This window comes from Thiocapsa imhoffii, assembly GCF_016583985.1.
GTDB lineage: Bacteria > Pseudomonadota > Gammaproteobacteria > Chromatiales > Chromatiaceae > Thiocapsa > Thiocapsa imhoffii.
This window is the reverse complement of the sequence record NZ_NRSD01000027.1, coordinates 1-57671: the sequence shown is the minus strand read 5'-3', so window position 1 is coordinate 57671 and position 57671 is coordinate 1. Positions and strand designations below refer to the sequence as shown.

The following is a 57671-nucleotide window of genomic DNA, read 5'->3' as shown; positions in this document are numbered from 1 at the left end:
GAACCGAGTGGGAAGAAGCTCGACAATCTCTATAAGCTGGCTTGGGTGCGCGGGCTGAAAACGACCTACTATCTGCGCTCAATGGGTGCGACCCATGTGGAGAAATCCACCATGGATGATGCCTCCAAGGCCAACCGGCTGAGTGCGGTCGATGGGACTGGGGCGGCGGTCCTCACCGCCTCGGCACGGATCAAGACCAATGGATCCACGCCAGGTCTCGCCGCACCCTCGGCCTGTTCGATTCTCGATCCGGATTGCGAGGCGTGTCAGTAGGACAGCAGTCCGGTTGATTGCCCCCTCCCCCCAACCCCTCTCCCACGAGGGGAGAGGGGCTCAGTCAGGTGGTTCGTCGATCGCGCCGTTGTCGGTGGACCTTTGGGTGTCGATTCGAGCTGGGTCGCTGTGGCGGCTTCGCGACAGTGGGCGGAACGGACGATCGAAGCCGGACGACTCCGGGCGACTCCAGACGACTCAAGCGCTAGGACGATCAAGGTTGGAACTGGGTCTTGCGGATCGGCTACGCCCGCGGTGGACGCAGCCGATTGGTGCGAGGGGTGACATCCTCGAATGAGGTCGAGGATGGATGCGTGTTACTGCGGGCTGGTAAAGGGAAGCGGACGCGTCGTTTCGGATTCGTTCGTCAGGCCAGTGATCAGACCGCCCAGTGCGAGTGCCCCGAAGATGTAGAGACCCACGTCGGGGCCGTCTCCCGCTTCAACAGCCGAGGTTGCCGTGCGCTGAACGGCGGCGTGATCGACCCTCTGGTTTGCGGCGGCCTGCTCGGCACAGACGCTGGTCGCGCCAATCGTCAGGAGTTCCTTCTCCTTCAGGACATGGCGGCAGCCGTCCGTGAATTCGATCAAGGCCTCGCTCTGCTCAAGGACCATGAGACGGTCGAGCTCCTGGAGTGGCATGCCCTCTTGGGCCGCGACGAAGCGTTCGCCCTGCGTGATCATCGCGGCGCCATCGAGTTGCTTGATCTCGCCGATACTGTCGGATGCCACGGCCTGAGCGACCGCGAACGAAAGGACGGCACTTGTCACGACCAGGGTCAATTGTGTTGGCATCTTTAATAGCCCTCTAGTTCTGATGAAATCGAAATATGGTGGGCCACTCAGCCGAAATCCGCAGCAAGTCACGCCCCTAGGATCGGTAATATTCACAGGAAGTATGTTGTCTCTCGGTGTCGTCCTGACGAGAAACAGACAGCGGATCAATGGCCCGATTCACACTAACCACTAACCACTAACCACTAACCACTAACCACTAACCACTAAAAAGATTGCCCCAGGTCCTGATGACCCGGGGACGCGGTGCTTACTGCGGGCTGGTGAAGGGCAGCGGACGCGTCGTATTCGACGATTCACTTGTCAGACCGGCAATCAAACCACCGAGCGCGAGCGCGCCGAAGATGTAGAGACCGGCATCGTCGTCATCACCGAGTTGCGAGGTGGCCGTGCGCTGAACCGCGGCATGGTCGGTCCGATCGGCAGCCGCCGTGCGCTCGGCGCAGACGCTGGTCGGCCCAACGGTCAGCAATTCTTTTTCCTTCATTAGATGGCGGCATCCATCGCGAAATTCGATCACGGCCTCGCTTTGCTCGAGAACCATCAGACGATCGAGTTCCTGCAGTTTCATGCCCTCTTGCGCCGCGACGAAACGCTCGCCCTGGGTGATCATGGCGGCGCCATCGAGGCGCGTGATCTCACCCGCCGCGTCCGCCGCCACCGCATGCACACCCACGAGCCCCATGGCGGCGCCCATCATTGCGACCAGCATTGTTCCACGCATCATACCTAACCCCCTGATCTATAGACCCACTGTTCGGTGAATCAATCGAAAACCGTGACATGACCGCAACAACCCGTCCGGGCTGTTGCCTTGAACACAGATTAGCGGCTTCATCAGCAGAATTCCACCCTATTCGGTGGCAATCGGTCTGCCACGTAAGCGGACTCATCACAGGGACCGCTCGGTGCCGCGCGCGCTCCGATCGCAACCGCCCCGGCCTCGTGGCTGAAGCGTCTGGGGTCCACGGTTGGATTCCGTGCCAAGGGACCACTCATGGGGTGGGCTCGGTACCAGGATCCGCCTCGGACGCTTCGCCTTGCTCGGCATCGTCTGGTGCGCCGCTGCCTTCCTCGGCCTCGACCGCGGAGTCCGGGCCCACATCGACTTCGGGGTCCGTCGGTTCGCTCGCTGAGCGTTCGCGCAGCAGGGCCTCGGCGCGTGCGGTGGCGTCAAGGTCGGCCACTCTGGAAATCCGCAGGTCGTCGAACCAAATCGTCCCGTTGAGGCGGCGCTCGAAATCGCGTGTTCCAGCCGTGACCAGGACGAGTTGCTGATAGATGCAATCGGGCGGCACCTCGAAGCGAAAATCGAATTCGCTCCAGTCCGCGGACCCGAGAAAGCGCGGGCCTTCGCCGATCACCCCGGACTGCGGCAGAAGACAGCGCAGGCTCCAGCGCACCCCGCCTTGTGACACCAGACTGTCGACGCGCACCCGTCCCGAAAAGCGATAGGTTCCCGCATCCAGCAGGAGGGCTTGGCTGACATGACCGAAGCGGCCTTCGAAACCACGAAACCGAACCCGCAAGGCCGCTCGCCCCGAGGCGCCCAACGTGGGCGCCGGCTCGGCCGAGAAATGATTGTGGCGCCCGACCCGCCATCCGAAGCTGCGGTTCTCGATCGGCAGCTCGAATCCGCCGTCATAGATCAGTCCGAGATGCCGCCGTTCGTTGACATCCAACCCGCTCAGCCAGGTCACATAGGCCTCTGAAACCGCCCCGTCGCGTTGCAGCCGGAGCACGAAGTCCTCGCGCTCCTCGGGGGTCACCGGGACCCGTACCGATTGCCGGCGCGAGGCATAGAGATAACGCACCGTATCCAGGTCGCGCGCGGTTCTCGTGACATAGCGGAAATAGTCGTTCCACCAGGATGGCGGCGACGCGAGCAGGGGGTCGAAGAGTGCGCGCGCGTCCGGGTTCTCGGCGATCGCGAGCATCTGGGGGAACAACTGCTCGCGGCGGGACGCATCGGCCTCGAGTGCCGTCGACCAGTGCGCGAGCATCAGGTCGTAGCGGCCACGGTCCGCCCAGTAATTCGCGACCGCCTGCTGCACCCGCGGATCGACCGGTGCGATCCGCGATGCCAGGCCGATCAGGGCGTCCCCGCGTTCGTCCTCGCCCGCCGCGGCCGCTTGGGCCGCCAGACCGATCAGGGGAAAGGGGCTCATGGGACTCACGCGATGGGCGTGCTCGAGGAGTTCCACCGCCTGATCAGGATCGGTCGCCAGCAGCCGATACGCCTTGGTCACCAAGGTCCCGGAATGAGCGGGGTTCCAGGTGAGCACCGTCTCGATCAGGGATTCATCACCCGCGATCACCCGATTGGCGTAGTACCCACTGACCCCTTGAACAAGACTCGTCCACGCCAACACAGAGGCTCCAATGATCAGGAAGCCGCGCCAAGCATAGGTCCACATACTCACATCAGTCCCTCAATCCGTTCCGCTTCGATCCCCTCGTGGGTCCTGTTGCCTTCGCTCAGTGGCTCAGGCCAGGGCGCGTCATGATATGTCATTGGCCCTGACCACTGCATGTTCGATTGCGAACCCTGGGTCGAACTCGAGGTTGGGTTTCAGCCCGACCAGAACACATGACGATGGCGAGACCGCCGTGTCGGACTGAAGCCCGACCCACATTGCTTCGGAAATCACCTTAGTTGAGTTCGTAGGTCATGATGGCAATCCGATCCTGACTCCCATCGCGCACAATCTCTAGGACGACGCGGCCTTTCGCGTGTCGCCATCCGCTGCGACCCCGATACTGGTTGCTGACGGCAATTCGGCCCGTTCCGGACAGTCCGCCATTGGGCTGCGCACTCCATTTGAGATCGGTGATGGTGAGCTGCGCACCGGAGACGCGTTCGAAGAGATCTTGATAGAGGTTGCGGATCATGGCTCGACCCTGTCCACCCGTGACCCGAGCATCCGACGTGAAGAGACTCGCGACCCGCTCGGCATCCCGCGCGGCATAGGCGTTTTGCAGTCGCGCCAGGAGGGTCATGGCATCCTGAGGACTCACCCCAGCCGGGGTGCGCGGCGCGGTGACGGCCGCGGGTGCGGGTGCGGTTGCCACGCGCGGCTGGTTGGACGTTTGGGTGGACGGCTGTCTGGGCGGCTGAGTGGCTTGCTGGGGCGAGGACGCAGGACGCGACGGCGCGGTAGCCTGCGCCCGGGTCGGTCCGTCCGCGCGCGGCGGCGGCGCTGGGCTCGGGGTTGTGTTCTGCGTCGTGCCTTGGGTCGCGGTCGAGCCGCTGGACGTGGGCGCCGGCTTGGACGGCGGCGTCACGGCAGCCGCCGCGGCAGCCGGGGTACTCGGCGCGGGCTTGGCCACTGGCGTCGTCACGGTCTCGGCAACCGGCGGTGGTGGTTGATCCGAGCGCGCCGTTGCCACCCGCGGTGGGACTTCCGCTCTGGAGGCCACGGACGCGATCCTGCCCGAGGGTAAGGTCGGGGATGGGGCGTCCACCGGGGTCAGGAGGGATGGCGCGGGTGGCGTGAGGATCGGTGAGGGATCCACCAGGGTCGCCGGGGGTGCCGGGGGTGCCGCCTCGAGATCTTGACTCGGCGGTGCGCTGCTCACGTCCTCGGTCACCCTCGTGATCAGGACTTGGCTGCTTGGGGCCGCGAGGTCCAAACGCCCCGCGTCCGTCGCGCTCGCCTGCTCCATCCCCGCGAGCGGCGCCGGTGGCATGAGATAGCTCGGCAAGGGGGTTGGTCGGTCCGTGACCTCGGGCGTCGCGAATCGCACGATCGGTTTTTGGTTGGCTTGGATGACGGCGTAGCTGATCGTGAAGAGGGTGCTCGCGAGGGCCACCAGCGCCAGGATCAACAGCAGCCAGCGCGAGCGCATGACATGGCGACGTCGCACTCGCGCGGGGCGCGGCACGGGTGCCCTGTGCATGACCGGGGACACGACCGGGCGCTGCGACCAAGCGAACGACGACGGCTCAGCATCGGACGCATCCGACGCGGGTCGCTGATCAGGTAAGGACTGGTCATATTGCGCCCGCGATGCGGCGCTCGACAGGGTCTGATACGCCAAATTGATCCGGGTCGCGTAGAACCCCTCCGTCTCCGCCAAGTCATCGAGCCGGTCGGGGTGAAACATGCGAATCAAGAGGAGGTAATGCTGGCGGATCGCCTCCGGACTGGCATCCCGATTCAGGCCGAGGTGGCGGTAGTAATCGCCACGGGCATCGAGCAGCGCATGCCGCACGAGGAATCGCGCGGCCTCGGCCAGGTCTTTGGGCGTGATCCCGAGCGCGGCGGCCGTGTCATGGATGCGTGTCGCTGAAAGCGCCGCGCAGAACTCCGAGAACAGATGCTCGAAGTCGCGCGGCAGTGGCCGCTCAACCTCGCTCAAGGAGCGATGGGCCAAGGGATCTCGATGATAATCGAGCGCCAGCACGACCAGCGGGGGTACGGTCGTCAAGCATGGCTCCCGAGCGGGTCAGGGTTGTGAACCGTCATCCACGCGGCCCAACCAAGCGACTCAGGCCGGGCTCTGCTGGGGCAGCTTCGAGTCGTCGCCCTTATGTCCATAGCTGTACATGTAGTCGTAGCTGTAACCGTAACCGTACCCATAGCCCTTGCCCGCGCGACCGACCTTCGCCATCACCCCACCGAGCAGGTTCGCGTTGGCTTGACGGAGACGTTTGACCGCGCCGCCAACATCCCGTCGGCGCGTGGTCTCGGCGTTCACGATGAAGAGTGTTGCCTTGGAGAGGTTCGCGAGCACCAAGGCGTCAGCAAGACCAATGACCGGCGGACCATCGATGATGACCATGTCGAACCGCTCCGAGGCCAAGCTCACCAGATCCACCATCTTCGCGCTCGCCAGCAGTTCCACGGGGTTCGGCGGCAAGGGCCCACTGGTAATGGTGAACAACCGCTTCACCTGAGTGGGTTGCGAGATCTCGAGTGGCTTGGCCGAGCCCGCCAGATAATTGGTCAAGCCGCCGGTGTTCGGCAAGGAGAGGGACCGATGGAGCGACGGATTGCGCAGATCGCCATCGATGAGGAGGACATTCGAACCGGCCTGGGCAAAGGCGATCGCGGTATTCAGCGCGGTGGTCGTTTTGCCCTCGCCAGGTAGCGAACTGGTGAAATGCAACACATTCGGCGCACCCTCGGATGTCGAGAAGAGGAGCTGGGTGCGCAGGGAGCGGACCGCCTCGGCGACCGCGCTTTTGGGGTCTTTAAATGAGATCAAGCCAATATCCGTCTGGCCAGGGTCTTGGTCGCGAGTCTCCATCTTCGGGATCAGGGTCAGGACGGGCGCGCCGATCAGTGACTCGGCGTCCTCGGCACCGCGCACGGTGTCGTCCAGTGCCTCGAGCAGGAAGGCCGCCAACACCCCGATAAAGCCGCCCAAGGCGATGGCGATCGCCAGATTCAGCCGCAGGTTCGGCTTGAAGGGCGCCAAGGGGACACGCGCCGCATCGACCACGGAGATGTTGTTGTTCACCGCCCCCGCGGCGACCCCCACCTCCTTCACGCGCTGCAGCAGACCGTCATAAAGCTCGCGGTGCGTATCCACCTCACGCTTGAGGGTGTCGAAATCCGTGCTGCGATCCTGCAGCGCGAGCGCCTCCTCGTTGAGTTCCACGATATGCCGTGCCAGCTTCGCCTCCTCGAGTGCCCGCGCCTCGTAGCGCGCCCGCAGACCCCCGATGATCGCCGCGGATTCCTGGGTGATCTGTTGATCGAGCTCGTCGATGCGCTGACGCAATTGCTGCATGGTCGGGTAATTGGGCTTCAGCACCTGGAGCTGATCACGATACTCGGCCTCGAGATCGGCCCGGCGCTGCTTGAGCCCCTGAATCAGGCTGCTTTCCAGAACCCCCATCGTGGTCGAACCATCCGTGCCGGTGACCCCGAGATATTCCGCCTCGGCCTGGATCCGCCCCGCCTGGGCTGTCACCAGCTTGACGTTCATCTCCCTGAGCTTGTCCAGCGTGATCTGCAGACGTTTGTCGGTATCCACGATCTCGCGCTCACGCGCATAGGTGGCGAAGCGGCGTTCCGATTCCTCCAAGCTCACCCGGGCCTGGGCGAGCTGCTCCTCGAGAAAGCGCTTGGCGAAGGCCGAGGCCTCAAAGCGTCGCTCGAGGTTCAGATTGACGAAATTCGCCGCGATCGCGTTGGCGACCTCCGCGGCCTCGACCGGGTCGGGGCTGTCGAAATGGATGCGCACGAGACGCGAGTCACGCACCGGCTCGATCGTGAGTCGACCCAGCAGGGCGCGTTCCTCGCGGATGCGCGTGGCCTGCTCGGGGTCCGCGCGGCGCGGCGCGGCCGCCGACACCTCGGTCGTGGAGAGCGAGGAGAGCCAGCCTTTGACCATCGACTTCATATCCGCCATGAAGCCTCCCCCTTGCGCCTCCCCATCATCGCGCGCCTTCATTCCGAGCTGATCGATCACGCGCCGCGCCAGCGCCTGGCTCTTCAGCAACTCGTACTGGGTACGGTAGAAGTCCATGTTCGAACGATAGCCGGTGGCTTCCTCGGGCATCACGTTGCCGTAGTCCACGACGCGTTGCCCTTCGGTCTCGATTTGGAGCAAGAGGGTGCTGCGATAAATGGGGGTCGCCACAAAGGTGGCCACCAGGGCGAGGATCAGGGCGAGTGACACCACCGAGATGATCAGCCAGCGCCGCCGCATCAGGACGTTCCACAACTCGCGCAGGTCGATGACATCCTCGTCACGCACGGGCGCGGCGGGTGGCTGATAGCCGCCAACAGCGGGCAGGCGCGCGCCGGTTGAGACCTGCAGCGGGCCTCCGGGCCCTTGGGGTGCAAGTGCTTGATCTGGGCTATTCATAACGTCACGTCCGTTTCGAAATCGCGATCATGGGAGCGCCGCCCGGAACGGCGGCGAGAATGCGTCGAGGCCGCGGTCAGCCACCGCGGTGATCCAATTGGGCCGATTCAGCCGATGCGCTCGTCCGGCGGGATCGCACGCGTTCCCCGCGCGGCGCATCCGCCATCACAGCCGGTGCGTCAGCCATGAGGTGCTGGATCCCGTGCCTCGGTGATCCGGCGTCCGCGCACCCGACCGCTCAAGTCGATGACTATAGACCAGTCCAAGCACAGGGAATTCACGGCGCGGGCATGCGAGTGCGATGGTGCCGGTCGGCACATCCAGACTGATTTAAATCAAAAACTGATCCGAGCGCAATTCCCGGAAGGATACACCAGCCGAGAGCGACGCCCAACCACCCGAAAGGTCGCTTGGGAAATCACTCGCTCGCAGCAATCTCCTACAATCTTAATATGGCTTCGGGGCAATCTTGTTAAGATGGCTTAACAGAAACAATCGCCGCGGCACGACCCGGCCTGAGCGAATCTCGCGGCGGCGCGCTCAGGCCTGAAGACGTGACCATTCACCCTTGCGGGTGTGTTAGGAACCCTCTCGCACGGACACCACGGAGTGTATGACCGATGATCGACCTACACTGCCATCTGCTCCCGGGAATCGACGATGGATCACCCGATCTGTCGACCTCGCTTGAGATGGCGCGCATCGCTCTGAGCGATGGCATCACCACGACCGCTTGCACGCCACACATCTATCCTGGACTCTACGAGAATCGCGCCGAGGGCATCCGCGCGGCCATTGGCGCGCTGCGCCAAGCACTCGCCGAAGCGGACTTGCCCTTGAACCTGACCGAGGGGGCTGATATTCAGCTTGCCCCCGAGATGATCCCCGGTCTGCGTCAAGGCACCCACCCGACCCTGAACGGCACCCGCTATTTTCTCTTCGAGCCCCCACACCACACCGTCCCGGTGCATTTCCAGGAGTCGATCCACGACTGCCTCGCCTTCGGGTTCGTCCCGGTCATCACGCATCCGGAACGTTTGACCTGGCTCGATGCGGAGCATTACCCCTGGTTCGTTCAAGCCGCTCGCCAGGGTGCCTGGATCCAACTCACCGCCGGCGCCCTGACGGGTCGCTTCGGGCGCACGCCGAAATACTGGGGCGAACGCATGCTCGACGAGGGCCTCGTGCACATCCTCGCAACCGACTCCCACGAAACCCGTCATCGCCCACCCATCCTCTCCGAGGGTCGCGACGCGGCCGTGCGCTGGGTCGGAGCGGAGGAGGCGGAGCGCTTGGTCGAACTCCGGCCCCAGGCGATTCTCGACAATCGTGATCCGGTCGAGGTCCCCCCACCGCCCATGCTCGACCCGAGCCGCACGCATGAACCGCCACAACCCGCCAAACGCGGTCTGTTCGCCCGTTTGTTTCGCTGAGAAAAGACCATGACATCGGTGGGCGGAGGGTTCGTCCGCGGGTGACTTGAAACGCCACCTGAAACCGGTAGACTGCGCGTTTTCCAGGCGCGCTTGGATTCAACCACGCCGACTCGCCTGCCTTCACACCGCGACCAGGACTATCGTGTCGAGCTAGGGAACCGCGATGAACACCGCCGAGCCGATTCACCCACTCTCGAAAGCCATCTTGATCCTGCTCTGCGTGCTCTTGGTGCTGGCGCCCATCTTTCGTGCGGGCAACACACCGCTCGCCGGCATCCTGCTGCAATGGCTCGGGCTCGTCATCCTCATCACCTCGCTCTGGAGGCCCCGTGACGTCGCCCTGACCCGCACCGAGACGGGACTGATCCTGCTGCTGTTGGCGATCCCCCTGCTCTATCTCATCCCCTTGCCGAGCGGACTGGTCGACGCACTGCCCGGACGCGGTCTCATCCTAGCGGGACAGGCCATCCTCGCGCCCGAGGGCGGTCCGACCTGGAAGACGCTCTCGATCGACCCCGCGCTGACGGTCGCGGCGGGGCTGGTCCTGATCGTGCCGGTGGCGGTCTTCATCGGGACACGGCTTCTCGATGCCAAGAGCCTGCTCATCCTCGCGCAGCTGTTGATCGTCATCGCCGTGGTGCAGGCCATCATCGGGCTCATTCAGTTCGGAACCGGTCAGACCGGGGAGACCCTGCTGGAGGTTGCGGGCAGTGGCGGTCGCTCGGGCACGGGCACCTACGCCAATCGCAACCATCTCGCGGGGCTCTTGGCGATGACCCTGCCGCTCACGCTCGCACTTCTGCTCTACAGCCTCGGGCGTAAGCGCACGGCCGGTGGCGGTGGCACCTGGCGGCGACGCGCGGCCTTCCTGGGCTCTGGACAGGGTAATCTGGCGCTCCTCTATGGCGCTGCCGCCCTGATCATCCTGATCGGTCTGGTCTTCACTCGGTCGCGCACCGGCATCGCGATGGGGATGCTCAGCCTGGTGCTGATCACCCTTCTCTTCGCCCGACGCATCGGCGGAAGCAACACCTTCGGCATCACCGGCACCATCATCGTCGCCGCCATCGGCTTCGGCATCGCCATCGGGCTGGCCCCCGTGCTGGACCGCTTCTCGGTCACTGGCGTCGTCGAGGACGGTCGCCACGCACTCTTCGCCTCGACCCTCACGGGGATCGCCACCTTTTTTCCGATCGGGAGTGGGCCAGGCACCTTTCCGATCGCCTTCACGCCGCTGCAGCCGCTGGAGTTCGGCCGCCAGTTCGTCAACCGTGCGCACAATGATTATCTCGAATGGACCATGGACGTCGGCGTCCTTGCCCTCGCCGTCATCCTACTGGCCTTCATTCTCTATCTGCGCCAGTGGACGCGGGTGTACACCCGGCACGAGTGGTCCCAAAGCCGCTTTCTGCAAGTCAGCGCCGGGGTGGGCCTCCTACTCATCGCGCTTCATGAGATTGTCGACTACAACCTCGCGATTCCCGCCAACCAGGCCTTTTTTGCGCTCCTCGCCGGGATCTTCTTCATGCCGCCCGAGCGCTTGGAGCCAAACGGCGGCCGGCGACGGCGCCAGCGCCGAACGCCGCATCTCGATAGCGCGACCGGAGCAGCCGTCATGCCCGAGATGGCCCGCGTGAGCGTCGCTCCACAGCCGCCACCGGATCAGATCACCAATCCCTTCGCTGAGGTGGTCTCACCCGCGCCCACGCCGGCACCGACGGCCGTGTCCCCGGCCCCGGCTCCGGCTCCGGCCCCAGACCCACAGCCCGCCCCGTCCGCCCCCGGCGTCGGTCGGACGGAGCATCGCTCGAACAGCTGAGCTTGCCTGGGAGCGAAAGCGGATCCTCATGCCTGGCCGCCATCCTGACTCACAGGCCAAGCCGCCGCCCTGCCGCTCCGCCTCCGGGGCGCGGCGAATCGGAACTCTTTAGACGCGACAACCGCGCAATGGACAAGCCTATGCCTCTCGATCACCTGCGTGACCCGAACCGTCCCATCGCCGTCATCGGTCTCGGCTATGTCGGTCTCCCGCTCGCGGTCGAGTTCGGCAAACACCGCCCCGTCATTGGGTTCGACATCGATGAATCCCGGGTCGCCGAACTCCAAGCGGGGCTTGATCGCACCCGCGAAACCACCCCGGAGGAACTCGCCGCCGCGCGTCACCTGATCTGCACCAGCGCGGTCACGGCCTTAACGGACTGTCGGATCTTCATCGTCACCGTGCCCACGCCCGTTGACGCCTTCAAGCGCCCCGACCTCACGCCCCTGGTCAAGGCCTCCGAAACCGTCGGTCAGGTTCTCAAACCTGGCGATCTGGTCATCTACGAGTCCACCGTGTATCCCGGTTGCACCGAGGAGGACTGCGCCCCGGTCTTGGAGCGCGTCTCGGGCCTGACCTACTGTGCGTCCAGCTCGGCTCAAGCCGAGTCGCCAGAGACCTCGCATCACTTCTTCCTGGGCTACTCGCCCGAGCGGATCAACCCTGGCGATCAGGCGCACCGCCTCACCACCATTCAAAAGGTGACCAGCGGCTCCACCCCGGAGATTGCCGCCATCGTCGACGCGCTCTACCGCGAGATCATCACCGCCGGGACCCATCTGGCCAGCAGTATCCGTGTCGCCGAGGCGGCGAAGGTGATCGAGAACACCCAGCGTGATCTCAATATCGCCCTCATGAATGAGCTGGCCCTGATCTTCGATCGACTCGGCATTGATACCCTGGAAGTGCTCGAGGCCGCCGGCAGCAAGTGGAACTTTCTCCCCTTCCGCCCCGGCCTGGTCGGTGGTCATTGCATCGGGGTCGATCCCTATTACCTGACCCACAAGGCCGTCGCCATCGGCTACCATCCCGAGGTGATCCTCGCTGGTCGGCGCATCAATGACCGCATGGGCGCGCATGTCGCCGAGACGGTCGTGAAACTGATGCTGCAACGCGGGATCGGGGTATGTGGCAGTCGTATCCTGGTGCTGGGGCTCGCCTTCAAGGAGAACTGCCCGGACCTGCGCAATACCCGCGTGGTCGATATCCTCGCCGCCCTGGGTGAATACCGGATCGCGGTGGACTGCTACGACCCCTGGGTCGACCGCGATGAGGCGCGTCATGAATACGGTGTCGAGTGTCTGAGCGAGGCCCCGTCGCCGAAGACCTACGACGCCATCATCCTCGCCGTTGCGCATCGCGACTTCATCGCGCTCGGTGCATCCGGCATCCGGGCCTGGGCGAAGGACCGATCCATCCTCTACGATGTGAAATCAGTCTTGCCGCGCGACACGGTCGATGCGCGTTTATAAGCGGGCCAGGCTGCGTCAGACCCACATTGGCCTCGGTCCAGGGGACGCGATGCGTGCGAGGGCTGAATCAACATGGATTGCGTGCTGGATCAACCTGACCATGGGAACCCTTTTGGTATGACTATCCTGGAGCTGATCGGTCGGGATCAGCCGCTCTTTGATCCCGACCTCCATCGCCACGCGGCCGAGCTGTCGGAACAGGTGGCCGCGAGTCGCTTCCTGGTCATTGGCGGCGCGGGTTCGATCGGCCAGGCCGTGGTGCGTGAGATCTTCAAGCGCCACCCACGCGCCTTGCACGTGGTGGACATCAGTGAGAACAACCTGGTTGAGCTGGTCCGCGATCTGCGCAGCACGCTCGGTTACATTTCCGGTGACTTCCGGACCTTCGCGATCGACTGTGGCTCGGGGCCCTTCGCCGCGCTGATGCGCTGGAGCGGCGGGTATGACTATGTCCTGAACCTCTCGGCGCTCAAGCATGTGCGCAGCGAAAAAGACCCCTTTACCTTGATGCGCATGGTCGAGGTCAACATCCTCAATACCATTGCGACCATCGCACAGGCCGAGGCCGGGGGGGCGCGTAAATATTTTTGCGTTTCGACCGACAAGGCGGCGAATCCGGCGAACATGATGGGCGCGAGCAAGCGCATCATGGAGATGTTCCTGATGCAGGCGAGCGTGCGTCTTCCGATCTCGACGGCACGGTTCGCCAATGTCGCCTTCTCCGATGGTTCACTGCTGCATGGGTTCAACCAACGGATCGCCAAGCGCCAGCCGCTCGCCGCACCGAACGATGTCCGGCGCTATTTCGTAACCCCGCAAGAGTCGGGCGAGCTCTGCCTGATGTCGACACTGCTCGGTGAGAACCGCGACATCTTCTTTCCCAAGTTGAGCGAGCGTCTGCATCTGATCAGCTTCGCCGAGATCGCCGAACGCTACCTGGCCGCCCAGGGCTTCGAGGCCTATCCCTGCGCCAGCGAGGAGGAGGCCCGCGCTGGCATTGAGGAGCGGCTGACGCGGCGCCAATGGCCCTGCTGTTTTTTCCCGAGCGACACCACGGGCGAGAAGGATTTCGAGGAGTTCTATACCGACCGCGAGACCCTGGACATGACCCGTTTCGAGCAGATCGGGGTCATCCAGAACGCGGCCCTCTTCGACGCCGAGAAGCTGACCGACTTCCAGCAGCGCATTGCTGCCATGACCGAACGTGGTCACTGGGAGCGCGAGGAGCTGGTCGAACTCTTCCACGCCATGCTGCCCGAATTCGGCCACCAGGACACCGGGCGCTATCTCGACGATAAGATGTGAGGCTGGGGTCGCGTCGCGCCTCCGGGGTGATCAAGCCGATGCCCGCGCAATCCTGGTCCTCGAGCGCGCGCGGCTCGAACTCAGGGGCCTTAACAACCATTTACAGATCTTGTTTTGCGCCAGTGATCGGTTCCATGGTACACAGCTCACTGAAAGAAGCGGATTGATGATCATGCCGCGAAGTGGATGTCATCAGCGGACGCCGACGGTCAGGGTCTTGGGGTGATGGATCGAGGGCTTTAGAGGATGGAGCAGAAGCGCTTCTCTCGACAACTCGTTGCGGCCGTCCGCTCGCGCTACGGGATACAGGACGCTGTCATCCCCTTGCACGCGCCCTCCTTTGGTGTGCGCGATCGGGAGGCGGTGTTGGAGGCGATCGACAGTGGCTTCGTCTCATCGGTGGGACGCCATGTCGATGACTTCGAGGCGGCGGTCGCGTCCTTCACGGGAGCCGGGTTCGCGGTTGCCACCGTCAACGGCACGGCCGCGCTCCATGTCGCGCTCCTGCTTGGCGGTGTCCATCCTGGCGATGAGGTGATCACGCAAACGATCACCTTCGTCGCCACCTGTAACGCCATCCACTATACTGGGGCTCGCCCGCTGTTTGTCGACATCGACCGCGACACCTTGAGTCTGTCCCCGGAGAGCCTATCGCTGTTCCTCGACGCGCACGCCGAGATCCGTGATGATGGACTCTGCTGGAATCGCGACACCAATCGGGTGATTCGCGCCTGTCTGCCCATGCACACCTGTGGTCATCCCGCACGCATCGATCGCATCGCCGCGGTTTGCGAACGCTGGCATCTCGTGCTGATCGAGGATGCGGCCGAGTCCCTCGGGAGCCTGTACCTGGGGCGTCATACGGGCACCTTTGGACGACTCGGGGCCGTGAGTTTCAATGGCAATAAGATCATCACGACCGGCGGTGGCGGCATGATCCTAACCGATGACGAGCACCTGGCCCGCCGCGCCAAACATCTGACAACGACCGCCAAACAACCACATCCGTTTTTGTTCCTCCACGACGAGGTGGGGTTCAACTATCGGCTACCCGCGCTGAATGCGGCGCTCGGTTGCGCGCAGATGCTGAAGCTGGAGGGGGATCTCGAGCAGAAGCGGGCCTTGGCGGAGGATTACGCGGCCTGGTTCGCCGAGACGGATTACCCATTCATTCGCGAACCAGCCGGGGCCCGTTCGAACTACTGGCTCAATGCCTTTCTCACCCATGATCGCAAGGAGCGTGATGACATCCTTGAAGAAACCAACGCGCTAGGGGTCATGACCCGCCCGCTCTGGACCCCGATGCATCGCTTGGCCCCGTTTGCGCATTGCCCTTGCGGTGACCTGACAAACAGTGACTGGATCGAGGCGCGGTTGGTGAAGCTCCCATCCAGCGTCCCCGTACATGGGCACTGAGAGGATACTCAGCATGAATCGAGTGCTGGTCACCAACCATGCTCGGTGATTCTGGTGAATGCCCCCTGAACTCGGCGGCCGGCTGACAAACTGGTCGATGTGTTCGGCTTTTCATCACCTTCTGAAACCAATGCGAGTATGACAATGAAAGCGGTCATCCAAGCGGGCGGGCGTGGTACGCGTCTGAAACCCTATACCTTGATTCTCCCCAAACCCATGATGCCGGTCGGCGAGTTGCCCGTCATCGAGATCCTCCTGCGCTGGTTGCGGCGCAATGGCATCCATGAGGTGCATGTGACGACGGGGTATCTCGGGCACCTGCTCCAGATCCTGTGCGGTGATGGCAGCCGCTGGGACATGCGGATCGAATACACCGAGGAGACGTCGCCATTGGGCACCGTTGGCGCCTTGGATCTGTTGCGAGACCGTCTGGACAGTACCTTTCTGGTGCTCAATGGCGACTTGATCACGGATCTGGACCTGCGTGCCCTGTTTCGCTTTCATCATGATCACAATGATGCGCTGACGATCGCCGTCCACGATACGCTAGTGCCGGTCAACATGGGTGTCTTCGAATACGGATCCGAGGGGCGCGTGAAGGAATTCCGGGAGAAACCAACGCTCAGCTATGCGGCGAACATGGGAGTCTATTGCATGGAGCCCGAAATCCTGGAGCTGATTCCCAAAGGCGTGCCTTATGGATTTGATGATTTGATGTATCGGATGCTCGATGAAGGTCGCGGTGCGCGCGTCTATCGTCATATCGGCCAATTCATGGACATCGGCCGACCGGAAGACTTCGCGCTGGCCCAGGAACTGGCCGAGCGCGGTGAACTCCCCATGCAAGGGCACTAAATGAAGACGATGAATGATTCCTTGAAGCGTGGTCTGGATGTCCTGCTCGCCGGTCTGGGGCTACTCGTCGGCGCCCCGTTGATGGCACTCATCGCACTGCTCATCCGGCTCGACTCTCCCGGACGGGTGATTTTCTCTCAACCGCGCATGGGCTTGCATGGACAGGTTTTCCTGATGCACAAATTCCGGAAGTTTCCGGATGATTGGGGGAATCAGGGCTCGGGTGTCACCGTGGCGGCCGATGTGCGCATGACGCGGATTGGCCGTATCCTCGAGCGCACGAAACTCGACGAATTACCGCAGTTGTGGAACATCCTGCGTGGTGACATGTCCTTCGTGGGTCCGCGACCTGAAACGTTGCGGTTCAAGGATCTGTTCGTCGGTCCGTTCGCGCGGGTGCATGACTACCTGCCGGGTATCTTTGGGCCCAATCAGGTGGCCTTTCGGAATGAATCCCATCTCTACCCCGCGGATCAGGACCCGGAGACCTTCTATCGCGAGAAGCTCTTTCCGCAAAAAGCGCGGAACGACCTCGCCTATTTCAGTCAGGCCACGGTGGCATCAGACCTGCTGTGGATCCTGCGGGGTCTGTGGTATAGCGTCATTGGGGTCGTCGACTGGGTTCGCTGGTTTCACCGCGCCGGGAAGGTGTTGATCGCCGACCTCTTGATCATCCAAGTCGCCTGGTTCGGCGCGAATCTTCTGCGCTTCGAAGGCCTGCCGCGTGGCCATTTCTGGGATTTGTATCTGACCGGCACCTGGCTGATCCCCCTCGTCCTGATCCCGGTGCTCTTGCTCGGTGGCAATTACCGTGGCTTGGTACGTCATTTCGCGGCGGCCGATGCCATCCGCCTTGCGGTCTCGGTCCTCTTCGGCTGGACCCTCGTTCAACTGACCATGCTGGTGATCGCGGAGCGCAATGTGTCCCTGATGGTCGGTGTCTTAGCGGTCGGGCTGACCCTGGCACTCATGGGCGCCATGCGTATTGCCCGTCGCGAGCGCATCCGGCGACTGAACGCCCGGCGCCAAACAACCGAGATCACCGAGTTGCATGGCGGTGACCCGCGCGCGGTGATTCTGGTCTATGGCGCGGGCCACCGCGGCGTTGCCGTGTCCTGTCTGCTCGATCACGGCTTTCCCAACGCCCGCGTCATTGGTTTTCTGGATGACAATGATCGCGAGCTCGTTGGCCGCACGATCGCGGGTTATCCCGTGCTCGGTTCCGAGCGTGATCTCAACACCATCCATGCGGTTCACCACCTGCATCAGATCTGGCTCACATTCGAACCCGATCGCTTTAAACATCGGCGTCTGAGTGACTGGTGCGAGGCGCAGGGCGTGACCCTTTGCGTCCTGCCCTGGAGCGCGCCCTTTCTCGAACTGTCCACGCGCCCGCGAATCGTTATTCATTCATCGAAAAATTATGGTTCAGGTGCAGACACACTCCCGCCGGATCAACCCGCTCAGGCAACCGAATAACGCGCAACGGTCCCCGAGCACATCAAACCCAGCGTCCCTGCGGATGAATTGATTGAGGATGGCGTGGCGCAACCTGACTGTGGTGTTCACTGCCGAGACGAATCGCACAACGATATCCTGCACGAGCTTCTCTCAGTCTTCCACGCGGCGGTGTGACCTAGTTTCTGAAGCGGCTCCATATCCCAAAGTTTCACGGAAGCTGATGCCCATGTTCTGTCGAACCCCAACCGCACTCCTTGCGATCCTCCTGGTCGCGCCGACCGTCGCTGCCCTCGACGTGAACGAGACCCGTCATCTCCTGGACCGGGCTGGCTTCGGGGCAGATCCAGACCGCCTTGAGGCGCTGAACACACTGGACCGGGCAGCGGCGATCGATGCGCTCCTACGACCGACGCAGGACTCGATCGAACTCCCCGATTGGTCCGGTGACCGACCCTTTATGGACCAGTCGGCGTTCGAGGGACTCGACGAGGCCGAGCGCCAAACCTTGCGCCAGGCCCGCAATCGGGAGATCCAGGCGCGGCGGCGTGACCTGAAGGCCTGGTGGTACCGCCAGATGCTGACGAGCGAAGCGCCTCTGCTTGAGCGCATGACGCTGTTCTGGCACGACCACTTCAGCACCGAACTGCGGCAGGTCGGATCGCCCCAACTGATGTTGCAACAGCATCTGACACTGCGCCAACACGCCTTGGGGAACTACGCCGAACTGCTGCGGGCCATGGCCACCGACCCAGCCATGCTGATCTATCTGGATGGACGACGGAATCATCGCGCCAAACCAAACGAGAATTTTGCCCGCGAACTCCTCGAACTCTTCACCCTGGGTGAAGGACAGTATGAGGAGGCCGACATTCAGGCCGCGGCGCGCGCACTGAGTGGCTGGACGCTCGATCCGGTCAGCGGCGCGGCGCGGTTTAGACCGGCGCGGCACGATGATGGTCGGAAGACCTTTCTGGATCGCACCGGTCACTTTGGACTGGACGCCGTCCTTGCGATCCTGCTGGAGCAACCCCGAACGGCTGAGTTCATCGTCGAGAAGCTGTGGCGGGAGTTGATCTCGCCCGAGCCGGATCCAAACGAGGTGGTCCGGCTGGCCGCGGGGTTCCGCGAGGGTGGCTATGCCATCCGTCCACTGCTGCGTGAGATGCTCTTGAGCGAGGCCTTTTGGGACGATGCGAATCGCGGCTCACTGGTGAAATCACCGGTGGAGCTGATCGTCGGAACCATTCGCCGGTTCGATCTGCCGACCCCGCACGATCGCGAACTGCTCGCACTCGGACAACGCATGGGGCAGAATCTATTTGACCCTCCCGACGTCGCGGGATGGCCTGGACACACGGCCTGGATCGATGCCAACCGACTGCTGATGCGCGAGCAGTTTTTGCGTCGGGCGACGCGGGATCTCGCCGACGAGAGCGCGCTGGCCGGACAGCCCTGGGCGGGACTCGATGAGGAGGTGGTCAGGCAATGGCTGTGGCCCGTGCAAGGGGTCCCCGTGCTCGCGGCGCCCCTGCCGGATGACGACGGTGAACTCGGCGTTCGGGAGGCCTTGATCGAGGCGATTCTCGATCCGCGCTATCAACTGAAGTGATGGAGGAGTCTCATGCGTCGTCGCGATCTCATCAGGGGTGCGCTGCTCGCCGGGGTTCTGCCAGGCACGCTCACGGCAGGCACCCCGCTCGCCCCAGCGCCCGGACCGCGCCCGCGCACGCTGGTGCTGCTGGAATTGAAGGGCGGCAATGATGGGCTCAATACCTTGGTGCCCTTCCGTGATCCGAACTATGCCCGACTGCGTCCACGCCTGGCGTTGGACAGCACGAGCCTGTTGCCGTTGGATGATGCCGCCGCCCTGCACCCCGCCCTCCGTCCCTTGATGCCGGCTTGGGATGACGGCGAACTCGCCTGGCTTCAAAACGTCGGCTATCCCGCGCCGAATCGCTCGCATTTTCGGTCGATGGATATCTGGGAGACCGGTTCCGACGCGACTGAGGTCCTGGCGACCGGCTGGTTGACACGCTCCCTGCCTCAAGGGTCAAACCCGGGTGTGCCGGACGTGGTCATCCTCGGCGGCGACGAGGGACCCGCGCGCGGTGGCGGCCTCGAGGTCATCAGTCTACAGACGCCAGAACAGTTCGTGCGGGCGGCGAGGCAACTGCAGGCCCTTGAGCCGCCCGCGCGGGGTCCGGACGCACTTGCCCATCTGCTGGCGGTCCGGGCATCGATTCGCCAGGCCGGCGTGGAGTTCCAAGCCTCGATCGAGCGCCTCGAGGAGCCACCGCTCGCGTTCCCGAGCACGCCACTGGGACGACAGTTGCAGCAAGTCGCGCGCATGCTGAACGCGGGCATGGCGATTCCCGTCTACAAGGTACGCATCGGGAGTTTCGACACCCATAGTCAACAGCTTACCCGACATGCCGCCTTGCTCACGCAGCTCGCGGAGGCCCTGGCGGTGTTCCGCGCGACACTCAAGCAGACTGGCGATTGGGACCGGGTGCTCGTCATGAGCTACTCGGAGTTCGGCCGTCGCGCCGCGGAGAACGCCAGCGCGGGCACGGATCACGGCGCCGCGGCACCGCATTTTGCCTTGGGTGGACGGGTCAAGGGCGGTCTCTATGGCACGGCGCCCGATCTGACCACATTGGATCGGGGGGACCCCGTCCAGACCACTGATTATCGCCAGCTCTACGCCACCATCGCCGAGCGCTGGTGGCGACAACCCGCACCCGCATTCCAGACCCGCTTTCCGGTCATGGAGTGGATCTGAGCCGGCGCCTGGCCCTCATCAGACTCTCATCAGGCCCTCATCAGGCCAGCCGAACCGTGATTCGGCCGGCGCGGGGCCCTGGACGTGCGAGACCACCCTGACCGCGTTCCTGCCGATCCGGATCGGGCCACGCATTGCCAACCATCACCCGGAACCTTACACTTTTCGCATGAGAAGTCGGGGTGCCGTGCCACCCCAGCTTCACAGGTCGAGGCCGCAAACAGGTGGGGGTTGCGCATGACACAGACGATAGGGATGTCGGGTACCGATTTGATCGCGCACCATGGGGCCGTCGATGGTGTCACCGGATCCTGTCATGAGTTGAAGCTGGGAGACGGGCGGTCGGTGTTGATCGATTGCGGGCTCTTTCAGGGAACCGAGACGGCCGATGATGGGGCGAACACGCATCAATTGGCCATCGGGTTCGAGGTCGCACACCTCCAAGCCGTGATCCTGACGCACGTGCATATCGATCATGTCGGGCGCCTGCCACATCTCCTGGCGGCTGGATTTCGTGGGCCGATCCTGTGCAGCGAGGCGTCGGCCGAGCTGCTTCCCTTGGTGCTGGAGGATGCCCTGAAGGTTGGGGTCACGCGCGAGGCCCGCTTGATCGAGGCGGTCTTGCGACTGCTGAAGACACGACTGGTGCCCTTGCGTTATGGTGAGTGGCATTCCCTCATCGCCGGTGATCCAGGTCTGCGCATCCGCTTGCAGCAGGCCGGACACATCCTCGGGTCGGCCTATGTGGAATGCGATCTGAGCCACGGCGGATCACGCACGCGGGTGCTGTTTTCCGGTGACCTGGGCGCGCCCCACACCCCCTTGCTGCCGGATCCGACGCCGCCTGAGTCAGCCGACATCGTCGTGCTTGAGAGTACCTATGGGGACCGAGTCCACGAGGATCGGACCACGCGCCACGAGCGTCTGCGCGCCCTGGTGGAACATGCCTTCCAGGACGGCGGCACCCTGTTGATCCCGGCCTTCAGCATCGGACGGACTCAGGAATTGCTCTACGAACTGGAGACCCTGGTGCATGAGTACGGGACATCCGGGACGCGCCCCGCGGGGGAGGCCTGGCGCTGGGAGGACCTCGCGGTGGTGCTGGACTCCCCATTGGCGGCAAACTTCACCGCTGGATACCGGCGCCTGCGGGCGCACTGGGATGAGGAGGCGACCACCCGTCTCGCGGCCGGCCGCCATCCGCTCGCCTTCGAGCGGATGCTGACGGTCGCCGACCACGACGCGCATCTGCGCATGGTCGCGCATCTGGCGCGCGAGCATCGTCCCGCGGTGGTGATCGCGGCGAGCGGGATGTGTGCCGGGGGGCGCATCATGGACTATCTCAAAGCGATGCTCGGTGATCCGCGTCACGACCTGCTGTTCGTCGGCTATCAGGCGGCCGGCACGCCGGGCTGGGCGATTCAGCGTTATGGCCCGCGGGGGGGTTATGTCGAACTCGATGGTCGACGCTATGACATCCGCGCCCGCATCCACACACTCGGCGGCTATTCGGCACACGCCGATCAACAGAATCTGAGTGATTTCATCGCCGCCATGGCGACCCCGCCGCGCGAGGTGATCCTGGTGCATGGCGAGCAGCGGGCGAAGCGCACCTTACAGGGCGTCTTACAGGACCGGTTCCCGGGCACCGAGGTACGCATCGGGTAACCGCCGAACAGGTCCGCCCGCCGCGACGCCGTGAGAGAGGCGATGTCGACGGGTTGCGGCAGGCGGTCGTCTGATCAGACGGCTCCGTCCATCCCCATACCCGCGCGAATACAGCGCAGCAGACTGTAGTCGTAACGACCGTCGAAGGCGTCGAACACGGGCTTGAGACTCATGAGTTCGCCTTCCGGAAGTCGGTCGATTGCGTACTCGATCCGACGGATGGTCTCGGCATCGAGCGGGACGACCTCCGCAACCGTCAGTTCACCGAGCGCGATGCCATTCGCCAGGTGGCTGTAGACGGTGCTGAGCTTGAGGTCGCGCTGCGCGGCGATCGCTTCGGGACGCGCCCCCGCCCGAAACCGAGCCAGGGTGTCGAGCGTGGTGTCATTCAATAGGCCCTCGGAACGCCGTCGCGAGGACCCCGTGCGCCGTGTCGCGGGCAAGGCTGGCACCTGGGCGGGGCGGCCGAATCGCTCCTCGTGCAGCGCGAGCAGCCGGAGGAAACCCGCACCGAAATGGTTTAACTTCATCTCGCCGACGCCGCTGATGCGGCTCAGTTCATCCAGGTTACGTGGACGATAGGCGAGGATCTCGCGCAGCGTGGCATCGTTGAAGATGTGATACGAGGGCACATCCTGCTCGAGCGCCAATTGCCGCCGATAGTCTCGCAAGGCCTGCCACAAGGCAGACGCCTCGGGATCGCTCGGCGGGTCGCTGGAGAGCGCGTTGGCAGCCCGCCGCTCGGCGCCACTCGAACGCTTGCGATCCGGGTCTTGGCGAAACTGGATGCCGCGCTCACCACGCAGGACCGGGCGGCTGTGCTCGGTGAGGCGCAGGGCACCATGCCCGGCGAGATCGACCGCGATCAGACCCATCGCAACCAATTGACGAAAGACCGATTTCCATTGCTCGGCACTTAACTCCGTCCCGATCCCGTGGGTGCTGATCTGATCGTGACCGAAGCGGCGGATGCGCTCGTTGTGCTTGCCGAGCAGGACATCGACAAGATAGCTGGTGCCGAAGCGTTGGCCGGTTCGGTAGATGCAGGACAGCGCCTTTTGCGCCGCGACCAGCCCATCCCAGGTCGCCACGGGCTCCAGACAGGTGTCGCAATTGCCGCAGGGTTGGGGTAAGGGCTCGCCAAAATACCCCAGCAGGACCTGACGACGGCAGGCGGTCGTCTCGCAATATCCGAGCATGCTATCGAGTCGTTGCCGCTCCACGCGCTTGAAGCGTTCGTCCGCGCCCGAGTCTTCGATCATCCGCCGCAGCATCACCAGGTCACCGAGTCCATAGGCCATCCAGGCATTCGCCGCCAGCCCATCGCGCCCGGCGCGTCCGGTCTCCTGGTAATAGGCCTCGAGACTCTTCGGCAGATCGAGATGGGCGACAAACCGGACATCCGGTTTGTCGATCCCCATGCCGAAGGCGATGGTCGCGACGATGATGACCCCGTCCTCGCGCAGGAAGCGCGTCTGATGCGTCCGGCGCGTCTCGGCGGAGAGACCCGCGTGATACGGCAGGGCCGTGAGACCTTGCGCGCTCAGAAAATCCGCAATGGCCTCGACCTGGCGCCGCGAGAGGCAATAGACGATGCCCGCGTCGCCGGCGTGCTCGTGGCGCAGGAAGGCGAGCAGCTGCTGGCGAGGGCTGACCTTCTCGACGATGCGATAGCGGATATTCGGCCGGTCGAAACTCGAGACGAATTGCGCGGCCTGCTCCAACCCGAGCCGGGTCAGGATCTCGGCGCGGGTCGGGGCATCGGCGGTCGCCGTGAGGGCGATGCGCGGAACCTTCGGCCAACGTTCGTGCAACTGATGCAGTTGCATGTATTCGGGACGGAAATCATGCCCCCACTGGGAAACACAGTGGGCCTCGTCGATCGCGAACAGCGCGATGGGCAGCCGCTCAAGCACACCGAGGAACCGCTCGCTTAACAACCGTTCCGGGGCCACGTAGACCAGATCCAGATCGCCGGCCAGCAGCGCCTGCTCGATGGCTTGTGCCTCGCGCGGCGCCAGCGAGGAATTCAGGAAGGCCGCGCGCACGCCGAGTTGTCGCAAGGCATCGACCTGATCCTGCATCAAGGCGATCAGCGGTGAGACGACGACGCCCACGCCCGGACGCAAGAGCGCCGGGATCTGATAGCACAAGGACTTGCCGCCGCCCGTGGGCATCAACACCAAGGCATCGCCGCCGCTGAGGACCTGATCGATGATCGCCGCCTGCGCGCCGCGGAACGCGTCATAACCGAAGACGCGGTTCAGAATCTCTGCTGGGGTTTCAGCCATCTGCTCGCCTCCAAGGCCCGCTCGCGCGGGAGTCAGGGTTCCCGCCAGCACCCGTCCAACCACGTCCTGTCATCGTTCCGACCACTGCTTCTGTTATACTCATGGTCCCGACGATTTGAGTTGAAACGCAATCAAATTAATGATTTTAATATCATTTCGCGTCAACCCAACCCTCACCGCCACCCCCTAACCCACTCAACCACCGTGGCGCCTGTTCGCGTCGGCTGGAGTGTCATGACCGAAAAACCCGTCCCAACCGTCGCGGAAACCATGCTGCCAGAGGTCGTGGCCGCCGTCGATCTCGGCTCGAACAGCTTCCACATGATCGTGGCGCGCATCAGCGAGGGTCACATGCAGGTGACGGATCGGCTGAAGGAGATGGTGCGACTCGGCGAGGGGTTGACCGACGCGAAGCAACTCGACCCGGTGGTTGCCGAACGCGCGCTCGCCTGTCTCGAACGCTTTGGGCAGCGGCTGCGTGGCTTTCCGCCTGGCAGCGTCCGGGCGGTCGGCACCAACACACTGCGGCAGCTCGCCCCCGAGAGTGATTTCCTGGCGCGTGCCGAGGCCATGCTTGGGCATCCGATCGAGGTCATTGCTGGACGTGAAGAGGCACGACTCATCTATCTGGGGGTCGCGCATGACCTGGCCGCGGGCACCGAGCGGCGGCTCGTCATCGATATTGGAGGCGGGAGCACCGAGATCATCGTCGGGATCGGCTTCTCGCCACGGGTCCGCGAGAGCCTCTCCATGGGCTGTGTCAGCATGTCGCGCCGCCACTTTGCCGATGGGCGCATCAGTGCCCGCGCCATGGAGAAGGCGGAGCTGACCGGCGCGCTCGAGGTGCGACCCGTGCGCGCGATCTTCCGTCGCAGCGGCTGGAAAACGGCTGTGGGCAGTTCCGGGACCATCAAATCCATCGCGGCGGTCGTCACCGCCGAGGGCTGGTGCGAGGACGGCATCTCGGCCGCGGCGCTGCAGCGACTCCGTGCCGCGCTGATCGAGACCGGCCGGATCTCGGCCCTGTCATTCAAGGGGCTCGCCGAGGAGCGCAAGGCGGTCTTCGCTGGCGGTGTGGCCGTCCTGCGTTCGGTCTTCGAGGCGCTCGAGATCCAGCATCTGCATGTGTCGGACTATGCCCTGCGCGAAGGCGTGATCTATGAGTTGATCGGCCGGGTTCAACACGAGGACATCCGCGAGCGCACGGTGCGCACCCTTTGCCGACATTTCATGATCGATCAGGAACATGGGGAACGGGTGCGTGCAACCGCCCTGCTGCTCTCTCGCCAACTCGCCACGCCCTGGGGCGTGTGGGAGTCCAATCTGGTCTTGCTGCTGGGCTGGGCCGCGCGACTCCACGAGATCGGCGTGATGGTGGCGCACAGCCAGTATCAGAAGCATGGCGCCTATCTCCTGCGTTGCGCCGATCTGGCCGGGTTCACGCGCCCGGAGCAAATGATGCTGGCAACGCTCGTCCTGGGTCACCGGCGCCGCTTTCCGAGCCCGGAACTCGCCGCCTTGCCGCAGGGTCTGCGCGAGGTCGCCCCGCGACTCTGCGTCATCCTGCGGCTTGCCGTGCTCTTGCACCGCGGACGCTCGGTGGTCACCAAACCCAATCCCACGCTGAGCACCGATGGCGATCATCTGCATCTGAATTTTCCAGACGCCTGGCTCGCCGAGCACCCACTGACCCGATTGGAATTGGAGGAGGAGGCAAAACGCCTTGCCGCGGCAGGAATTCTGCTCAGTTTTGGCTAGGCTGGTCCCCTTTTTCCCCTATCCTGGTAAGATTATGGGCGACATCCGGGGCAAACGGTATGGCCCCAGCCCGGATCACCGTGCCCTGTCGGTGATCGTCATCTCTTCAACCCACCGCTCATTTGGAGGACCCATACAATGGCCGCACTCTTTTCCGAGGAATGGATGAATCATTTGAAAGACGCCTGGAACGCGGAACCCGAAGTGAAGGACAAACTGGCCGAAATCGATTTCGCCTCCGTGATTTATTGCGGATTCAAGGACGAAGAGAATCCACGTGGCATCTTCGTCGTCGAGAAGGGTGAATGCGTGCGTGCCGGGACCTGGTCGGAATCCGATCCACCCGCCAACTGGGATATGCGCGCCGATCTCAAGGATTGGCTCAAGTGGGTTGAGAAGGGGATCGGCATGGCCGGCATGGGTGCCGCCTTCATGACCGGGAAGCTCAAGTTCAAGGAAGGCGACTACAAGGCGATGCTGAAGGATCCGCGCATGGCCAATCCCTTCGTGAAGAGCTTCGGCCTCATGGCTCAGATCCCCACCGACGAACTCGGCTGATCGCAACGAGCACGTCCCGCCTCCCGCGGGACGTGCCGAGCCACCCGCTCACCCACCTCCAGCCCGCCGCATGAGACGTTCCTCGGCGCGCGCCAGATCCGCTTCCGTATCCACGCCTGGGCCTGGCTCGGTCGCGGCGATCGCGACCTGAATGCGCTCGCCGTGCCAGAGCACGCGCAATTGTTCCAGCGACTCGGCCTGCTCCAAGGGGGCGGGCGACCAGGTCAGATAACGCCTCAGAAAACGCGCGCGATAGGCATAGAGCCCGATGTGACGCAAGCCGAGGTGCGCTCTTGGGCAGTCCTGCGCTTCATCCGCGAAGGCATCCCGCTGCCAGGGAATCGGCGCCCGGGAGAAGTAGAGCGCGTCGCCTTGTGCATTGGTCACCACCTTCACGATATTCGGATCGAAGAGTTCCGAGCGCTCGTGGATCGGGCACGCAAGGGTGGCCATTCCAACCCGCGGGGTCCGTGCGAGCGCGTGCGCCACCTGATCGAGCAGGAGCGCCGGCATCCCAGGCTCGTCGCCTTGCAGATTGACGATGAGGGTCTCGTCGTCCCACCCGCGTTGCTCGATGACCTCGGTGATGCGCTCTGAGCCGCTGCGGTGCGTGGGCTTGGTCATGGCGACATCGGCGCCGAACGCACGGCAGAGCGCGCTGATGCGCTCATCGTCGGTCGCGACCACCACCTGCTCGGCCGCACTCGCCAGCGCGCGCTCCACCACATGCTGGATCATGGGTTTGCCGGCGAGCAGCCGCAACGGCTTGCCCGGGAGACGGGTCGCGCCGAAGCGCGCCGGGATCACGACCTGGTAACGAACGGGTTCATCAGCCATGTTGGCAGGTCTCCAAACGCTGCAGAAAGGTCTCGATGAAGGCCGATTCGAGCACCGCATCCACCGGCAGGAACCAGTGATCCGCGGTGGCAAAAGGGGCGCACTTCACGGCGTCTTTTTCGGTCATGAGCACGGGTCCAGACGGCCAACCCGACACCTCGGTTTGAGAAAAGGGATGATGATCGGGATAGGCACGGCCCTGGACGCATAACCCATGGGCTTGCAACATCGCGAAGAAGCGGGCGGGGTTGCCAATCGCCGCGACGGCGAACAGGGGCCGGTCGCGAAAGGACGCGAGCGGACGCGTGCGCTCGGGATGGAGCAGGTTGATCGCACGGCCCGGTGCGAGCCACATCCGCTTCGAAGACGGCCACGACTCCCGCGGGTGCTCGTCCTGCCCCCCGGTCGTGACCAGGATGAAATCGACCGAATCCAATCGTTCCCGTGGTTCACGCAAGGGACCCGCCGGCAGACAGCGCCCATTGCCGAAACCGCGGGACCCGTCGATGAGCAGGATCTCAAGATCAGGCTGCAGTCGATGGTGCTGGAGTCCATCGTCGGCGATGAGCAGATCCACCTGCCCGTCGCCCAACGCGAGCCGTCCGGCGGCCACCCGATCGCGTCCGGCCACGACGGGGCAACCACTGCGTCGCGCCAGCAGGAGCGGCTCGTCGCCATACGCTTGTGGATCGGCCTCCGGGGGAACCCGCGCGGGCCCATCCTGGTGGTGTCCACCGTAACCGCGGGTGATGATCGCCGGGGTCCAGCCCCGTGACCGCACGAGCCGGGCAAGCGCCAGGACCGCGGGGGTCTTGCCCGTGCCGCCGACGGTCAGATTGCCCACCACCACCACCGGCACCGGCAACCGAATGCGTTCGAGCATCCCCCGGCGATAGGCCGCGCGTCGCAGTGCAACGATTCCGCAATAGAGCCAGGAGAGCGGCGCGAGTGCCACGCCCAAGGGATGCCGGCCATACCAAACGCGGTTCGGATCCATGGCGAGACTGAGCGCGCGATCGCTCAGGATCCAGCCGGCGGGCGTGGAACCGAACCGGGGATGGGCTCGGGGATGGGCTCGGGGGAGGGCTCGGGAGACGACTCGGCACACTGCCGGGACGCGTCATCCACGGGCTGCGCGGTCGCCGGCAACGCCGCTCCCTCCTGGAACTGCAAGCTGTGCAGGCGTGCATAGTAGCCGCCCAAGGCCAGCAGTTCGGCATGCCTCCCCTGCTCGACCACCCGACCCTGATCCATCACCAGGATGCGATCGGCGGTCTCGATGGTGGAGAGGCGATGGGCAATGATGAGCGTGGTGCGGTTCGCCATCAGATCATGCAGGGCCGCCTGGATGTGTCGTTCGGACTCACTGTCGAGGGCCGAGGTCGCCTCGTCGAGGATCAGGATCGGTGCGTCCTTGAGCATGGCGCGGGCGATCGCGAGACGTTGGCGCTGGCCGCCCGAGAGCATGACCCCACGATCGCCGATGCGGGTTGCGAAGCCGTCCGGGAGCGCCTCGATGAAATCGAGCGCGTGGGCGTTGCGCGCGACGCGTTCCAACTCGCCCTGCGTGGGCTGCTCGGGGAGCCCATAGGCCATGTTCGCGGCGATGGTGTCGTTGAAGAGCATGACGTCCTGACTGACGAGCGAGATCTGCGCGCGCAGACTCGCCAGCGTCAGCTCGGTGATCGGGAGATCATCGATGCGGATCTCGCCACTGCTGGCATCGTAGAAGCGCGGCAGCAAGCTGGCGACCGTGCTCTTGCCGCTCCCGGAACGTCCCACCAAGGCGATCCGTTCGCCGGGCTCGATCAGCAGGTCGAGATCCTGAATGGCGGGCGGTTGATCGGGCGCATAACGGTGGGTCACGCCACGATACTCGACCCGTCCCCGGGCCCGCTCCAGGGTGCGGTGGCCGCGATCCGGTTCTTCCTCGGCATCGAGCAGTTCGAACAGGCTCTGCGCGGCGATGATCCCCAGTTGCAGATGACCATTCACCGAGGTCAATCGCTTCACTGGCGGCAAGAGCAGACCCATCGCCACCACGAAGGACATGAAGGTGCCGACCGAGATGTCTTCGCGCAGCCCCTGCATGGTCGAGAGATAGACGATCACCGCGATCGCGATCGCCGAGATCAACTGCACCAGTGGCACGCTCGCGGCCTCGGTGGCCACCATCTTCATCTGCAGCGAGCGTGTCTTCTCATTGATGGCATTGAAGCGCGCCGCCTCGCGCGACTGGCCGCCGAACGCCTTGACCACGCGATGTCCCTCGATCGCCTCCTGGGCGACGTGCGTCAGGGCACCGACCCGGTCCTGGATGCGGCTGCTGTGGCGGCGAAAATGCTTGGTCGCGTACTTGACCGTCACGACCATCGCCGGGCCGATGATCAGGAAGATCGCCGCCAAACCCGCGTTGAGGTAGAGCATGTAGGCCATCAGGACGATCACCGTGAAGCCGTCGCGCACGATCGTGGTCAGCACGGAGGTGGCGGCCGTTGCGACATTCTCGACGTTGTAGGTCAACTTGGCCAAGAGATGGCCCGAGCCCTGGTTGTCGTAGTAGCGGGTCGGCGCGCGCAGCAGATGCGCGAACATCTCACGGCGCAGATCGGCGACCACCCGACGCCCGACCCAGCTCAAGCAGTAGGAGTTGATGAAACCGGCGATCCCCCGCACCACGAAGAGCCCAATCAAGAGGATGGGCATGAGTCGCACCACCTCCTCGTTGCGGTCGACGAAGCTGCCATCGATCAGGGGCTTCATCATGGCCGCGAACAGGGGTTCGGTCACGGCAAAGGCCAGCATGCCCACGATCGCGACGGCGAACATCCGCCAGTAGGGTTTAACGTAGGTGAGCAGACGACGATAGACCCGCGAGGCATCAACCTGCGGCGACGGGGTGGGCACTCTCACTCGAGCATCTCCTCAAGCCGGTTCTCCCGCGCCCCTTGGGGGCGGTTGGCATCGGCATCGGCGGGGCGGTCGGGTGCGGCAGCGGAACCGGTGACGGGACCGGTGACGGGCGCGATCTCATCGGCATCGATCGCACGGGCCCGTCGCGTGGTGGCGAAGGCAATCTGCACGAAACCGGACTGACCAGCGGCATCGAGGGCGCCCATCACCGCCTCGTGGGGGGTCTGGGCATCGGCTTCGATCAGCAGGGGCGGGGGCCGGTGCGCACCCCGCAGGGCCGTCAGCGCCTGCACGAGAGTGGCGGAATCGGGCAGGGGCTGCTCTTGCAGGAAGAGCGCGCCCGAGCGGTCGATCAGGATGCGAATCAGATCGAGTTCCGCCGCCGAGACGGATTCACCCTGCGCCTGCGGCAACTGCACGCGTAGGCGCGATTCGTCCTTGAAGGTCGTTGAGACCATGAAGAAGATGAGCAGCAGAAACACCACATCGATCAAGGGCGTCAGGTTGATCTCGGCCGGATCACGGCGGCGCGGACGCAGATTCACGCCATCCCCTCGGTGGCGGCGCGCTCGCCCTTCATGATTTCGACGAGCCGCAAGGCATGTTCCTCCATCTCGAGGGCAAGATGCGCCACCCGGTTATCGAGGAAACGGTGGAACATCAGGGCCGGGATCGCCACGGAGAGTCCCGCCGCGGTCGTGATCAGCGCCTTTGAGATGCCCCCGGCCAGCAGCGCGGCATCGCCGACCCCGACGTCCATGATGGCGCCGAACACATCGATCATGCCTAACACCGTCCCCAAGAGTCCCAGCAGTGGCGCGACCGAGGCGATCGTCGCGAGGGTATTGAGAAACCGCTCCAATTCAGCGACCACCTGCCGCCCCGTCTCCTCGATCGCCTCCTTCATGATCTCGCGCGAATGACGGCGGTTGATGAGCCCCGCCGCGAGTAGGCGTCCGAGCGGCGAACCACGACGGATGTCCTCGATGCGCGCATCGCTCAATTGATTCGTACGGTGCCAATCCCAGATCTGCCCGACCAGAGCGGGCGGCATGATGCGCGAGCGGCGCAGAACCCAGCCACGCTCGATCACGATGGCGGTAGCGACGATCGAGCAGGCGAGGATGGGGATCATCAGCCAGCCACCCGCGAATAAGAGTTCAAGCACAGACACACTCCAGGACGAAACGCCTCACTAGGCCCTATCGCCTCGCCCGGGCCGCGGCGGGCGGGGGAGCGCCATCACACCGGTCATCGCCGGCGGATCAAACACCCTGTGCGCGCGTGCGGGCGTCCAGCCAGGCCCTCTGTCGCGCCCACTCCGCCCCCACATTACCCCGACCTTGCCAAAGGGGGTGATCTTACTCTTTACCCGGTCCTCGACGAAACCAACGACCCGTGACCCCGCTACCGGCGCGATGCGGGAACACCCAGGGCGCGTCGCGCCCTGTCAGGGCGTGGGCGCACGAGCTAGGTGGTGCCTGTCCGGGCCATCGAGGGCTTGCAGGCGCGTCAATTCGACCTCATCGAAACCCGCCGCGCGCCGCGCATCAAGATTGAGTGGACCGCGCTGGACGGCGAGTCGGTAGCGGTCCAAGAGTTCGAAATAGTGCACCTCGGGGATCAGTCCACGGGTGCGACAGAGATGTCGAAACCAGCGCGAACCGGCCGCGACGTGCCCGACCTCATCGCGCAAGATGATGCCAAGGCGACGCGCGGTTTCCGCATCCCCAACGGACTCAAAGCGTTCGATCATGCCCGGTGTGACATCCAATCCCCGTGCCTCGAGGACGCGCGGCACCAGGGCCATGCGCACCAGCGGATCCGCCGCCGTGGTCTCGGCCATCTCCCAGAGGCCATTGTGCGCCGGGAAATCGCCATAATCGTAGCCCAGGTCCTGCAGTCGCTCGCGCATCAGCCCGAAGTGGGTGGCCTCCTCGGCCGCGACCCGCACCCAATCCTCGTAATAATCGGGAGGCATGTCGCGAAAGCGTTGTACGGCATCCCAGGCCAGATTGATGGCATTGAATTCGATGTGCGCGACCGCGTGGATCATGGCCGCGCGACCCTCGGTGGTGGTCAGCTTGCGGGACTTGAGCGCGCGCGGCGCGACCAGTTCGGGGCGCGCGGGTCGACCCGGCCACGTGCGGGGGTGCGTCTGGGCGTCGACCTCCAGGTGCAAGCAACCGGCCCGCCAGGCCGTGGCCGCCGCATGGGTCAGCGCTTGTTTCTCCCGCGGGTCCGCCGCGCCCAGGCAGTGCGCCGCGAGGTCGAACAGACTGTCCATTGATGATCCCCTCGCCGGCGTCATGAGCGCCAGCCCAGCATCAGGTCGGTGACATTGGTGCCCGTCGGACCGGTTCGAATCAGATCCCCACTGGCCTCGAGGACCGTTCCGGAATCGGCGCGGGTCAGGGCATCGCGCGCGTCGAAGCCGGCCTCCGCCACCCGTTGCAAGGTCAGGCCGTCGACGAGCGCGCCGGCATCCTCGCTGGGGCCATCGCTGCCATCGGTGCCCGCGCTCAACAGGAGCAGATCGGTGCGGCCCGCCAGCTCGATCGCCGCCGCCAGGGCCAGATGTTGATTACGCCCTCCCCGTCCGGGCACCGCCGGGAGGCTCACCGTGGTTTCGCCGCCCCAGACATGGAGGCCCGGGGGGCCAGCCCGGAGCGCCGCGGCCAGCCGGTGACCCGCCGCGCCGGCCTCCCCGACCACCGACTGCTCATGGCGCCAAACGGGCAGTCCGGCGCCACGGCCCGCCACCGCCGCCGCCTCCAGCGCCATGTCCAGAGTCGCGACCAATTCGATCGCGGGCCCCGGAGCCAGATCGGCGGGCCGCTCGGCCAGGCCGCGCTCGACCCAGTCACGCAGCCAGGCGGGCAAGGCGAGTGGCGCCAGATGTCGCGGCAGCTCGCGCATGGGCGCCAACAGACCCGAGCCGATCAGGCTGGGGTCGTTGCCCGGAACATCGGAGATGGCCAGGACCCGCGCCGGACGCCCGTGTAGCGCCCCCAACAGCCCGCCACCCTTGATGCGCGAGACCGCCGCGCGCACGCGGTTCATGGTCTCGATTGGGATGGCGTGGCTGAGCAACCAGTCGTTCAGACGTCGCACCTCGGCCAGTCCCAGACCCGCGATCGGAACCTCAACCAGACTGGATGCGCCACCGGAGATCAGAAAGAGGAAGCGAGCATCGGCGGGGCGGGTCGCGAGCCAGTCGAGGAGCCGAGCACCCGCGGCCAGGCTGCGCGCATCCGGCAGGGGATGACCGGCCACCAGGCCGATGATCCCGTGCGCCGCGAGACGGGCTGCATCCCGGCCGCCGCGTGTGAGGCTCGGGAGATGGCCGTCCTTGGTGATCAGGAGCCCACCACGCAGGCCCGTGCCCAGCGCATCGCAGGCACCCAAGGTCATGGACGCGGCCGCCTTCCCGATCGCACAGCACCAGAGTGGACCCGGTAGCGGGGTGTCCGCGAGGGTGCGTCGTACCCTCTCGCGCCCATCGACCGCACGCAGGGCGTGGCTGTAGATGTCGAGCAATTGACGACGCGGCCGCACCAGATCGTCCATCTGGATCAGCGCTTGAGCGAATCAGTCATGGGCTTGTGGTTCAGGACCGTCGAGCGGGTTGGACGACGCCTCGAACCGGATCCCAAAAGGGCTCCCAGACCAGCAACGACGAGACGGCATGCATCGAATCTCCGATGAGACACCTTGGAAAAAGGCAACAGACGCCCCTAGATTGACAAATCGCAATGCGATTGAGTGATTCGACATGTCTAAGTGACCAGACAGATTGAAATTCACGCCAGCGGATGGATGCCGTCAGGCTGTCGCTCATGGCATCAGGCGATTTCAGGGAGTCCGCATCCCAAACCGTGGCGCGGGCTCGGACCGAAAAGAACACATCAGGATGACAAGACCGCCGGGGCGGACTGAAGTCCGACCCACAGTCGAGCGAACATCACTGAAAACGATACTCAACCACTGATCACCATTCACGAGTCGACCAATGAAGTTGTGCCCGAAATGCAGTCGCTCACCCCTACCCTTCGTCATGATCTTGCTGATCTCCAGCGTCCTCGCCTACATCACCTGGCTCATGCTCGGATTGTCTCAGATCGCGCCCATGCCGCGACTCGCCGCCGGGGCGGCGGTCTTCATCGGGATCGGCACGACCCTCCTGCACTATGTCATCAGCTGTCTGAAGCGCCATTGTCGTCATGACCACGTGCATCAGGGCGCACCGAATCAGACCTTCAGCCGACCCGCGTGACCTGATCCCTGAGATAGCTCGGCGTCGCCCGCTCGGGACTCAGTCGTTCTCCGCGCGCGAACGCCGCCGCACCCAGCACGGCAATATCCCGGGCCTCGCAGATCGCGTCCGCGGTCAACTGCTCCGGGGCGAGGCCCGTGTGCTCGATCAAGGCATCGCGATAGGCGGCCCAGCCGGAACCCATGCCCCACCAGGATCCCTCATGGGGTCGCGCGACCTGCTCCGGTGCGCAGACCCGCTCGGCGCAGACGGGTGAGGCAAGACCCTGGTCATCGATCGTGAAACAGCCCCAATAGACCTCGTCCATCCGCGCGTCGAGCGCCACCAGGCCGTGGGTGCGCCCGTGACGGCGCCACTCACCCTGGGCGATCCCCGCAAGGGTCGAGACCCCAACCAATGGCAAGCCCGCCCCAAAGGCACTGCCCTGTGCGACGGCAACCGCGATACGCACCCCCGTGAAGGACCCCGGACCACGCCCGAAGGCGATGGCGTCCAGGTCGGCGAGCGCCAGATCGGCCTCGCGCAGCAGCGCGTCCATCATGCCGAGGATCCGTTCCCCGTGGCCGCGTGGCGCCATCTCGAGTCGTTGCAGGATCCGCTCCCCCAGCAGGAGCGCCGCGGAACAGGCATCGCTCGAGGTCTCGAGCGCGAGCAGGCGCCTCATCGACTCTGGAACTCCTTGAGAATGGACTGGGTCTCCCGTGCCGCAATCCGCGGCCCGAGCTTGGTCACGAGCTGCGCGGCGGCGGCGGCGGCCAGTTCCCCGGCACGCGTGAAATCCCAACCCTGCGTCAGTCCGAACATGAAGGCACCGGCGAACATATCGCCCGCGCCCACGGTATCGATGGCCGCGACCTCGACCGGAGCGATCTCGATCAGTCGCGAGCCATCCCAGAGCAATGCGCCCGCGGGCCCACGGGTGATGGCGAAGGTGCGGCTGATGGTCTTCAGATAGGCCACGGCGTGGTCGAGATCATCGCTGCCCGCCATCCCCATCGCCTCGAATTCGTTGGCGAACAGGAGCTCGACGCCGGACCCGATCATCTCGAGGAGACCGGCCTTGAAGAACTTCACCATGTTGGGATCGGAGAGCGAGAGCGCGGTTTTCACCCCCGCGGCATCGGCGATCTGCTTGGCGGTGATGGATGCCGCGCGGGCCGGCGCGGAGGTCACCAGATACCCCTCGCTGTAGAACCAGTCGGAGTCACACAGCGCCTCCTCGACCAACTCATTGGCCGAGAGTTCGCCGCTGACCCCCAGGAAGGTGCACATGGTGCGGTCGCTGTCGGGGGTGACCAGCACAACGCAGCGACCGGTGTGGCCGGCTTCCTTCGGCGTATGATGGTTGGTGTCGACGCCACCGCGGATGAGATCCTCCATGTAGAAGTGGCCTAGGTCGTCGTCCGCGACCTTGCAGGAGTAGAACCCCTTGCCACCGAACTGACTCAGGGCAATGATGGAGTTTGCCGCCGAGCCGCCGGAACCGCGCTGCGCCCTGTGATGCTTCAGATGGGACATGATCGCCAATTGCTGCGCCTCGTCGACCAGGGTCATCACCCCCTTGTCGAGGCCCAGGATGCCCAGATCGGTCGCCTCGACCTCATACTCCATATCCACCAACGCATTGCCGATCCCGTAGACCTGATACCTCGCCATCGCTCACCCGCCTCCCCGTGCAAAGCCGCTAGTTTATACTCAACACCCCAAGATGTTGTCGTCAGTGCTCCAACCATCCTCAATGCGTCGGCCAGCCCGTGGGGCGATGGGTCCAGAAACGCTGATTGACCTCGCGCCAAGCCCGCGGCCCCTGCATCCTGCCATCGGCTTGGATGCGGATGTCGATCGCACCCAGGAGTCCCGTATCCAACATGGCGATGCCCCGTGCACTCACCCGCTCCCGCACGACCGCGGCGGGAAACCCGAATTGATTGGCATAACCAGAGGCAAAGAGGACGAGGCTCGGGGCCACGGCATCGAGGAACTCCGGTTGGGTCGAGGTGGCGCTACCATGATGACCCGCGACGAGAATGTCGCTGGCCAGGGCATCGCCGAGCGCGCGCGCGAGCCGACGCTCGGTGCGCGCCTCGATGTCGCCGGTCAGCAGGATCGCTCGACCGCCGGCTTCGACCCGCAGCACGCAGGAGGCATCGTTCCCGCGCAGGCTCGCATCCTCCGGGTGGAGAAACCGAAACGACACCCCGGACCAGTCCCAACCCTCGCCCGCCCGACAGGGCACGACACCGGGAAGGCCCAGGCGTTCGGGTTCACCACTGCTGAGGTGCGCGACGGGGATCCGCTCGAGCAGACCCACCAGACCGCCGGCATGATCACGATCCGCATGACTGATCACCACCCGCTCGATGGCACGAACCCCCTGCGCCGTCAGGAACGGCGCCACCACCGTGCTGCCGGTGTTGAAGCCACTGGGAAAACCCGGCCCAGTGTCATAGACCAGCGTCCCCTCTTGCGTGCGCACCACCACGGCCAACCCCAACCCCACATCCAACAGCGTGAACCAGGCCTCGCCCTCGGCCGGCGTCGGTGGGCGCACCAGGAACAAGGGCATGACGAGCAGAAGGCCTAACCAACGACCCGGCAGCCCACGCGGCGCCAGCAGCAGAATCGCACCGGCCATCGCCAGCAACCAGACACCGGGGGCCGGCGCTGGCAGCGTGATGGCCGCCCAAGGCAGCGCCGCGATCCACGCGAGCCCATCCAGGCACCAACCGAGTAGCGACGCGGTCCATTGCAAGGGCCATTGGGTCACCCCGCCAAACCCTGGGAGCAGGCTCAGCAGGCTGCTCACCAAGACGAGCGGAAGCAATAGGAGGCTGAAGATGGGCACCGCGACCAGGTTCACCAACGGCGCAATCAGCGAGGCACGCCCGAACAGGAGGAACAACAGCGGCAGCAGTCCGATCGCGACCGCCCATTGCGCGTGTCCCCAACGCGTCCAGAGATCACGACGCGGCAACCGCTGTCCCAGACTGTACAGAAGCACGGCGACGGCACCGAACGAGAGCCAAAACCCCGCGGCGAGCACGGCGCCGGGATCGACCAGTAGCACCCCGACCAAGGCCAGCAGCAGGGCATGATAGGGGCGCAAGGTTCGCAGCCAGAAGAGTGCCGCGAGCACCACGGCCAGCATGATCAGTGCGCGCTGGGTCGAGACCGCGAAGCCGGCCAAGGCGGCATAGCCCAACGCGGCGATGAGCGCGGCGACCGCCGCGGCGCGTGGCGCGGCCAGCGCCATCGTCAGGCGCGCGCTGCGCGACCACAGCCAGCGCACCAGGATGAAGAGAGCCCCCGCGATCAACCCGACATGCAAACCCGAAATGGCCACCAAATGGTTCGTCCCCGTGCGGGTCAGGATCTCCCATTGCTCCTGATCGAAACCAGAGCGATCGCCGATCACCAAGGCCTGCACCAAGGCGCGGGCCGGGCGCTCGGCCAAGACCAGGGCCAAATGATTGGCCAAATCCTGACGCAACCGGTCCAATCCATAGCGTCCAGGACCGGCATCAAGGCGCGCCGGGGCCTCGCCGCGCCGGAGGTTCCCGGTGGCCTTCACGCCGTGCTCGAACAGCCATCGCTCGTAATCGAAGGTTCCCGGATTCGCCAGACCATGGCGCGGTTTCAACCGGACGGGGAGACGCCAGCGCTCGCCGACGCGCAGAGGTGGGGCGTCACCATACCAGGACAGACGCACCAGACCGGTGAAGGGGATCTCCTCATCAGACAACTCGACGCGATCGACGGCGAAGAGGAAGCGGCGCGCATGACCGAGTTCGCTTGGGATCGAGTCCACCCGCCCCTCGATCATCAGGGGCGCGCGCGCGAGCGCATCGGGAAAGGGTACGCAGAGGATAAGACACGCGTGCCATTGCGCCCAGCAGGCCCCCAACAGGAGCGCGGCGGGCAGCCGCAAGGCGCGCCAACGCCAAGCGGCCGCAACGCACAAGAGCGCCGCGGCGATGGTCCAGGTCAGCGGGGGAAACCGCGGCAGCAGTTGCATCAGCATGACCCCCGCGGCGAAGGCCAGACCCACCCGCGCCAGCGTCGGCCGCGTCATGCCGGCCCCTGGACGCGACGCCCGGCGGTCGGCACCACCGCGCCCGTGGGACACTCAACCGGTGCCCACGCACGCCCCCCGCCGCGTCGCGCGGGTGCGGCCGCGGTTGTCCTCAGCGGTGGCATGGCGTCCCAGGCGTGGGATCGTCTCCGCCCGGAACCCTGACCCCCAACGCCCTGGATAAACGATGTGAGACGTTGGCTGAAGCGCATCCTGCCCGCTCCGAAACGACTCTTGGCGAGTGGGCGACTCGGTCTCTTCGGCGCCCTGCTGAAAGACCCCAATCTGTGGCATGTCAATCGCCATTCCGCGGCCGGCGGTGTGGCGGTCGGCCTCTTCGTTGCCTTCATGCCGCCGCTCGGCCAGACCTTGATCGCAGCCGCCGTGGCCATCCTGTTGCGCGTCAATCTTCCCATCACGCTCGCCATGTCCTTTGTGTCGAATCCGGTGACGATCCCGCCGATCCTGTACTTCTCCTACAGCCTCGGATGCTGGGTGCTCGGTCTCGACCCGGAGCACTTCGACCTCGAGTTCTGGTTAGACTGGCGTCACTGGCTGCTCGTGATCTGGCCCCTGACGGTCGGCAGTGCCATCAGCGCGACGCTGATGGCCGGGCTCGGCTATCTGGTGGTCCAGACGATCTGGCGCTGGGGATTGATCCGCCAGCTCCGCATCCGTCGCAAGCGTTATCAGGCCGCGGCCTCGACATCGCGCGTGAGCCGCCCATCATCGAGACGCCAAACCTGATCCATCCGCGCGGCCAGTTCACGGTCATGCGTGACGATAACCAGACTGGTCCCGATGGCGAGATTCAACTCGAGCATCAGATCGAAGACGCGAGCAGCGGTAGCGCGATCGAGGTTGCCCGTGGGCTCATCGGCCAGGAGACAGGCCGGATGCGTGACCAGTGCGCGGGCGACGGCGGCACGCTGGCGCTCACCGCCCGAGAGTTCACCGGGTTTATGCGCGATGCGCGCACCCAGACCGACCCGTTCCAACAGGGCGTGCGCGCGATCGCGCGCCTCGGCGGGTCGGCAGCCGCCGATCAGCAGCGGCATGGCGACATTCTCCAGCGCCGTGAATTCAGCAAGGAGATGATGGAACTGATAGACGAAGCCGAGATGGCGGTTGCGCAACAACCCACGCTTGACCTCGGACAAACGCCCGATGTCCTGACCCAGCCAGCGCAAGGTCCCGCCACTCGGTCGTTCCAGACCACCCACGCAATGCAGCAGGGTGCTCTTACCCGACCCCGAGGCACCCACGATCGCGATCCGCTCGCCGACCCCGACGCGGAAATCGATGTCCGTGAGGACCTCGACCTCCAGCGGACCCTGGCGAAAGGTCTTGCACAACCCCCGCACGTCGAGCACCGGCACCGCCTCACTCATAACGCAGCGCCTCGGCTGGTTGGGTCCGCGCCGCGCGCCAGGCCGGATAGATGGTGGCCAGGACCGACATCAGGAAGGCCGCCGCGCCGACGGTGAGGACGTCCGAGAGGTGCACGTCGGAGGGCAATGCACTGATGTAGTAAATGGCCGGATCCAAGAAATGGACCCCGAGGAGACGCTCGATTCCGGCCACCACCGGCTCGACATTGATCGCCAGAATGACCCCCAGGATCATGCCGATGATGGTCCCAATCAATCCGATGGTGGTGCCCTGCACCATGAAGATCCCCATGATGCGCCCCGGCGAGGCACCCAGGGTGCGCAACACCGCGATATCGGCCTGCTTATCGGTCACCACCATCACCAGGGTCGAAACGATGTTGAAGGCCGCAACCGCCACGATCAGGAAGAGGATGATGCTCATCATGCGTTTCTCCATCGCCAGCGCGCTGAAGAAGTTGCGATGCACCTGTGTCCAGTCCAGCACCCGATAGACACCGCCCAGCTCTTGTGCGATGTCGCGCGCCAGTCGTGGGGCCAGCCACATGTCGGTCAGCTTCAAGCGCACCCCCGAAACGGCATCCCCGAGTGCCAGCAGTCGCGCGGCATCCGCCAGTTGGATGAAGGCGGCATTGCGGTCGTAATCCGCCATCCCGACGGCAAAGATGCCGCTGACGGTGAACCGCTTGAGGCGAGGCATGATGCCGACCGGAGTTGCACTCACCTGCGGGGTCACGACCGTGACCTTGTCACCGATGCCGACGCCGAGGAAATTCGCCAGGTCCTGACCGAGCACGATATGAAAGGCGCCATCGATCAGATCATCAACCGAGCCGGCGACCATGTCCCGGCGCAACTCGGCGACCTGATCCTCCTCGAGTGGCAGGATGCCGCGAATCAAGGCCCCGCTCACCTGCGAGCCGTTGACCAGCATGCCCTGGACCTCAACGAAGGGCGCGGCTCCCACCACATGCGGGTGCTCGCGAACCTGCTCGAGGACCTCGCGCCAGTCCGCCATCCCACCGTAGGGATCGGCCAAGGTCGCATGCGAGGCCATGCTGAGGATCCGTGCCTGGATCTCTTTGTGGAAGCCGTTCATCACCGACAAGACCACGATCAGGGCCACGATGCCGAGTGTGATCCCAACCATCGAGGTGGCTGAGATGAAGGAGATGAAGTGGTTACGGCGCTTCGCTCGCGTGTAGCGCAGACCGATGTAGATGGCGAGGGGATGGAACATGGCCGGGAATTTAACCACAAACCCCAGTGCGACGCGTGAAAAACGACGCCGCGGCACCAGACTCGCACGACCACGTCTGGACTGGCCCCCACCGGCAAGCCGTCCTCGGGACAGGCCGTCGTTGGCACACCTCGCTGGGATGACAAGCAACGGCGGGCGACCAACGAGAGGATCCCTCGCCGTGCGCGGCAGACCACATGCGGCACAGGCACCTGATCGACATGAACCTGGAGCTACTTGCTGAAGGCCATGATGATGGCGCGACAGACATCGGGATCCTGTGCAAGATCGTAGAAACTCAGTTTCTGGGCACGCACATCCGCAACGCCATCCGGAAGGACGCTCCCGTCAATGGTGCGGAAACCCATACTCCAATCCTTCAGGGCACGCCGTTCGATGGGCCCTTCGAACACCAGTTTGAACCGATGATGCCGAGGATCGGCGCGGATGGTCGCGAGCAGTCGTTGCAGACGCTCACGTTGTCCTTCAAGAATTTGCAGGAAGGAACCGTTGTAATGGACTAAAAAGCCGGTGATCCCCTGACTCCGATTGAACTCGCGCGCACGCACCATGAGCCCCTCGAGGTCGTCCGAATTCAAATCCTCCTTGGCCATGCTGACATAGAGCACTTGATAGAGGTCACGACTCGCCGCCGCTTGACTTGGATTCGTCCGATCCTCAACGGCCTGAAGCAATGCGTCCCCGGTCAGCGGACGATGCAGATAGAACCCCTGCACACCGTCGCAACCGACGTCACGCAGGTAATCGAGCTGATCTTGATTTTCCACACCCTCGGCGATCGTTTTCAACCCCATGGCCTTCGCCAGCCCGCAGATGGCGGAAACAATGGCTTCGCATTGCGAGGGCTGTCCCAAGCCGGCGATGAACTCGCGGTCGATCTTCAGTGTGCTGATCGGCAGTCGCAGCAATTGGACCAGCGAGGAGTAGCCCGTGCCGAAATCATCCACGGCGATGCGCGGTCCCAGATCGGCCAGCGCATTCAGGACCTCGACGTTGGTCGCCACATCATGCATTAAAGCCGTCTCAGTCACCTCCAGCAGCAGCCGCGTCGGATCGGCACCGGTCTCGGCCAGGATGGCGCGGAAATCATCAACCAGATTGCGCTCGTCGAGTTGCCGGGGTGAGAGGTTCACACTGACATAGGGCGCCTCGGCACCGAAGCGGGCACGCCAGGCGGCCTCCGCCAGACAGGCCTCACGCATCACCCAGCGACCGATTGGTCGGATCAATCCATTCGCCTCGGCGATGGGGATAAACAGCCCCGGCGAGATCTCACCGTCTGGCGGAAACCAGCGCAGCAGGACCTCGGCACCGCACACCAGCAAACTATCGTTGCTGAGGATCGGCTGAAAACGCACTTGGAACTCTTGATGCTCCAGCGCGCTGCGGAGACGATGGCTGAGCTGGCGTTTGCGCTGGACATTCGCCGACATTTCCGCATCGTAGCAGCGCCAGCCATCTTGGCCTTGTGCCCGGGCTGCAGCGAGTGCGCCCTCGGCCTGACGCAGCAGAGCGCCGCTATCCAGCGCACCACCCCGACCGCTGGCAATGCCAATATTGGCCGTCACGTAGACCTGGTGCCCAAGCAGCGTCAGCGGTTCGCGCATGCCCCGAATCAACTGCTCGGCAAGCTGGACCAGCGCCGTCTGCGAGGAAACCCGGTCACGCAGAATCGCAAACTCGCAGCGACCCGTGTGCGCGATGGTGTCCCCGGAATGCGATGACGCCATCAAACGCTGGGAGAGGACGCGCAGCAGCTCATCCCCGCCCGCGTCTCCGAAGGTGTCGTCGATTTGCTTCAAGCCATCGAGCTCAATCAACAGCAGCCCCACGTCGTCTCCAAGCTGTTCGGAGCGTCGCAGAGCTGAGCTGATCCGCTCACGAAGTAAGACTTGATTCGGCAACCCGGTGAGGACGTCGTGCAGGCCCTGCCAGCGCAGAGCCGCATCGTCCGCATGGCGCTCGGTCAGGTCGTTCACCGTCACGACGAAGATCAGTGAACCATCGATCCGAAAGCGGGCGATCGAGGCTTCGGCCGGAAAGAGGGCGCCATCCTTGCGATAGCCACTGACCTCCATGCGCGCGGCCATGCGTTTGTCATCCTCCGGACCGGTGCGGAAATGATGCAGGTGTTGTGCATGAACGGCCCGAAAACGCGGCGGCACCAGATCATGAATGGGACGCCCACACAACTCACCCGGAGCATACCCAAAGATCTCGCTGGCGCGACGGTTGGCATCGAGGATCGTCCCCTCCTCGGTGGTCGAGATCACGGCGACATCGGCGATCGACAGCACGCACGCGGCGGTCGTCGTCAGCTCGGCGTTTCCGTGACGCGCCGTTCTGGTGTCGTTGGCGTGTCCCCTTGGCTTGACGTCGAAGGCCATTCTGCCCAACAGCCGGGCCGCTTCCTGAAGACCACGACTCGCGTGCCGCGGCGACGCGGGCTCGGGTGCGATGCGATACCGCTCGGGGATCATCGGCCGCAAACAACTGAAATGCTGAAGGATTTCGAAGGTGCCGTCACTCAGAGAGCGCGCCAGATAGGTGTTCACAGCCGCATGATGCGTGACCGGGTCCATCCGCACCAGTCCCTGCGGCCCCTGGAGTTCGACCTGCTCGAGCGCGGGGATGAGCCGTGTGGAATCCAGCGCACCCGCTTGATTCGCGGCCTGAGCGAAGGCATGCACGCACAGCCATGCGCCCTCACCAAAATGGGTGAGGATGCCACGGCCCCGTGGCCACGGGGCATCGATCTCGGGCAGCGCGGCAAGGGCGGCTAGGGTGCGCTGGTTGCAGGAGTTCTCGATACTCATGAAATAGGTGTTACAGGAGTAGAAGCCTCCTCTGACAGCCGGCGCCAACCGGCTCGCCATGGCCTCGTCATAATGTCCCATCACCACCGCCATCCGCTGCTTCAGCCCCCGTTCGGCGAAACCGTTCAGCACCCGAAGCTGCTCCTCGCCGGCGAAATAGGGGACAAAAACATCGGCCCCTGAACGCTCGACACGATCGAGTAGATCGTCGACCAAGGCCCCTCCTAAGGGTGGATATTCCTCGCCGACCACCTCCCCGCCGAGATCAAGCAGCGCCTGCTTTCCCAGGTCGATCGAGCCCAGGGGCCACTCATAGTTACTGCCGGCGAAGTACATCTTCGGTCCAGCCCGCTCGGCAAGAGCGGTGATCATGGGGCCGATCTGCTGATTGGGTAAGGCCGCGAAATGAAAAAAATGACGACTGTGAATGCTCCCCTCGTAGAAGGAGAAATTGAGGTAGGGAACCCCGTGTACATCCGCCACCTCATGGGCAACCGCGATGCGCGCGTTCGAGAGCAGATTCCCGACCAACGCCGCGCAACCCTGCTCAAGCAAGCGCCCCGCCGCCGCCACGGCAGTTCCAGGGAGACTCCCGTCGTCTTCAATGACCAGCTCAAGTGGCCGTCCGAGCACGCCACCTTGGGCGTTCACCTCGGCGCAGGCCAAGCGCGCCGCACGTGCGATCTCCTCGCCATAGAGTCCGACCAATCCGGTGAATGGCGACATCAGACCAAGACGGACGGGGAGTGGGTCTGGAACGAAGGTCGTCATCGAAAAACCCCTTGCGCTCAATCCGTATCGTCCCATAACGACACGAATTAGGATTAAAAACAGCCTGTTCGGCCTCATTAGACCAAACCGAACCAGAAAGTGCGACCCAGCGAGACGCACATTCTGGCCCTATCAAATCGGTCCCATTGATTCGTCGGAGCGCGCCCACCGGCACCTCAATAGGGATCGTGCCCGAATCGTACGCGGACTCGTCAAGGTCACCCTCCAACAGCGTTGACAGCAACCTCGGAGCGTCATCTCATGTCGCGTGGGATGAATGCCCCCGGACGTCCCATCCCACACAACCGATTCGGCACGAATCGATCGACACCAACGACGCGATCCGCATCGAGAAACCATGACAGATCCGAGACTACCCGCCGAATGGGAACCACAGAGTGGGGTCATGTTGACCTGGCCCCATGAGGAAACGGATTGGGCTGATCAATTGGAGCGCGTCGAACGCCTCTATGCCGAACTCGCCGCGACCATCGCCCGCTTCGAGCCAGTCCTGAACGTCTGCCACGACGACCGGCATCGCGAACGGGTCCAGACACGGCTCGCCACCATCGGAGCGGATCCGCACCGACTGCGTGTCGCACTCGCACCAAGCAACGATACCTGGGCGCGTGATCATGGCCCAATTGGTGTGCAAACGGCGACCGGCGGCCCCCTGTTGCTCGACTTCCGTTTCAACGGCTGGGGGGGGAAATTCACCGCCGATCGCGATGATCGGATCAATCGCACCCTGAGCGATCAGGGGGTATTCGGCGACACCCCACTCGCGGCGCTCGACCTGGTGCTCGAAGGCGGCGCAATCGAGACCGATGGACACGGCACCCTGCTCGCGGTCACCCGCACCCTGGTCGATCCGCGACGCAATCCCGGGCTCACGCGCGCGGCGATCGCGGAAATCCTGCGCGCGCGGCTCGGCATCGCGCATCTGCTCTGGCTCGAGCACGGGGCGATCAGCGGCGACGACACGGACGGACATATCGATACCCTGGTCCGCTTTTGCGCCCCCGATACCCTCTGCTACACCCGTTGCACCGATCCTGCCGATGCCGACTATTGCGAGTTGCAGGCCATGGAGCAGGAACTCATCGCCTTTCGCGACCCCCAGGGCCGCCCCTACCGGTTGGTCGCCCTGCCGAGTCCCGCCCCCCTTTACGACGACCATGGCGCGCGACTCCCAGCCGGCTATGCCAACTTCCTCATCATCAACGGCGCCGTCTTGGTCCCGACCTATGCCGATCCGGCGGACGCCGAGGCCTGTGACATCCTCCAAGGTCTCTTCCCGCGCCGCGCCATCGTGCCAATCGACTGTCGCCCGCTGATCCGACAAGGCGGCAGTCTGCATTGCATCACCATGCAACTCATGGCGGGCGTCCTTCCCTAACGCCCTCACCACGCACGGCTCGGGGCCGGCTGGCGGGGATGTCGAGCGCAGGGACGCGCTCGTCAAGCGTCCAGGGACGGATTCACCGCGACCCCGACAGATGGTCCCGAGTCGCGCGCAACGACCCCACTCACGGCCACACTCTCCACATTCGAGTTTGCTAACATGCTAATGAGATGCGCTGCATCAAGTCGCGCCGACCTCAAAGTGCCTAGAATTTCACCCAAGTCACCTTGAGGCGCCACCGATGTCCCTGCTCGATGAGATTCCCGTCGTCGCAACCCACACCAACCGTCAGCCCGCGTCTCATCAGACCCGCTCAGACATCTCAGCCACGACACCCCACAACGGCAATCTCGCCGCCATTCTGCACGAAGTCCGACACGCCCTCGCACACCTCGTCGCAACCGGAACCAGCACCAAAATCGACCTGCGCACGCTGCCATTCGGACCAGGCGAACTCGACCAACTACTCGAACACCTCGGCACCGGCGAGGCACAAGCCCGCATCGACGCCATGGGCCCCACCCGAATCCAAGAAACCGCCATCGCCGGCGTCTGGCTCGTTGACTACCTGAACCCCGAAGACCAACGCCTCGCCTTTCATCTCGAGATCGCGACCATTCCCGAGATCCTGTGTCCGCGGCCGCAAGATCTCACCGACGCGATCGACATGCTCGATGCCCGCCTCAGCGCGGGTGACGACACTCCGCCTCTCACGTCCTGACAGCGAAGGAGGGACCATGGCTGCCCCCAAAACCACTGACCAAACACTCGGCGCAAGCCTCCGCGAACGCGGCGTCTCCCGCCGAGGCTTCATGAAATTCTGCGCCGCGACCGCCTCCATGATGGCGCTACCACCCAGCATGGTCCCGGCGATCGCCGCCGCCCTCGAGCAGGCCAAGCGCCCCTCCGTGATCTGGTTATCGTTCCAAGAATGCACCGGCTGCACCGAATCCCTGACCCGCAGCCACGCACCGAGCGTCGAAGATCTCATCCTCGATCTCATCTCGCTCGATTACCACCACACCCTCCAAGCCGCCGCCGGCGATGCCGCGGAACGCGCCCGCGAACAAGCGATGCATGATCACGCCGGCGAGTATCTAGTCATCGTCGACGGCTCCATCCCAGGGCCACGCGCCAACCCCGGATTTTCCACCGTGGCCGGCCACAGCAACTACGACATGCTCATGGAAACGGTCGAGCACGCCGCCGCCGTCATCGCGGTCGGCTCCTGCGCCACCTTCGGCGGCCTCCCCGCCGCGAAGCCCAATCCCACCGGCGCCATGTCCGTGATGGATCTGGTCAAACACAAACCGGTCATCAATGTCTCCGGCTGTCCCCCCATCCCCATGGTCATCACCGGCGTGATCGTCCATTATCTGACCTTCGGGCGGCTCCCCGAACTCGACGAATACCATCGTCCAATGGCCTTCTTCGGCCAATCCATTCACGACCGATGCTCACGCCGCCCCTTCTACGACCGCGGCTTGTTCGCCAAGACCTTCGACGACGAAGGCGCGCGGCTCGGCTGGTGTCTCTACGAGCTTGGCTGCAAGGGCCCGACCAGCTACAACGCCTGCGCGACCATGCGCTGGAACGACGGCACCAGTTGGCCGGTCGAAGCCGGTCATCCCTGCCTGGGCTGCTCCGAGCCCCGCTTCTGGGACGCCGGCGGCTTCTACAATGCCGTCTCGGTGCCCACCTCACCGTCCGGAGCCGCGGTCCTAGCCGCCGGCGCCGTGGGCGCGATCGCGGGCGGCGCCGTCGCGGTGTCGGCCAAGAAAGAGACCAAGGCGGCCCTCACCCACCGCCAACCGGTGACGGTCGAGGAACTGGAGGCGAAACTATGAGCGGCTCGATGGAATTCCTGCTGTGGACCAAGGGTCCCATGTTCAACATCGCGATCACCATTTTCGCGATCGGTCTGCTGGTGCGCATCGCCGAAATCGTCATGCTCGGACGCAAGAAGAATTTCGCCGAGGCCCGCGCCGGCGAGTGGCTGCCGGGTCTGCGCACCATGCTCACCCGCACCGTCGCCGATCCGGGCACCTTCCAGCGTGCCCCCTTCAACGTCGTGGTCGGCTGGATCTGGCACATCGGCTTCCTGATCGTGCTCCTGCTCTTCCTGCCGCACATCGCCTTGATCGAAAGCCTCACCGGACTCTCCTGGCCGGCGCTGCCCAATCCCATCATCAGCCTGGTGACGGCCGTGACCCTGGTCGCGCTGCTCGCAACCCTGGTCCATCGCATGACCCACCCGGTGAAGCGACGCATCAGCACGGTCGAGGACTATATCGTCTGGGCGGTGGTGTTCGCGGTGGTCCTGACCGGCTGGCTCGCCTACTACCGCCTCGTCCATCCCTATCCGCTGATCCTGGGGATGCACATCCTCGCGGCCGAGATCATGCTGATCCTGCTGCCCTTCACCAAATTAACGCACATCTTCACCGCCTTCATCGCCCGCTGGTACAACGGCGCGGCATTCGGCCGTAAGGGGGTTCAGTCATGAGTGAACTGACACTCGCGCAAGACCGCACGACGCCACAGCGTGACGCGACGCCGAGCGAACTGACACTGGAGCGAGGGCTCGCGGCCTTCCGCGCCGAGGTCGACGGCCCGGTCGCGGCCTTCTTCTCAAGCTGCGTGCACTGCGGCATCTGCGCCCAAGCCTGTCCCTTCTATCTCGAGACCGGCGATCCCAAATACACGCCCATCCTCAAGCTCGAGCCGCTGCGTCGTGTCTGGGAAAACGACTTCACCCTCTGGGGCAAGATCAAGGGCAAACTGGGTCTGCAACAACAGGTCACCGACGAGATGCTCACCGAATGGGAGGAGTTGCTGTATGACTCCTGCTCCATGTGCGGACGCTGCTCCATGGTCTGCCCCGTCGGCAATGACCTCGCCCTCATGATTCGCAAATCACGCGAGGGCATGGTCCAAGCCGGACACGCACCGGAAGGGCTGATTGCCGCCTCGGTGCGCGCGATCAAGACCGGCAGCCCGATGGGACTGCAATGGAAGACGCTCCAGGTCCAGATCGAGCACGTCCAGACCAGCAGCGGGCTGCGGGTGCCGGTCGACCAGGAGGGCGTTGAGTACCTGGTGCTGCTCTCCTCGATGGAGATCATCAACTTCCCCGAGTATCTCGAGGCCATCACCAAGATCTTCGACCATGCCGGGGTGACTTGGACGCTCTCGACCCAGTGTTTCGAAGCGACCAACGCCGGCATCCAGATCGGCAATAAGGACATCGCCGCGCAACTGGTCGAGCGGGTTGTGGCCGCGGCCCAAACGCTCAAGGTGCCGAAGGTGATCAGCCCCGAGTGCGGCCACGCCTTCACGGCGATCCGCTGGGAAGGCCCCAATCTGATCGGTCGCCCCTATCCCTTCCGGGTCTTCCACATCATTGAGGTCCTCGACGAACTGCGCGCCAGCGGGCGGATCAAGACCGAAGGCATGGAGACCGACCGGCTCTCGATGCATGATCCCTGCAATTTGGCCCGCAAGAGTGGTGTCATCGACCAGCAGCGTAACCTCATGAACCTGGTCGCCGAGAATTTCGTCGAACTCAAGGAGCACGGCAAATTCCAGTGGTGCTGCGGCGCGGGCGGCGGGGTCAGCTCCAACGAGCGTGCTGAACCACTCAAGATGGCCGCGTTCAAGCGCAAGAAGGCCCAGATCGAAGAGGTCAACCCGGAACGCATGGTCACCATGTGCGCCACCTGCCGGACCCAGCTCGAAGAGGGCCTGGAGGAATTCAACATGGAGATCCCGGTGGTTGGTCTCACCGAGATGATCGCCGAGCACCTGGTGGAGAAGAACTGACATGAGCGAACGCATCGTCGTCGATCCCGTCACCCGCATCGAAGGCCATCTGCGCATCGAGGCCCAGATGGACGGGGAGAACATCGCCCAAGCCTACAGTTCCGGAACCTCGGTGCGTGGGCTCGAAATCATCCTCAAGGGCCGTGATCCCCGTGACGCCTGGGCCTTCGCGCAACGCATCTGCGGTGTCTGCACCCTGACGCATGGCATCGCCTCGGTGCGCGCGGTGGAGGACGCACTCCAAATCGAGCTGCCAGCCAATGCCCAACTGATCCGCAATCTCATGATCAGTTCGCAGTTCGTGCACGATCATGTGATGCACTTCTATCACCTGCACGCACTCGACTGGGTCGACGTGGTCAGCGCCTTGAGCGCCGATCCCAAGGCGACCTCGGAGCTGGCGCAATCCATCAGCCGTTGGCCCAAGTCCTCGCCCGGCTATTTCGCTGACACCCAGAAGCGCATCAAGACCTTCGTCGAGTCGGGTCAGCTTGGCATCTTCGCCAACGGCTACTGGGGGCATCCCGCCTACAAGCTGCCGCCCGAGGCCAACCTCATGGCGGTCGCGCATTATCTCGAAGCACTGGCCTGGCAACGCGATGTCGCGCGTCTGCACGCCATCTTCGGCGGCAAAAACCCACACCCGAACTTCGTCGTCGGCGGTGTACCCTCGCCCATTGATCTCGAATCGGACTCGGCGATCAATGCCAAACGGCTCGCGGAGGTGCAGAACATCCTGCGCTCCATGCAGACCTTCGTCGACCAGGTCTATGTCCCCGACACCCTAGCGATCGCCAGCTTCTACAAGGACTGGAGCGAACGCGGCGAGGGCCTGGGCAACTTCATGAGCTACGGCGACCTGCCGGCGACCGGGATCATGGATCCCGCGCAGTTCCTGTTCCCACGTGGTGTCATCCTCAATCGCGATCTCACGACCATCCATGAAATCGATCTGCACGACCAAGGCCAGATTCAGGAATATGTGGCCCACTCCTGGTATCGATATCGGGGCGGCAATGACCAAGGGCTCCACCCCTACGACGGCGAGACCAATCTGGAGTACGATCGTCGTGGAGGGGTCAAGCCGCCGTACACCCAACTCGATGTGAATGACGGCTATTCCTGGATGAAGGCCCCGCGTTGGAAGGGACAAGCGATGGAGGTCGGTCCGCTCGCGCGCGTGCTGCTCCTCTACGCCAGTGACCATGCGCAGACCCAAGAATTGGTCCAGATGACGCTCAGTCAGCTCAACCTCCCGGTCACCGCGCTCTACTCCACCCTCGGGCGCACCGCGGCCCGCACCCTGGAGACCAAGATCCTCGCCGACGCAGCACAAGGCTGGTTCGACCAACTCATCGCCAACATCAAGGCCGGCGATACTCGAACCTTCAACGAGACCCTCTGGGAACCCGCCAGTTGGCCGCGCGAGGCCCGAGGCGCGGGCTACATGGAGGCGCCGCGCGGCGCGCTCGGCCATTGGATCGTGATCAAGGATCAAAAGATCGCCAACTACCAAGCCGTGGTGCCCTCGACCTGGAATGCCGGTCCCCGCGATCCGGGCGGTCAGCCCGGCGCCTACGAGGCCGCGCTGCAGGATAATCATCAGATCGTCGATGCCAAACAGCCGATCGAGATCCTCCGCACCATCCACTCCTTCGATCCCTGCATCGCCTGCGCGGTGCATCTAACCGATCCGGAAACGGGAGAACAACTGGAGATCAAGATCACCTGAACCACAGGCTTGGACCCGCGGCGGCGATCACCACCGTCGCGAGCCCCAGGAGCAGATTAAACCCCATCAGCCCACGGATCCACGCAAAGGAAGCCGCCGCCGTGGGCAGTTCCCCCGCGGCGAGGGCGCGTTCCAGCCGACGGAATGGTAAGAAAACAATCAGGGTGAACACCAGGGTCATGATGAGCGCGAGCCCCATCATCGCATGCACATGGGTGTCAGCCTTCCCGCCCATCACCACTAGGAACACCCAGAGGCCGCTCAGCCAGAGCAACGCGATCGCTCCCCAAACCCAGGGAAAGAAACGCTGAAAGACCCCGAGTGCGACCCGCAGCCGCGGTTCCGGTTCGAGAACCGCTTGCAGGGTTGGGCGGAGGGCGAAGTGAGCAAAGAACATCCCCCCGATCCAAACGACACTCGCGATTTGATGCAGCGCGAGGGGGAGAGCGAAACTGAGATTCATCGAGTGATCCTCTTCACATACGACCCATGATCACCGTTACGTAACACCCAAACCTGGGTGATGGCGGCGAAGCGATCAGCCCCGGACAACAGGCTCCCGACCGGGGCATCGAAATCAAGCGAGATGCGCGCATTCTTGAGCGCCATGTGTATAATCATCGGTCGTGGCTTGCAGTGTCCGTCTGGGCGCTGAGTGGACGGATATGATCCCATGGATCCGCTGGCCGTTCGATCGTCGCCGCTGAATTCCAAGACCCCAACCGCGTCGATGCGATCGGTCCCGATCACATCCCGACCCAACCGATCACCCCATGATTGGCCTCGATGAGGAAAGAGAGATGGAACGTGTCGTCTTCGAGCATGGCAGGCATTCACCGAGTGCCTCGATCCTCGCCTTGACCCTGAGCCTTGGCGTCCTGGTTCAGGCGCCCATCCACGCGGCTGACTAGACCGAGACCATCGCGGCGCTCGAAGAGGCCACCGCGGCGATCGACAACCTCCGTCTGCGCGTCCAACAACTCGAATCGCAGCTCGCCCGCCAACACGCTTCGGCAAGTCAAGCGACCAGCACCCCACCCACTGCCGCGCCGCCGGCACCAGCGATGCCGCCCGCGGCACCCGCTGCCGCGGCCAGCGCCGCGGCACAGAACGGTGGGACCATGCCACCGTCACCGGGCCCCGGCATGGTAGAGATCGATGAATTGGCCGCTGAGCGCGCCTTGGAGCGAACGCTTCAGGCCGAGGGTGCGTTCCTGCTCGGACCGGGCCGCTTCCTCGTTGAGCCCTATTTCAATTATACCCGCCGCGAAAACACCGTTCCGACGCTGGTCGAGGCCGACGGCTTCCTCGCCGCGCGGAACGTGGAAGTGAATCAGAACGAGTATGACGCGGGAGTCCGGATCCTAGCGGGGTTGCCCTTTAACAGCCAGCTCGAACTCACGGTCCCCTATCGCTGGGTCGAACAGTCCGTCAATGAACCGGTCGGTCTCAACGGCGTGCGCTCGCGCGGCAATTCGGGCAATTCGATCGGCGATGTCCGGATTGGGTTGGCGACCACGCTGCTGCGCGAAAGTGGTTGGAAGCCCGATCTGGTTGGACGCGTGACCTGGAACACCGGATCGGGTGACCGGTTCAGCAGTGGGGTTCCGCTGGGAATCGGCTACCAGGATGTCCGGGTCGGACTGACGGCGCTCAAGCGACAGGATCCACTTGTCTTCACGGCGAACCTGAATTACACCTACACCTTCGAAAAAGATAGTGTGCAACCGGGTGACGCCTGGGGATTCACACTCGGGACATCGCTCGCGGCCAGTCCCGATACCGCGCTCAGCCTTGCACTGATTCAAAGCTTCTCAAGCGAAACCCGGCTCAATGGCCACAACATCCCCGGCTCGGATCAAGTCAGCAGCATCCTGGCGATCGGGGCCTCATCCATCGTCGCACGCCGGACCCTCCTAGCCTTTACGCTTGGCGTGGGGCTGACGGATGATGCACCGGACTATTTGATCAACGTCGCGCTGCCCATCCAGTTCTAACGAGTCCGCGATCGCGCCCCTTTCGGATCAGTAATGATGCGCTCGAGCCGCAGCCATCAATGAGCAGACTCCTGAATGCGAGACGTGTTCAGAGTAGCGAGTAGCTGGACGCTCGACAAAAATTTCCCCCACTTACCTCGGTAAGTGGGTGAGTATTTGATACCTTCCTGATCTATTCGTACTTGTTGGGAAGCAAGATCCTGTAGAAACCGATGAGGACTGAATCACCAGCCTCTAGTAGGGTTTGCCGATCCTATCTTCAAATCATCAGTTGAAGGTGAAGAAGTCACTGAGTTCAGGATTGAGACCGCCAGTCGGTATCAGACCATTTGCGCCCGTCTCGACCACGAATCCCACGTGCCCGATTCTCGGATACTCGATCCATGCGCGCTCAAACTGCTGAACCGTCAGTGTGCGGTTCCCCCAAGCGGGGTCGGCGAGCAGAACACGATCGCCCACACGTCCCCTGAAGACCACAAAATGATTATAACCTCGAGAATTGATAGGAACTAAAACAGGCGCACGACGCTCAAGGTCGGCCACTGTCATCCTGCCTAGTCCTACACCGTGATAGCCACGAGCATCGACGAGACGCTTCAGGTCCAGCAGTGAGAAACCCTCGCGGATCGAAACAAGCTCAGGATTGGCGATGTACTCGGGACGCTGCATCAAAGCCGTCGCCACAGACTGCTCGGTGATCGGATCACTGAATTCTTGGTTTAAGAGGGTGGTCAGAGCGGCCGCTCCGCAACTGAGATCCCATTCCTGGATCACGACATTGTCGCGCCGCATTTCGAGCAACGAGCGCACAGGTTCGGAGGCTGAGACTGGGGATTGCACTATGGCTGACGTTAGGACGAGTGCGAGCGGATAGATAAGATAATATAGTGATGCTTGAGGCAAGCTAATCATCCTCAAACTCTTCGAGTTTCTGAGCGAAACGGCAGCCTGACTACCCAGCTCGGTCATGTCACAACCCTCAGGGTCGGGTGATGAATCCTCAATGTGCGACCATCATGCTGCGGGTCGGTGGACTGACACGGAAAGGCTATATCCAGTCGCGGGCATTTGATTCGCAGAACATGCATCAATCGAGGTCTGGATAACTTGCGCAAGATTCGCCGTGCGACCAGGGTCGCTACCCTGCGTCTGGTCGCATGTCATCTCCTATGTCATTTGGAGACTACGGAAACCGCCTGACTCGAACTCTCCGCGCTCGAAAAAGCACCTGATGCGGTCGATGTTTGAGTTGCCCAACTCTGAGAAATTCCAGCATCGTAGTCGACAAAGGCGTACGTACGGCTTTCCGAACGGCTTCCCGCACCGGTGGCAGTCCCACGAGTCGAAATGGAGGCTACCTGGAACCTGCTAGCCCCGTTTGCAATGGAAATGGACTGAGCAAAGGAGCTTGAAGTCATCGGCGACGAATCTTCCATTTCGGCCATGCCCGGTCGCGCAAGGCCGATTTCCGCCGGTCCCGTTTCAGCCGAGGCAATCGTTTCTAGGATCAAGTTAGGGCCAAACCCATCGGCAACAGCTTCGGCGCGAGCTGACGATGTAAAGGCATCGACTGGACCCCGGAAGCGACTGGAGGCAACGACGCTATCGAGTTCGGTCAGGCTGAGTTCCTGTTCAGCGATCACACAAGCAGAGAATGTCGCGATCAAGATAGCAGTAATTGTCGTCAATACTTTCATGGTTGAAGCCTTCTAGACGGGCTGCTGGTGGGAGGATTCGATTACCAAACCAATCTCAGACGAGTGTCAGCTTGATACTCACGGCTGAATCCCGCTCTGGATCATAATATAGGTGCCGAACGGCAATCATGCATCCGAACTCAGCCATCCGCAACCTCTTCGGGACGACTTGAGGTTGCGCACCGCTCGCACTCTCTAGAGGTCCCACAATCTGATGCATCGATTTCAGCACATCGAGATTGACGAGAATCGACCTAGTTGCCACTGAGAAAACGACTTGATTCGATCGAGATCGACAATCCCACGAAGTTGAAAGTTTGCTTGTATCGGAAACCACTCATCGAATTCGAGTGGGTGTGGATCGAGTCTGCATCAGCGAAGGCACTCCCATCAATCCCGAGCGCGACCGCGACTCCGTCACTTCGTGTCATAAAGCCGTTTCCGCCCTCAAGTTGTCGAGTCTCGCCCTGAGCTGAGGTCGCGGTATAAACCACCGAGCCGACTGCCTGAGCCGTCGTAAGCGAGAGGACTGACGCAGCACCTGCGGACACTGAATCCATTTCATTAGCTGTTAAAACGTGGGGCGCGGAGTCAGTCGGTGATTCCGAGGCGAGACAGATCGATGCGGCCCCAAGCAAAGCAGTCAGACCGATCAGGCGGCGGATGCCAACAATCATCGCGACAAGCTCCTATCGTAGGTATTGGTATCGGTATTCATGCGAGAAGCATAGGCATTTGAGTCGATCTAATTCATGTTTAGACGTCTTAGCGAGCCACTCGCTCGCCCTTGCGAGGGCACAAAGACTGCCCGAAGAGATGATTCAAGAGACTCAAATTCTAATCGAGAGTTGAGGTTACATCTTCACGCGGTTCACGCCACGCAAGCACCGGAGTCTTTGCTTGCATCCGATGTAAACAACAAAGACTTGAACATTGGTTACTCAATGGAGATTCATCGCACTCCTGTGCTCAAATGATCATTGCTCCGTTGCTTAGTCGTAAAGCAGGGCGCCAAGTGGCGCCCTGCGACGATCAGCAAACCGACCGAGAATTACCGGGCCGAATCATTCATCAACGGACTGACCGAAGCACTCGCAGAAGACGCACTCGAGGCTCTCGAGAATGATCCGGAAGCGAAGGTCACGTTACCTGCAAAAGCGGTAGCTGTCCGCTCACCGAATTGCGCAAACGTAGCAGCACCGCTGCTGGTGCTCGCAGATGACGCACCACTTGCCTCACCTCCACTAGCGGCATCTGCCGTTAGCATGATTGACGGAATGTTAAAACCACCAATAGAGCTGGTAAAAGAGCCGGCCAATGACCTAACACTCGGCTTGTCAACCTCAGCCTCGGCTCGAGTTTCGACAAAGAGATATCCTCCTAAGCTATCGGCAATTGAAAACGAATCCGCGCTCCACGTACCAGCGGTGATGCCATCCATCTCAGACAGGGTCAGCTGCTGCTCAGCCATCGCGACACTGGACACGGCGAGCATGGAGACAGCGGCGAAAGTCGTGATTGTCTTCATAATATCCTCTTATTCACTTTGAGTGTATGAGTAATCGACACAGAACCTAAAGGGAGTCTGGGTATCGGTTCATCGTCGTTCCGGTTGGGGATGATCGGCACGGAGGAAGGGATCACCCTCCATGGTCGACCAAGAGCTGCTGGCCGTTCTTGAGATCACTCAGACGGTGCTTGGCTGTGATCACTAACATCCCTAATAGTAAGCTCCAGCTAGATTATGACGATAACGCGAACACGTGAGGAAGATATAACCGTGCCGCGTAGTCAGAGTATTGTTCGGTACTCAGAGACTGTATAGAAAGTTCCGCTCAATAGAGCGGAGATTAAATGATATAATAGAAGCAAATAACCTTTTAGTAAGCAATTTGATTGTGACAGATTTGACGAAGGAGTAAACGCGACGATGCGAGATAAACTTGCGACTCACTAGAACGAGGTTCTCTC

The 57671-nt window shown here is 63.5% G+C and carries 46 protein-coding genes and 1 pseudogene (1 of these 47 running past the window's edge); 22 read left to right on the top strand and 25 right to left on the bottom strand.

Going from position 1 to position 57671, the window contains the following annotated elements; translation table 11 throughout:
• Nucleotides 1-273, top strand: partial view of a ribonucleoside-diphosphate reductase subunit alpha gene (locus CKO25_RS22010; protein ID WP_200389380.1) — the end only. 3813 nt of this gene lie to the left of the window's left edge; the window shows 273 of its 4086 coding nt (coding positions 3814-4086); its start codon lies off the left edge, out of view; the stop codon is at nucleotides 271-273.
• A gap of 317 nt (nucleotides 274-590) precedes the next feature.
• Here CKO25_RS22010 and CKO25_RS18205 read toward each other — a convergent pair whose 3' ends face one another.
• The 5 genes from CKO25_RS18205 to CKO25_RS18185 all read right to left on the bottom strand — a co-directional run bounded on the left by CKO25_RS18205 (nucleotide 591) and on the right by CKO25_RS18185 (nucleotide 7889).
• Nucleotides 591-1067: a hypothetical protein gene (locus tag CKO25_RS18205; protein WP_200389379.1), complete on the bottom strand. Its 477-nt coding sequence runs from the start codon at nucleotides 1065-1067 to the stop codon at nucleotides 591-593.
• Nucleotides 1068-1317: 250 nt separating this feature from the next.
• The gene (locus CKO25_RS18200; protein WP_200389378.1) at nucleotides 1318-1794 is read right to left on the bottom strand and encodes a FecR family protein; all 477 of its coding nucleotides are present in this window, start codon (nucleotides 1792-1794) and stop codon (nucleotides 1318-1320) included.
• A gap of 268 nt (nucleotides 1795-2062) precedes the next feature.
• Complete coding sequence (locus tag CKO25_RS18195) at nucleotides 2063-3484, bottom strand: tetratricopeptide repeat protein (RefSeq protein WP_200389377.1); 1422 nt, start codon at nucleotides 3482-3484, stop codon at nucleotides 2063-2065.
• A gap of 235 nt (nucleotides 3485-3719) precedes the next feature.
• Nucleotides 3720-5498 (bottom strand): DnaJ domain-containing protein, encoded by a 1779-nt coding sequence (locus tag CKO25_RS18190; protein WP_200389376.1) that lies wholly within the window; start codon nucleotides 5496-5498, stop codon nucleotides 3720-3722.
• A 60-nt stretch (nucleotides 5499-5558) separates the two neighbouring features.
• On the bottom strand, nucleotides 5559-7889 hold the full coding sequence (locus CKO25_RS18185; RefSeq protein ID WP_200389375.1) for a GumC family protein: 2331 nt from the start codon (nucleotides 7887-7889) through the stop codon (nucleotides 5559-5561).
• A gap of 620 nt (nucleotides 7890-8509) precedes the next feature.
• Here CKO25_RS18185 and CKO25_RS18180 point away from each other — a divergent pair.
• The 10 genes from CKO25_RS18180 to CKO25_RS18135 all read left to right on the top strand — a co-directional run bounded on the left by CKO25_RS18180 (nucleotide 8510) and on the right by CKO25_RS18135 (nucleotide 22103).
• A complete protein-coding gene (locus tag CKO25_RS18180; RefSeq protein ID WP_200389374.1) occupies nucleotides 8510-9322 on the top strand; it encodes a tyrosine-protein phosphatase in 813 nt (270 codons plus the stop codon).
• Nucleotides 9323-9488: 166 nt separating this feature from the next.
• Nucleotides 9489-11144 carry an O-antigen ligase family protein gene (locus CKO25_RS18175; RefSeq protein ID WP_200389373.1) on the top strand — a complete coding sequence of 552 codons (1656 nt, stop codon included), beginning with the start codon at nucleotides 9489-9491 and terminating at the stop codon, nucleotides 11142-11144.
• A 140-nt stretch (nucleotides 11145-11284) separates the two neighbouring features.
• The gene (gene tviB, locus CKO25_RS18170; protein ID WP_242467722.1) at nucleotides 11285-12616 is read left to right on the top strand and encodes a Vi polysaccharide biosynthesis UDP-N-acetylglucosamine C-6 dehydrogenase TviB; all 1332 of its coding nucleotides are present in this window, start codon (nucleotides 11285-11287) and stop codon (nucleotides 12614-12616) included.
• 117 nt (nucleotides 12617-12733) lie between these two features.
• Nucleotides 12734-13921, top strand: coding sequence for a UDP-N-acetylglucosamine 4,6-dehydratase (locus tag CKO25_RS18165; protein WP_200389371.1), 1188 nt, complete (start codon nucleotides 12734-12736; stop codon nucleotides 13919-13921).
• Nucleotides 13922-14167: 246 nt separating this feature from the next.
• Nucleotides 14168-15337 (top strand): LegC family aminotransferase, encoded by a 1170-nt coding sequence (locus CKO25_RS18160; protein WP_200389370.1) that lies wholly within the window; start codon nucleotides 14168-14170, stop codon nucleotides 15335-15337.
• A gap of 144 nt (nucleotides 15338-15481) precedes the next feature.
• Complete coding sequence (locus tag CKO25_RS18155) at nucleotides 15482-16192, top strand: nucleotidyltransferase family protein (protein ID WP_200389369.1); 711 nt, start codon at nucleotides 15482-15484, stop codon at nucleotides 16190-16192.
• A gap of 9 nt (nucleotides 16193-16201) precedes the next feature.
• The gene (locus CKO25_RS18150; RefSeq protein ID WP_200389368.1) at nucleotides 16202-17671 is read left to right on the top strand and encodes a sugar transferase; all 1470 of its coding nucleotides are present in this window, start codon (nucleotides 16202-16204) and stop codon (nucleotides 17669-17671) included.
• Between the two features lie 208 nt (nucleotides 17672-17879).
• On the top strand, nucleotides 17880-19262 hold the full coding sequence (locus CKO25_RS18145) for a DUF1800 domain-containing protein (protein ID WP_200389367.1): 1383 nt from the start codon (nucleotides 17880-17882) through the stop codon (nucleotides 19260-19262).
• A gap of 12 nt (nucleotides 19263-19274) precedes the next feature.
• On the top strand, nucleotides 19275-20435 hold the full coding sequence (locus CKO25_RS18140; RefSeq protein WP_200389366.1) for a DUF1501 domain-containing protein: 1161 nt from the start codon (nucleotides 19275-19277) through the stop codon (nucleotides 20433-20435).
• A 237-nt stretch (nucleotides 20436-20672) separates the two neighbouring features.
• Complete coding sequence (locus CKO25_RS18135; RefSeq protein ID WP_242467721.1) at nucleotides 20673-22103, top strand: MBL fold metallo-hydrolase RNA specificity domain-containing protein; 1431 nt, start codon at nucleotides 20673-20675, stop codon at nucleotides 22101-22103.
• A 74-nt stretch (nucleotides 22104-22177) separates the two neighbouring features.
• On the opposite strand, the gene recQ is transcribed toward CKO25_RS18135, so the two are convergent.
• Complete coding sequence (recQ, locus tag CKO25_RS18130) at nucleotides 22178-24394, bottom strand: DNA helicase RecQ (protein WP_200389365.1); 2217 nt, start codon at nucleotides 24392-24394, stop codon at nucleotides 22178-22180.
• A 234-nt stretch (nucleotides 24395-24628) separates the two neighbouring features.
• On the opposite strand from recQ, the gene CKO25_RS18125 reads away from it, so the two are divergent.
• Nucleotides 24629-26152, top strand: coding sequence for a Ppx/GppA phosphatase family protein (locus CKO25_RS18125; RefSeq protein WP_200389364.1), 1524 nt, complete (start codon nucleotides 24629-24631; stop codon nucleotides 26150-26152).
• A gap of 138 nt (nucleotides 26153-26290) precedes the next feature.
• The gene (locus CKO25_RS18120; protein ID WP_200389363.1) at nucleotides 26291-26710 is read left to right on the top strand and encodes an SCP2 sterol-binding domain-containing protein; all 420 of its coding nucleotides are present in this window, start codon (nucleotides 26291-26293) and stop codon (nucleotides 26708-26710) included.
• Nucleotides 26711-26758: 48 nt separating this feature from the next.
• On the opposite strand, the gene kdsB is transcribed toward CKO25_RS18120, so the two are convergent.
• The 7 genes and pseudogenes from kdsB to CKO25_RS18085 all read right to left on the bottom strand — a co-directional run bounded on the left by kdsB (nucleotide 26759) and on the right by CKO25_RS18085 (nucleotide 34030).
• The gene (gene kdsB, locus CKO25_RS18115; RefSeq protein WP_200389362.1) at nucleotides 26759-27547 is read right to left on the bottom strand and encodes a 3-deoxy-manno-octulosonate cytidylyltransferase; all 789 of its coding nucleotides are present in this window, start codon (nucleotides 27545-27547) and stop codon (nucleotides 26759-26761) included.
• Nucleotides 27540-28544, bottom strand: coding sequence for a tetraacyldisaccharide 4'-kinase (gene lpxK / locus CKO25_RS18110; RefSeq protein ID WP_200389361.1), 1005 nt, complete (start codon nucleotides 28542-28544; stop codon nucleotides 27540-27542). Before lpxK ends, kdsB begins: the two co-directional genes overlap by 8 nt.
• A gap of 164 nt (nucleotides 28545-28708) precedes the next feature.
• Nucleotides 28709-30454, bottom strand: a pseudogene (gene msbA / locus CKO25_RS18105) (lipid A export permease/ATP-binding protein MsbA); the annotation flags it as partial.
• 2 nt (nucleotides 30455-30456) lie between these two features.
• The gene (locus tag CKO25_RS18100) at nucleotides 30457-31005 is read right to left on the bottom strand and encodes a biopolymer transporter ExbD (protein WP_200389360.1); all 549 of its coding nucleotides are present in this window, start codon (nucleotides 31003-31005) and stop codon (nucleotides 30457-30459) included.
• Entirely contained in the window at nucleotides 31002-31628 is a 627-nt protein-coding gene (locus CKO25_RS18095) for a MotA/TolQ/ExbB proton channel family protein (RefSeq protein WP_200389359.1), read from the bottom strand. Before CKO25_RS18095 ends, CKO25_RS18100 begins: the two co-directional genes overlap by 4 nt.
• Before the next feature lie 282 nt (nucleotides 31629-31910).
• Nucleotides 31911-32747 (bottom strand): ferritin-like domain-containing protein, encoded by an 837-nt coding sequence (locus CKO25_RS18090; protein ID WP_242467720.1) that lies wholly within the window; start codon nucleotides 32745-32747, stop codon nucleotides 31911-31913.
• A 20-nt stretch (nucleotides 32748-32767) separates the two neighbouring features.
• The gene (locus tag CKO25_RS18085; protein WP_200389357.1) at nucleotides 32768-34030 is read right to left on the bottom strand and encodes a DUF4147 domain-containing protein; all 1263 of its coding nucleotides are present in this window, start codon (nucleotides 34028-34030) and stop codon (nucleotides 32768-32770) included.
• Nucleotides 34031-34472: 442 nt separating this feature from the next.
• Between CKO25_RS18085 and CKO25_RS18080 the strand changes: the two genes are divergently transcribed.
• Entirely contained in the window at nucleotides 34473-34736 is a 264-nt protein-coding gene (locus CKO25_RS18080) for a hypothetical protein (RefSeq protein WP_200389356.1), read from the top strand.
• On the opposite strand, the gene tsaB is transcribed toward CKO25_RS18080, so the two are convergent.
• The 3 genes from tsaB to CKO25_RS18065 form a co-directional block, all read right to left on the bottom strand.
• A complete protein-coding gene (tsaB, locus tag CKO25_RS18075; RefSeq protein WP_200389355.1) occupies nucleotides 34720-35400 on the bottom strand; it encodes a tRNA (adenosine(37)-N6)-threonylcarbamoyltransferase complex dimerization subunit type 1 TsaB in 681 nt (226 codons plus the stop codon). The genes CKO25_RS18080 and tsaB overlap by 17 nt on opposite strands.
• Nucleotides 35397-36392, bottom strand: a complete 996-nt coding sequence (locus CKO25_RS18070; protein WP_200389354.1) for an adenosine kinase — start codon at nucleotides 36390-36392, stop codon at nucleotides 35397-35399. Before CKO25_RS18070 ends, tsaB begins: the two co-directional genes overlap by 4 nt.
• A gap of 79 nt (nucleotides 36393-36471) precedes the next feature.
• Complete coding sequence (locus CKO25_RS18065; protein WP_200389353.1) at nucleotides 36472-38808, bottom strand: DNA internalization-related competence protein ComEC/Rec2; 2337 nt, start codon at nucleotides 38806-38808, stop codon at nucleotides 36472-36474.
• Between the two features lie 189 nt (nucleotides 38809-38997).
• Between CKO25_RS18065 and CKO25_RS18060 the strand changes: the two genes are divergently transcribed.
• On the top strand, nucleotides 38998-39555 hold the full coding sequence (locus CKO25_RS18060; protein WP_200389352.1) for a DUF2062 domain-containing protein: 558 nt from the start codon (nucleotides 38998-39000) through the stop codon (nucleotides 39553-39555).
• Here the strand turns inward: CKO25_RS18060 and lolD are convergent.
• The 3 genes from lolD to CKO25_RS18045 all read right to left on the bottom strand — a co-directional run bounded on the left by lolD (nucleotide 39498) and on the right by CKO25_RS18045 (nucleotide 45047).
• On the bottom strand, nucleotides 39498-40199 hold the full coding sequence (gene lolD / locus CKO25_RS18055) for a lipoprotein-releasing ABC transporter ATP-binding protein LolD (RefSeq protein WP_200389351.1): 702 nt from the start codon (nucleotides 40197-40199) through the stop codon (nucleotides 39498-39500). The two genes, CKO25_RS18060 and lolD, sit on opposite strands and share 58 nt — an antisense overlap.
• Complete coding sequence (locus CKO25_RS18050) at nucleotides 40192-41439, bottom strand: lipoprotein-releasing ABC transporter permease subunit (RefSeq protein WP_200389350.1); 1248 nt, start codon at nucleotides 41437-41439, stop codon at nucleotides 40192-40194. Before CKO25_RS18050 ends, lolD begins: the two co-directional genes overlap by 8 nt.
• Before the next feature lie 233 nt (nucleotides 41440-41672).
• On the bottom strand, nucleotides 41673-45047 hold the full coding sequence (locus CKO25_RS18045; RefSeq protein ID WP_200389349.1) for an EAL domain-containing protein: 3375 nt from the start codon (nucleotides 45045-45047) through the stop codon (nucleotides 41673-41675).
• A gap of 358 nt (nucleotides 45048-45405) precedes the next feature.
• On the opposite strand from CKO25_RS18045, the gene CKO25_RS18040 reads away from it, so the two are divergent.
• From CKO25_RS18040 to CKO25_RS18015, 6 genes are all read left to right on the top strand, one after another.
• Entirely contained in the window at nucleotides 45406-46446 is a 1041-nt protein-coding gene (locus CKO25_RS18040) for an agmatine deiminase family protein (protein ID WP_200389348.1), read from the top strand.
• Between the two features lie 247 nt (nucleotides 46447-46693).
• The gene (locus CKO25_RS18035; protein WP_200389347.1) at nucleotides 46694-47173 is read left to right on the top strand and encodes a hydrogenase expression/formation C-terminal domain-containing protein; all 480 of its coding nucleotides are present in this window, start codon (nucleotides 46694-46696) and stop codon (nucleotides 47171-47173) included.
• Between the two features lie 16 nt (nucleotides 47174-47189).
• Nucleotides 47190-48299: a hydrogenase small subunit gene (locus tag CKO25_RS18030; protein ID WP_200389346.1), complete on the top strand. Its 1110-nt coding sequence runs from the start codon at nucleotides 47190-47192 to the stop codon at nucleotides 48297-48299.
• Nucleotides 48296-48958: a hypothetical protein gene (locus CKO25_RS18025; RefSeq protein ID WP_200389345.1), complete on the top strand. Its 663-nt coding sequence runs from the start codon at nucleotides 48296-48298 to the stop codon at nucleotides 48956-48958. Before CKO25_RS18030 ends, CKO25_RS18025 begins: the two co-directional genes overlap by 4 nt.
• A complete protein-coding gene (locus CKO25_RS18020) occupies nucleotides 48955-50274 on the top strand; it encodes a (Fe-S)-binding protein (RefSeq protein ID WP_200389344.1) in 1320 nt (439 codons plus the stop codon). The genes CKO25_RS18025 and CKO25_RS18020 overlap by 4 nt, the downstream gene beginning before the upstream one ends.
• 1 nt (nucleotide 50275) lies before the next feature.
• Nucleotides 50276-52006 carry a nickel-dependent hydrogenase large subunit gene (locus CKO25_RS18015; protein ID WP_200389343.1) on the top strand — a complete coding sequence of 577 codons (1731 nt, stop codon included), beginning with the start codon at nucleotides 50276-50278 and terminating at the stop codon, nucleotides 52004-52006.
• Here the strand turns inward: CKO25_RS18015 and CKO25_RS18010 are convergent.
• Both CKO25_RS18010 and CKO25_RS18005 read right to left on the bottom strand, forming a co-directional pair.
• Nucleotides 51999-52469, bottom strand: a complete 471-nt coding sequence (locus tag CKO25_RS18010) for a CopD family protein (RefSeq protein ID WP_200389342.1) — start codon at nucleotides 52467-52469, stop codon at nucleotides 51999-52001. The two genes, CKO25_RS18015 and CKO25_RS18010, sit on opposite strands and share 8 nt — an antisense overlap.
• The gene (locus tag CKO25_RS18005; RefSeq protein ID WP_200389341.1) at nucleotides 52466-52615 is read right to left on the bottom strand and encodes a hypothetical protein; all 150 of its coding nucleotides are present in this window, start codon (nucleotides 52613-52615) and stop codon (nucleotides 52466-52468) included. The genes CKO25_RS18010 and CKO25_RS18005 overlap by 4 nt, the downstream gene beginning before the upstream one ends.
• A 536-nt stretch (nucleotides 52616-53151) precedes the next feature.
• On the opposite strand from CKO25_RS18005, the gene CKO25_RS18000 reads away from it, so the two are divergent.
• A complete protein-coding gene (locus CKO25_RS18000) occupies nucleotides 53152-54003 on the top strand; it encodes a hypothetical protein (protein ID WP_200389340.1) in 852 nt (283 codons plus the stop codon).
• 267 nt (nucleotides 54004-54270) lie between these two features.
• Here the strand turns inward: CKO25_RS18000 and CKO25_RS17995 are convergent, their stop codons facing one another.
• The 4 genes from CKO25_RS17995 to CKO25_RS17980 all read right to left on the bottom strand — a co-directional run bounded on the left by CKO25_RS17995 (nucleotide 54271) and on the right by CKO25_RS17980 (nucleotide 57228).
• A complete protein-coding gene (locus CKO25_RS17995; protein ID WP_242467719.1) occupies nucleotides 54271-54972 on the bottom strand; it encodes a C39 family peptidase in 702 nt (233 codons plus the stop codon).
• Nucleotides 54973-55175: 203 nt separating this feature from the next.
• A complete protein-coding gene (locus CKO25_RS17990) occupies nucleotides 55176-55700 on the bottom strand; it encodes a hypothetical protein (RefSeq protein ID WP_200389339.1) in 525 nt (174 codons plus the stop codon).
• 254 nt (nucleotides 55701-55954) lie between these two features.
• Nucleotides 55955-56377 (bottom strand): hypothetical protein, encoded by a 423-nt coding sequence (locus CKO25_RS17985; protein WP_200389338.1) that lies wholly within the window; start codon nucleotides 56375-56377, stop codon nucleotides 55955-55957.
• Nucleotides 56378-56751: 374 nt separating this feature from the next.
• Entirely contained in the window at nucleotides 56752-57228 is a 477-nt protein-coding gene (locus CKO25_RS17980) for a hypothetical protein (RefSeq protein ID WP_200389337.1), read from the bottom strand.
• Nucleotides 57229-57671 lie beyond the last annotated feature (443 nt).

Coding starts and splice junctions, on each gene's coding strand:
- kdsB (WP_200389362.1), bottom strand. CDS start 27,547: ATGGCTGATGAACCCGTTCGTTACCAGGTCGTGATCCCGGCGCGCTTC.
- CKO25_RS18065 (WP_200389353.1), bottom strand. CDS start 38,808: ATGACGCGGCCGACGCTGGCGCGGGTGGGTCTGGCCTTCGCCGCGGGG.
- CKO25_RS18200 (WP_200389378.1), bottom strand. CDS start 1,794: ATGATGCGTGGAACAATGCTGGTCGCAATGATGGGCGCCGCCATGGGG.
- tsaB (WP_200389355.1), bottom strand. CDS start 35,400: ATGAGGCGCCTGCTCGCGCTCGAGACCTCGAGCGATGCCTGTTCCGCG.
- CKO25_RS18205 (WP_200389379.1), bottom strand. CDS start 1,067: ATGCCAACACAATTGACCCTGGTCGTGACAAGTGCCGTCCTTTCGTTC.
- CKO25_RS18050 (WP_200389350.1), bottom strand. CDS start 41,439: ATGTTCCATCCCCTCGCCATCTACATCGGTCTGCGCTACACGCGAGCG.
- CKO25_RS18010 (WP_200389342.1), bottom strand. CDS start 52,469: ATGAATCTCAGTTTCGCTCTCCCCCTCGCGCTGCATCAAATCGCGAGT.
- CKO25_RS18120 (WP_200389363.1), top strand. CDS start 26,291: ATGGCCGCACTCTTTTCCGAGGAATGGATGAATCATTTGAAAGACGCC.
- CKO25_RS18025 (WP_200389345.1), top strand. CDS start 48,296: ATGAGCGGCTCGATGGAATTCCTGCTGTGGACCAAGGGTCCCATGTTC.
- recQ (WP_200389365.1), bottom strand. CDS start 24,394: ATGGCTGAAACCCCAGCAGAGATTCTGAACCGCGTCTTCGGTTATGAC.
- CKO25_RS17990 (WP_200389339.1), bottom strand. CDS start 55,700: ATGAAAGTATTGACGACAATTACTGCTATCTTGATCGCGACATTCTCT.
- CKO25_RS18175 (WP_200389373.1), top strand. CDS start 9,489: ATGAACACCGCCGAGCCGATTCACCCACTCTCGAAAGCCATCTTGATC.
- CKO25_RS18040 (WP_200389348.1), top strand. CDS start 45,406: ATGACAGATCCGAGACTACCCGCCGAATGGGAACCACAGAGTGGGGTC.
- CKO25_RS18090 (WP_242467720.1), bottom strand. CDS start 32,747: ATGGACAGTCTGTTCGACCTCGCGGCGCACTGCCTGGGCGCGGCGGAC.
- CKO25_RS18125 (WP_200389364.1), top strand. CDS start 24,629: ATGACCGAAAAACCCGTCCCAACCGTCGCGGAAACCATGCTGCCAGAG.
- CKO25_RS18015 (WP_200389343.1), top strand. CDS start 50,276: ATGAGCGAACGCATCGTCGTCGATCCCGTCACCCGCATCGAAGGCCAT.
- CKO25_RS18000 (WP_200389340.1), top strand. CDS start 53,152: ATGGTAGAGATCGATGAATTGGCCGCTGAGCGCGCCTTGGAGCGAACG.
- CKO25_RS18155 (WP_200389369.1), top strand. CDS start 15,482: ATGAAAGCGGTCATCCAAGCGGGCGGGCGTGGTACGCGTCTGAAACCC.
- lolD (WP_200389351.1), bottom strand. CDS start 40,199: ATGAGTGAGGCGGTGCCGGTGCTCGACGTGCGGGGGTTGTGCAAGACC.
- CKO25_RS18180 (WP_200389374.1), top strand. CDS start 8,510: ATGATCGACCTACACTGCCATCTGCTCCCGGGAATCGACGATGGATCA.
- tviB (WP_242467722.1), top strand. CDS start 11,285: ATGCCTCTCGATCACCTGCGTGACCCGAACCGTCCCATCGCCGTCATC.
- CKO25_RS18085 (WP_200389357.1), bottom strand. CDS start 34,030: ATGGACGATCTGGTGCGGCCGCGTCGTCAATTGCTCGACATCTACAGC.
- CKO25_RS18145 (WP_200389367.1), top strand. CDS start 17,880: ATGTTCTGTCGAACCCCAACCGCACTCCTTGCGATCCTCCTGGTCGCG.
- CKO25_RS18080 (WP_200389356.1), top strand. CDS start 34,473: ATGAAGTTGTGCCCGAAATGCAGTCGCTCACCCCTACCCTTCGTCATG.
- CKO25_RS17985 (WP_200389338.1), bottom strand. CDS start 56,377: ATGATTGTTGGCATCCGCCGCCTGATCGGTCTGACTGCTTTGCTTGGG.
- CKO25_RS18150 (WP_200389368.1), top strand. CDS start 16,202: ATGAATGATTCCTTGAAGCGTGGTCTGGATGTCCTGCTCGCCGGTCTG.
- CKO25_RS18160 (WP_200389370.1), top strand. CDS start 14,168: ATGGAGCAGAAGCGCTTCTCTCGACAACTCGTTGCGGCCGTCCGCTCG.
- CKO25_RS18070 (WP_200389354.1), bottom strand. CDS start 36,392: ATGGCGAGGTATCAGGTCTACGGGATCGGCAATGCGTTGGTGGATATG.
- lpxK (WP_200389361.1), bottom strand. CDS start 28,544: ATGGATCCGAACCGCGTTTGGTATGGCCGGCATCCCTTGGGCGTGGCA.
- CKO25_RS18035 (WP_200389347.1), top strand. CDS start 46,694: ATGTCCCTGCTCGATGAGATTCCCGTCGTCGCAACCCACACCAACCGT.
- CKO25_RS18005 (WP_200389341.1), bottom strand. CDS start 52,615: ATGGCGCTCAAGAATGCGCGCATCTCGCTTGATTTCGATGCCCCGGTC.
- CKO25_RS18140 (WP_200389366.1), top strand. CDS start 19,275: ATGCGTCGTCGCGATCTCATCAGGGGTGCGCTGCTCGCCGGGGTTCTG.
- CKO25_RS18135 (WP_242467721.1), top strand. CDS start 20,673: ATGACACAGACGATAGGGATGTCGGGTACCGATTTGATCGCGCACCAT.
- CKO25_RS18185 (WP_200389375.1), bottom strand. CDS start 7,889: ATGAATAGCCCAGATCAAGCACTTGCACCCCAAGGGCCCGGAGGCCCG.
- CKO25_RS17995 (WP_242467719.1), bottom strand. CDS start 54,972: ATGACCGAGCTGGGTAGTCAGGCTGCCGTTTCGCTCAGAAACTCGAAG.
- CKO25_RS18045 (WP_200389349.1), bottom strand. CDS start 45,047: ATGACGACCTTCGTTCCAGACCCACTCCCCGTCCGTCTTGGTCTGATG.
- CKO25_RS18195 (WP_200389377.1), bottom strand. CDS start 3,484: ATGTGGACCTATGCTTGGCGCGGCTTCCTGATCATTGGAGCCTCTGTG.
- CKO25_RS18165 (WP_200389371.1), top strand. CDS start 12,734: ATGACTATCCTGGAGCTGATCGGTCGGGATCAGCCGCTCTTTGATCCC.
- CKO25_RS18030 (WP_200389346.1), top strand. CDS start 47,190: ATGGCTGCCCCCAAAACCACTGACCAAACACTCGGCGCAAGCCTCCGC.
- CKO25_RS18020 (WP_200389344.1), top strand. CDS start 48,955: ATGAGTGAACTGACACTCGCGCAAGACCGCACGACGCCACAGCGTGAC.
- CKO25_RS17980 (WP_200389337.1), bottom strand. CDS start 57,228: ATGAAGACAATCACGACTTTCGCCGCTGTCTCCATGCTCGCCGTGTCC.